This is a genomic window from Micromonospora sp. BQ11 (assembly GCF_052068135.1).
Classification (GTDB): domain Bacteria; phylum Actinomycetota; class Actinomycetes; order Mycobacteriales; family Micromonosporaceae; genus Micromonospora.
The window spans coordinates 454654-511673 of record NZ_JBQHDB010000004.1; the positions used below are offsets into that span (position 1 = coordinate 454654).

Consider the following 57020-nt stretch of genomic DNA (forward strand, 5'->3'; position numbering starts at 1 on the left):
TCCGCTCGCCTACGGCGTCGCTTCTCCGGTGCCGTGGTCCCGGATCGACAGGGAGTTCACCCTCGTGCTCGACCGCGGCCTCGACCTGCGCGGGCTGCTCCCGCGATACGCCCACACCGTCAACGGCGCGGCCGATCCGGACATCCCGCCCCAGGTCGTACGCCTCGGCGACATCGTCGGGTTCACGATCGTGAACCGGTCCCCGGTCGTGCACCCGTGGCATCTCCACGGTCACCACGTCCTGGTGCTGTCCCGTAACGGGAGGGCGGCGACCGGGAGTCCCCTGTGGCTGGACTCCTTCGACGTACGCCCCGGCGAGGTCTGGACGGTGGCGTTCCGGGCCGACAACCCCGGCATGTGGGCCAACCACTGTCACAACCTGGCCCACGCGGACGACGGCATGACACTGCACCTGACGTACTCGTGATCGTCGGTGTCGACCGGTCAGACGGCGATGACCACCTTCGCCCGCGCGTGTTCGCCTTCGAGGTACCGGATGGCGTCCGGCACGTCCTGAAGCGGATAGGTCCGGTCGATGACCGGGGTGAGGCGGCCGGCCTCGGCGTGGGCGCGGAGTGTGTCGAGGTGTCGCCGACCGGGGGCCGCGGTGAGCGTGACGACGCGCTGGCGGACGAAGGGCGCGACCAGCCGCCCGCGCACGATGAGCCGGAGCGGTCCGACGAGACTGCCGCCGCGGTACACGCCGCCCCCGGAGAGCACCAGTGTCCCGGTCGGGGTGAGCGCCCGCCGGAGCGCGGTGAGGGAGCGGTTGCCGACGAGGTCGAACACGACGTCGTGACGGCGGGCGTCACGGGTGAAGTCGTCACGGGTGTAGTCGACGACGTGGTCGGCGCCCAGGGAGCGGACCAGGTCGACGTTGCGCGTGCTGCACACCCCGGTCACGGTCGCGCCGAGCACCTTGGCCAGTTGGACGGCCAGGGTGCCGACGCCACCGGAGGCGCCGTTGACGAGGACACGGTGGCCGGGCTCGACCAGCCCGACGTCGCGCAGGCCCAGGAGCGCGGTGACGCCGGCCAGTGGCAGGGCGGCCGCCTGCTGCGGTGTCAGGTTCGCCGGCTTCGGCGCGACCAGGGTCTCGGGCACGCACACGTACTCGGCGAACGCCCCGTTGGCGTCGCCGAGGTCACCGAAGACGGCGTCGCCGGGGCGCACCTGCCACACCTCGGCACCGACGGCCTCGACCCGGCCGGCGAAGTCGCGGCCACGGATGTGCGCCCGGGGCCGTGATCGGCCCATGGCCAACCGTCCCAGCCAGGGATCGCCGCGCATGACGTGCCAGTCGTACGCGTTGAGCGCCGCGGCCTCGACCCGCACCAGCACCTCGTCGGCGGCGGGTACCGGCGTGTCCACGTCCGCGAGCGTGAGCGTCTCGGGTGGGCCGTACCGGTCCTGGACGATCGCCTTCACCGTTGCCTCCCTGGCGGTGTACGACGTACACCTGGTGCGAGCACGGTAGGTGTACGCCGTACACCTGTCAAGGCGGCTAAGGTTTCAACCGCCGCCGAAGACGAGGACCGAGATGGCTGAGCAGGCCGAGATGCTGCGCCGGACGCCGCTGAGCAGGGACCGGATCCTGCGCGCCGCCGTCGCGCTCGCCGACGAGGCCGGGATCGCCTCTCTCAGCATGCGCAATCTCGCCCAGGATCTGGCCGTGGTGCCGATGGCCCTCTACAAGCACGTCGCCAACAAGGACGAACTGCTCGACGGCATGATCGACGTGGTGGTCGCCGAGATCGATCCGCCGGTGCCCGACACCGACTGGAAGCACGCGGTCCGGGGGCGCATCCTCTCGGCGCGGCAGATGCTACGGCGCCACCCCTGGGCGCCGCTCGCGATCGAGTCGCGGAACACGCCGACGCCGGCCGTCCTGGCCTACCTCGACTCGATGATCGGGACGTTCCGGGCCGGCGGATTCTCCGTCGACCTCACCCACCACGTGATGCACGCGATGGGCAGCCGGGTCCTGGGCTTCAGCCAGGAACTGTTCGACGCCTCCCGGCGCGCCGGCCGGTCCGGCACGGGCGACGCGGATCCGCCGGCGGCCCCGTCACCGGAGGTCGCGGCCCGGTTCCCGCACATCGCGGAGATCGCGGCGGCGGCGTCCCACGACGACGGGTCGGTCGTCGGGCGGGGCTGCGACGACCAGTTCGAGTTCGAGTTCGCGCTGGACCTGCTGCTGGACGGCATCGAACGGCTGCACCGGCAGGGCTGGACGTCACGCCGAGCCCGGTGAGGGGCGGTCAGGCCGGGTGTGACGACGCCTACTCGGACACGTCGATTCGTGGTGCGGCGTGGACATGGGCGCGTTCACCCTGTTTGGCGACGCAGGCCCGCTTCACTTGCCGTCGGGGGGCAGCAGCTCGGAGGCGTACAGCGGGGCGAGGTCGAGGGCCTGCTGCCGTCGCGCGCCGATCTCGTCCTCGCTGAGTGCGGGAGGAGGCGCGGTCCGGCTGTCGACCGGGTCGCCGCAGCGCAGGAAGTACTCATCCTGGCCGGCGGGGGCGCAGACGCAGAGCATGCGCGCCGTACGGCCGGAGTTGTTGCGGAAGTGGTGCGGGGCGTTGGCGGGTACATTGATTGTCGTCCCCGCCGAGACGGTGGTCGTGGTGTCGCGGAAGAAGAAATCCACGCTGCCGTCGACGATCGTGAACATCTCCTCGAAGTTGTGCCGGTGCAGCGGCGGGCCGCCCCCGGCCGGCACATGCATGTCGATAAGACAGTAGGCGCCGTTGGTCTGCTTCCCGGTCACCAGCATGGTGTAGGTGTTTCCGCCCAGGGAGATGTACGGGACGTCGGACGAATCAGGGTCGACGACGAGAAGGTCACGGCCGGGATCGTCGGGCGGCAGGGGAGTGGGCTTCCCGATCTCCGGCTGGCTTGGCTTCTGGACACCGGTGCTCATGGTGCTCCTTCCGGGCTGCTGGCATACGACCGTCCGTGACCCCCTCGTCAGACGACCCTAATCGCCATCCCGACGCCGGAGTCGAAAACGGGCAATGCCGTCGCAGCAGGAGCGCGCACCGGGTCGTGGCCGAGGTCGGGGGCCCGTACAGGACGTCCGCGCTATGCCTGACCGACGGCCCGGGCGATCGCGAGGGTGTGCTGGTACTCGCGCCAATGAGTCAGCTTGCCGTTCCGGGTCCGCAGGACCCCGATGAAGGGCGCCGCCGCGGTCACGCCGGTGGCCAGGTGCTTGCCGACCAGTTCGTATTCGACCACGATCAGCTCGGGGTCGGCGGTTTCGTGCACGACCACGTCGCGGCAGTCGTCGAACCGGACCGGGAAGACCGCTCGGCTCCCCTGCGTGTAGTCGAGGACCCGCTGCTTGCCCTCGGTACGCGTGGGGCTGCCGGGTGCGGCGAACGGTGTCTCGAGCTGGAGGCTCATTTTGGTAGAGGGGCCGCCGCTGCGTGCCGACCGCAGCGCAACCGCGTACGCATCCTGGATGCCGCCGAGGCGGTCTTCGCCGAGTTCGGTCCCCGCGCCTCCACCGAGGAGGTGGCCCGGCGGGCCGGGGTCGCCATCGGCACGGTCTTTCGCCACTTTCCGACGAAGGACGACCTGCTCGCCGCGATCATGAAGCGACTGCTCGCGCACCTTGTCGAGGAGGCCGGAAAGCATGACCTCTTCACGTTCTTTGCCCACATGGTGGCGCAGGCCGCGGCGAAGAAGACCGTCGTCGACCTGCTCGCCGGATCCGGCGTCGACATCCGGCTCGCAGACGCGGTAGGCCTCCTGGAGGAGGCGGTGGGCAGGCTGCTGGAGCAGGCCCAGGCCGCCCGGGCCGTCGCCACCTCGGTGCGGCTACCCGAGGTGATGGCGCTCCTTGCCAGCGTGTGCCAGGGCGCCCTGCACGGTGGATGGGGCGAGCAACTGCAAGCCCGTACGCTCGCGGTCGTCTTCGCCGGCCTGGAGCGCAGCCAGCCCGGTAGCTGCTAACGACGTCCGCTCATGAGCGTGCGCTTCTGCGTCTCTGAAGGGCTTGTACTGCCGGCCGGACAATCACGACTGGTCGGAATTCCGATTCCCTGCCACCTCCAACGTATAGCGCACCGGGGGTCTTGCGGCAAGACCCGGGTCGTGCCGCAGAATCTCCAGCCGGGGTCAGGACCTGCGAAAACAGCAATTCGTGAGCGTCTGGCCGGAATGCAATGGGGGTTTCATGATTGACGTGATCATTGTCGGCGGGGGACCGGCCGGCCTGATGCTGGCCAGCGAATTACGGCTGCACGGCGTGCACGCGCTCGTGGTGGAGAAGGAGGACTCACCGACCGGGTATGTCCGCGCGCTCGGCCTGCACGTGCGCAGCATCGAGGTGATGGACCAGCGCGGTCTGCTGGAGCGGTTCCTCGCGCACGGCCAGCAGTATCCGGCCGGGAACTTCTTCGCCGGGATCGACAAGCCCTCGCCTGTCCGCCTGGACACCGCGCATCCCTACGTCCTCGGCATTCCGCAGACCACCACCGACCGCCTGCTGGCCGAGCGCGCCACCGAGCTCGGCGCCGAGATCCGGCGCGGCTGCGAGCTGGTCGCGCTGAGCCAGGACGACCAGGGGGTGACCGTCGAGCTGGCCGACGGCACGCGGCTGCGCTCGCGCTACCTCGTCGGCTGCGACGGGGGCCGCAGCACCGTACGCAGGCTGCTCGGCGTCGGCTTCCCCGGTCAGCCCACCAGGGTGGAGACCCTGTTGGGCGAGATGGAGGTGGCCGCGCCGCCGGAGACGGTGGCCGCCGTGGTGGCTGACGTCCGGAAGACCCACAAGCGGTTCGGTCTCGGGCCGCTCGGCGACGGGGCGTACCGCGTCGTCGTGCCCGCCGCGGGGGTGGCCGAGGACCGCTCGGTCCCGCCGACCCTGGAGGAGTTCCGGGACCAGCTGCGCACGTTCGCCGGCACGGACTTCGGCGTCCACTCGCCGCGCTGGCTGTCCCGCTTCGGCGACGCCACCCGGCTGGCCGTGCGCTATCGGACCGGCCGGGTGCTGTTGGCCGGCGACGCGGCGCACATCCACCCGCCGACCGGCGGGCAGGGACTCAACCTCGGCATCCAGGACGCGTTCAACCTGGGCTGGAAACTGGCCGCCGAGGTCAACGGCTGGGCACCGGAGGGGCTGCTGGACAGCTACCACACCGAACGGCGGCCGGTTGCCGCCGACGTCCTGGACTTCACCCGCGCGCAGTTCGAGCTGCTGTCTCCCGAGCCGGGCGCTCAGTCGGTGCGCCGGCTGGTGTCGGAACTGATGGACTTCGAGGACGTGCACCGGTATCTGATCGAGAAGGTCGCCGCGATCGGGATCCGCTACGACGTCGGCGAGGGACACGACCTGCTCGGCCGGCGGATGCGGGACGTGGCGCTGAAGCGGGGGCGCCTCTACGAGCTGATGCATGGCGGGCGCGGACTGCTGCTCGACCAGACCGGCCGGCTCTCGGTGGCGGGCTGGGCGGATCGGGTCGACCTCGTCGTCGATGCCAGCGAGGACCTGGACGTCCCGGCCGTGCTGCTGCGGCCGGACGGCTACGTGGCATGGGCCGGCGACGATCAGCAGGACCTGCTCCACCACCTGCCCCGGTGGTTCGGCGCCACCGTCGGCTGAGTTCACACAGGCTCCACGCGCGAAAGAGCCGCGGGCCGGGACCCGTCTCCGGGTACCCGGCCCGCGGTCGTGTTGCCGTTGGCGTCAGCTGGAGTAACCCTTCTGGGCGATCCAGTCGGCCGCCTCCTCGTCGTCCATCCAGTAGTGCTTCGTCGGGTCGTAGGGGTCCGCGATCTTCACCTCCTCACCACCGTCGCGGTATCCCACGATGGTCATGTAGTGCCCGCCCGGGAACGAGTGCTCCTCGCCGCTGGTGTCGACCGCGGTGCCCATCGTGTTGGCCACGACGCCGCGCCGGGCGTCAACGGCCTCGATCACGTCGGTGCGCAACTTGTCCACCTGCTCCGGCTCGGCGGTGGCTCCCTCGATCTTGGTGGTCTCGTAGCCGCCGCCGGCCAGCTCGTTGAGCACCCGGGTGGTGTCGTCGACCGACTCGGTGCCGTCGGTGGTGGTGCCGAGCTTCTTGGCGACCTCACGCTGGCTCACGATCTTGCCCTGGGTGGACAGGGCGATCCGGGTCGCGGCCGGGGCACAGTAGTACTCGTTCGGCTGTCGCTGGTAGTCGTGCGGCAGCACCCGTTTGCCCTCCTCGCCCGGGGGCGGGGGCTGCGGCGGTGCCGCGGGTGCCGGTGCGGTTTCGGCCGGGGTCGGCGGGGCGGGCGGGGCTCCGTCTGCCGGACCGGCGACTGCCGGGGTGGCGATCGCCGGACCGGCGACGGCGCCACCGGTGACCATGAGACCAGCAACAGACAGCGCGCTCTTACGCAGAATGGTGTTCATCGTGAAGCTCCCATCGGGGTTGGCTTCCCGGGCTGTCGCATGCCGGTTACCCGAGGCGGGTCCGCGATAACGCGGCACACTACTCCGGTAGCAGGGGAGGCGGAGCCGGTTTCGCGTAATCACTCACCGGGTTGGGGCGTTCACGCCCACCGACGAGCGTGGAGGACGTAGCCCGGTCAGGGTGACACCGACGAGTCGGTCGACTGCGGCCTCGGACGGCAGGTCGCCGGCTGCGGCGAGGGCGTGGAGGCAGTAGCTCGCCAGCTCGTCGGGCGCGAGGTCGTCGCGCAGGTCGCCGGTGGCGGCGACCTCGGTCAGCAGATCCCGGAACAGGTGGGCGAGCTGCTGCTGAGCGTGCGCGACCTGCTCACCCCGGTGCAGGAGTGCCGCCAGTTCGCGCGTCCCGTGTCGTTGTCGGTGGTGGCACAGATGAGGGCGTACTGCTCCAGAACTGCCTGGAGCCGCTCGCCCGCCGTGCCGGGTTGGTCGCGAAGTGCCGTGAGATGCGCGAGGTGACCGGTCACGTGCCGTTCGTGATGAGCGGCCAGGATCGCTTCGACGTCCGGAAAGTACTTGTAGAGCGTGGCGCGACCGATGCCGGCCTTCTCGGCGATCTGCGTCATCGTCACGGACATCAGCCCGTGCTCTCGCACCAGCGCCCAGGTGGTTTCCAGGATCGCGTCGCGCACCGTCTGACGGTGCGCCGCGATCGTCGTGTTCCACAGCTTCGGCACCGCCCAAGCAGTGATCGTCCGGTACGCCATCGTCCCGCTGGCCCTCGCGTCGGTGCTCATCGGGACCGTCAACGCACTGGGCACCCGGTGGGGCCTGTTCCGGCACTACTGGGTGCTCGTGAAACTCCTGCTCACCGTCTTCGCCGCCACCATTCTGCTGATCGAGGCGCAGACCGTGAGCCACCTGGCGCGGGAGGCGGCGGCCAGCGCCGACCCCCGCGCGCTGCCGGGAACGCTGCTCCACTCCGTCGGCGGCCTGATGGTGCTGCTCCTCACCGTGGTCCTCTCGGTGTTCAAGCCTCAGGGCGTGACCCGGTACGGGTGGCGTCGGCAGAATGAGCACCAGCGGCGCACCGGGTCCACCCGGCCCACGGCGGCGACGTCCTGCACGACTGAGCCGCCGGCCGCCGGCTGAGCCGCCGGCCGCCGGCTGAGCCGCCGGCCGCCGGCTGAGCCGCCGGCCGCCGGCTGAGCCGGCGGCCGGCGGCGCAGAGCCGCGTACCCCTCCCGGTGTCCGGTCAGATCCGGCGGGCGGTGAGCCACCGGTCCGGCCAGTAGCCGATGCCGTCCAGCAGGGGCGCGCCGGAGAGGTCGCCCATGGTCGGACCGTCCGTCTGGGACCGGCTGGAGATGAACCGGTGATGTCCGCCGTCGTCGAGGCCGAGGTAGATGCCGGAGTGGTCGATCTGGCGGTTCGGTACCGGTTGGGCGTTGAAGAACACCAGGTCGCCGGGGAGCAGGCGGTCGATCCGGCGGGCCCGCTGTCCGGAGTTGGGCATCAACTGGACGCCCGGGCCGAACTCCGCCATGGCGAATGCCCGGCGGGGAAGACCCTCGCCAGGGGTGTTCGTGCCGCGCAGCGGAAATCCGAGCCGGTGGCCGTAGACCATCCGCAGATAGCCGGAACAGTCCAGGGCCAGCTTGCGCTCCGGCGACGGCATCTCACTCTTGCCGTCCGGGAACGACCACGGAACGCCGAGGTAGTCATAGAAGTCGGAACGCTCCTGACGACCGTCGGGATCCGCCGGGTCCGGCGGCCCGAACGAGGCGTCACCGGAGTACTGCTGTCCCTGGTTGTCCTTCTTCGCCGGGGCTTCGACGACGTATTCGAAGGAGATCGCCAGCACGTCGGGGGAGCGGTCCCGGCGAGCGGCGGCGAGCCAGTCGACGAACCACTTCTCCTGCTCGGCGCCGGCCCGCCACGGCTGGGGCGCGAGCCGTACCCAGGTGTGGGTCTCGATCTTGGCGTCGGTGTAGGTCGGCTCCTCGAACGTCCTGAGCGGGCCCTGGATGTTCGCGGTCCGCGCGCCGTCGGTCATGGTCGCGACAGGCTGCCCGGAGGAGTCCAGGATCTCCGTACGGTCCGGGTCGGACGAGCGCTGGTAGGTGTATCCCGAAGCGCCGCGCGCCTGGCTGTCGGGCGCCGTGACCCCGCCCAGGGTCAGCACCGACTGGTCCGTCGGCGAGGGTCGTGCCACCACGTATGTGAGCGTGCTGACCGCGATCAGCAGCACGAATGCAACGATGTTGAACAGGACGAAGCGTCTACGCAAGTACGCCCAGTACCTCATGCACAACCTCTCCTCTCGGAACCGGTTCTGGGTGTGTCGGCAGGTCAGCGGCCCGAAGGCCGGCGACCGGCGCTGGGCTACCGGACGGTCAACCTCGATCATCGGACCTGGCGGGGTGACGCTTCCTCACCCCGAGGAGGTGAACCGGGCGTGCGGGGACCTTCGCGGCGCCGCGACGACCCGATCGGAGAGGGCGTTCGGGTTGCAACCGGTACCCGGGTACAGGCTTACCGTCGTGGCATGAGCATCGACCAGGAATGGGTACCGCAGGCGTGCAGCCTCCCGACCCGGGAGCGGCCGCGGCGACTCGCGCAGTTCGACGACCTGTTCGCCACCGCCCTGCACGGACAGCGACGGTTGGCCCCGACCCGGCTGCGGTGGCGCCTCGATCGGTCGGCCGAGGACGCCGCGCGGGAGTTGATCGCCCGGGAGAGCGACTGCTGCTCGTTCTTCACCTTCGCGCTGGCCCGGGTCGGCGGCGGTGTGGTGGAGGTCGACGTGCAGGTCTCGCAGTCCCACGTCGACGTCCTCGACGCGCTCGTCGCCCGCGCCGCGGCGCGGCTGCCGGCATGAGCGGGCTGCGCAGCAGCCAGGTCGCCGCGGCGGCCGGGGTGAACCCGCAGACCCTGCGCTACTACGAACGCCGAGGACTGCTCGCCGCACCGCGACGCAGCCTCGGCGGGCATCGCCTCTATCCCGCCGAGACGGTCACCCTGCTACGGGTGATCAAGGCTGCCCAGCGGCTCGGCTTCACCCTCGACGAGGTCGCGGACCTGCTCGACACCGCCCGGCACGAGGGTCGGCGTCGCGCCGACGCCGGCCTGCGGAGCCGGGCGCAGGCCAAGCTGGCCGAGGTCGAGGCGACGATCGCCGACCTACGGGTCATCGCCGGGACGCTGCGTGCCGCGCTGGACGCCGGGTGCGACGACCTGGCCACCTGTGCGGGCAGCCCGTGCTGCCCGCTTCCCTTCGCCGCCCTCGGCCAGGGGGTCCCGGACGTGGACCCGCACTGACCGCGCGTCGGGCCGTCGGCGGCAGGTCGTCAGCCCCCGGCTGGTCGCGCACTCATGAGAAGCGTCTGCCGGGCCGCTTGGCGGAGCTCGGCTTGGTGACCACGGCATCCCTGCGCCTTCGACGTACGACGATCGCGGTTGCCTTGTTCTTCAACCCCTTCAGGATTCTGTCCCTCATGTCGGGCATCCCTTCTCGCGTACCTCGGACGCCAGGGCATGTCCCCGCGCCTCGCCGCTCGCGTACCCGACGAGGCACCCGTCATGCCGTCGGTTGCCGTGCGGCCGGGCGGGCCAGCGGCTGCAGTCCGCAGGCCGCCGCGAAGCCCTGCGACTCGATACCGAACGCGGCGTTCGTGCGGGTGACCAGGTTCGCGAACGCCACGTACGCGGTCAGTTCCACCAGTGCGGGCGCACCGAGGCGGTCGAGCAGCCGCGCGGACATCTCGTCGGTCACGGTCGGCGGGGTGTGCGACATCGCCTCGGCGTACTCCATGACGTCACGCTCCAGCGGCGTGAACACGTCGGACTCGCGCCAGCGCGGCACCTCCCGCGCCTTGGTCACGTCGAGACCCTCGTGGTGCGCCTGGAAGTAGCCGAAGTCCAGGCAGAAGCCGCAGCCGACCAGGCTGGCCACCGCCATGTGGGCGAAGGCCTTCAGCTGCTCGTCGCACCGGTTCCACGTGCGTACCTTGCGACTGAGGCTGAAGGAGAGGTTGACCACCTTCCGGTTGTGCCACGCCACCTCGACCGGCTCGGCCACGGCGCCGAGCATCTTGCGGGACATCCGCTTGACCATGGCGCCGTAGACGCCGGTCAGCTCGGCCTTCGGGATACGGGTCTTACTGGCCATGTCTCCTCCAGGGTTTCTCGTGGCTTCAACCATGGAGACGCCGGCCGGGGACCGGGTGTGACAGCTCCGGCGGCCAGCCGACCGGACCTAGCTCATCGTCAAGTAACGGGCCCGCCGGTTCACCCGGTCGGACGCCCTGTGCAGACTGGGGCAATGCCCGCCGCCGCACCAGACCGCCGTCGTGTCCGACTGATCGTCGGGCTGGTCACCGCGCTGGCCGTGGCGGCCACGGTCGGTGCCCGGTCGTTGCAGGACCGGGTCGGTGACGACGGCGGTGCACGCGAGTCGATCGCCGTCGGCGCGTCGCCCGGTGCCGGGCCGGTCGGCAGCACCACCTGCGCCGGCCAACCGGCTCGGGCACCCCGCGAGTTGCGGGGCATGTGGATCACGACGGTGAACAACATCGACTGGCCGAGCCGGCGCGGGCTGCCGGCGGAGGCGGCGCGGGCGGAGTTCCGGGGCTGGCTGGACCTGGCCGTGCGGCACCACCACAACGCGGTCTTCGTGCACGTGCGGCCGAGCGGGGACGCGCTCTGGCCGTCGGCGTACGCGCCGTGGTCGGAGTGGCTGACCGGGCGCCGCGACGGACGCGACCCGGGCTGGGACCCGATGGAGTTCATGGTTGCCGAGGCGCACGCCCGCAACCTGGAGTTCCACGCCTGGTTCAACCCCTACCGGGGCGGGCAGCCGGCCACGGTGGGCGGGCCGGGCCCCCGGCTGGACCGCCTGGCGCCGAACCACCCGCTCCGGCGGCACCCCGACTGGGTGGTGACCTACCCCAGCGCCGACCAGCCCGGCAGTCGCCTCTACTTCAACCCGGGCATCCCCGAGGCACGGACGTTCGTCGAGGACGCGATGCTCGAGGCGGTCCGCCGGTACGACGTCGACGGGGTCCACTTCGACGACTTCTTCTACCCCTATCCCGAGGCCGGGCAGGACTTCCCGGACGACGCGGCGTTCGCGCGGTACGGCCGGGGCTTCCCGAACAAGGACGCCTGGCGCCGGGCCAACGTCGACACGCTGGTCCGCGAGATGAGCGAGCGCATCAAGGCGATCAAGCCGTGGGTGAAGTTCGGCATCAGCCCGTTCGGCATCTGGCGCAACGGGCGCACGGATCCGACCGGGTCGGCGACCGCGGGTCTGCAGAGCTACGACGACATCCACGCCGACACCCGCCTGTGGGTACGGCGGCAGTGGCTGGACTACGTGGTGCCACAGCTCTACTGGCACATCGGGTTCGGCAAGGCCGACTACGCCAAGCTGCTGCCGTGGTGGACGTCGACGGTGAAGGGAACCCGGGTGCAGCTCTACATCGGCCAGGCCGACTACCGGGTGGGGGAGCGCGGCGCCTGGAGCGACCCGGCCGAGCTGGACCGCCAGCTCGCCCTCAACCGGCGGCACGCCGTGAGCGGAAGCGTGCACTTCAGCGCCCGCCAGGTGCGCGACGACAAGCTCGGGGCGGTCACCCGCTACAGCCGGGCGCACTACGCCGCCCCGGCGCTCGTACCCGTGATGACGCAGCTACCGGCGGCGCCGCCGGCCGCCCCCGTGGTCCTCGACGGGCGGCGGGAGGACGGCGGCGGGGTGCGGCTGAGCTGGCGCGGCGACGGTGCCGCGAGCTACGCCGTCTACCGCGTCGACGGCGGTGCGGCCCGGCTGGTCGGCACCACCCGGGCCGACGGTTGGGTCGACCGCACCGCCCCGGCCGGTCGCCCGCTCTCCTACTGCGTGTCCGGGCTGGACCGCAGCGCGAACGAGGGCGCTCTCAGCGCGGCGGTGTCGGTGACCGGCGCTGCGGACACCGAGGGTTGAGCGGCGCTTCCCGCTGGTCCGCCGTTTTCGTTCGTCAACCGCCGGCGATCGCGAATCCGGCGAAGATGATCACGGCCAGCGGTACGGCCACGGCCACGGCAAGGGCCCTCTGACGGTTCGATCTGCCGACCAGGGCGACGACCAGGACGCCGAGCGCGACGTCGATGGCGACGTTCCACTCTGAGCCCGGGGGATACTGGGGGTCGCCGACCCTGCGCGCGAATCGCGCCGCTTCCTCGAAGAACACCGCGGCCGATAACGCCGTCCCGACGACGTGTCGCCAGCCCGTCCCGCGCGCCCAGGTGCCGCCGACGCCGAAGACCACTCCGGCGAGGACGCCGAAGACCATCCACACCAGCGACGTCGGTGCCCAGATCACGGCCAGGTCGTCCCCCTGGATGAGCGTCGCCGCGAGGTAGTAGCTGGGCACCGCGACGACGAGCAGGACGGCGGCACCCAGGGCCGAACGCAGCAGGCCCGATCTGGCCCAGTACCCGAAGACGAACGCGGCGACCGCCCACGTGGCGGTGGAGTTGCCGAGGTCGGCCAGGGGGCTCGGGACCCACTTGATCCACATGAAGTCGACGAAGCCGAGGAGGAACCCGCCCACGAGGGCGCCCAGCGCCACTGCTGAATGACCTGGTCGCATCCGAGGAGCGTACTCAGTATGCTCCCGACGTCTCCTCGACCCCCGGCGACACGGCACCCGACGATCCCACCGAGCTTCCCGGGCAGGGCCCGGTGCCTGTGCAACGATCGGCGTACGTCTCGCTGGTCCGGAGGCCCACCGGTCGGCGGGCCTGCGACAAGGCGTAACCCCTCGTCCCCCTGGAGATCGCGATGTCCCCCTCCCCGGCCCGGATCCTGGCCGCGCTGAACGCGGTGCGGCCCCTCGACCAGGCGTCCCCGGTCCTGGACCGGGCCGTGGTGCTCGGTGGCAGCGTCGCCGGGCTGCTGGCCGCCCGTGTGCTGTCCGACCACGCGGAGAGCGTCGTCATCATCGACCGGGACGACCTGCACCGGCCCGGCCACCGGCCCGGCGTGCCCCAGGGGACGCAACTGCACGCGCTGCTGCCCGGCGGCTTCCTCCAGCTCGAGCGCCTGTTCCCGGGTTTCCGCGCCGAAGCCCTGGCGCACGGTGCGGTCGAGGCTCCGCCCGCCTCCCGGCGGGCCTACCTCGACGGTCGGCTGAAGGTCGTCGTCCCCGACGACGCCGACAGCCTGGCGGGGAGCCGGCCTCTCCTGGAAGGGCTGATCCGCCAGCAGGTGCTCCGACTGCCGAACGTCAAGACGGTCGCCGCCCGCGCCACCGGCCTCGTGGTCGACGAAGGCGTGACCACCGGGGTCCGTTGCGACGTCGACGGGATGCCCGGGATCGAGAGCGGCGACCTCGTGGTGGACGCCATGGGGCGTTCGAGCCGGCTGTCGGAGTGGCTGGAGCAGGCCGGCTGGGACCGGCCCGTCACGCGCCGGATGACCGTGCACCTCAACTACGCGACGGCCCTGTTCCGGCGTCGCGAGGCCAACCCGGAGCACACCCTCGTCCTGGCGCTGCACAGCCCGAGGATGTCGTCGGACGTTGCCGGTGCCGCGTTCTTCGCGATCGAGGACGGCCGGTGGATGGCCATGATGGCCGGTTACGGGGACAACCGCCCGGGCCACACCGCCGAGGACTTCGTGCGCCGGCTGCGGGACCAGTTCCCACCGGAGTTCGGCGAGGTCGCCGGGAACGAGATGGTCGGCGACGTGCGGACCTACCGCCACGCCGACAGCCGCCGGCGGGACTTCCACGCCGTGCAGCGGTTCCCGGCCGGGCTGGTCAGCGTCGGCGACGCGGTCGCGTCGTTCAATCCCGTGTACGGGCAGGGGATGACCTCGGCGGCCCTGCACGCGGCCTGCCTGTCGACGTACCTGCGGGAACGACCGGACCTGCGCGTGCCCGCCCGCCGGTTCTTCGCCCTGCAGAAGGTGGTGGTCGACGCCGCGTGGTCGGTGTCGACCTCCGCCGACCTGGCCCTGCCGCACGTCGACGGGCCCTACCCGCGCGGCTACCGCTTCTCCAGCTGGGCCAGCCGCCAAATCGTCACGGCGACCGTCACGGACGTGGCGATCGCCCGCCGGTTCAACGAGGTCGTCTCCATGTGCGAGCACCCGCGCTCGCTGGCCACACCCGGCGTCCTCCTCGGCGCCCTGCGCGCCAACCGCCGCGCGCGTTGACCGGTCAGCGACGAGCCGCGCCGGCCCGGGCCGCCGGACGCTCGACGCGGGTGGGGTTGCCGCGTACCAGCTCGTCGTGGAGGCGCCACCGCTCGGTGACGGCGACCCGCCGCGCGGCCTCGTCGTCGTGTTCGAGGCGCTGACGGAGCAGCCGCATGGCGATGCTCCGGTTGAGGCTGAACTGGCGTTCGGTGTCGACGACGACGACGATCCCGGAGGGACGGTGGGTCGCCCGCACCGCGGTGCTGGCCTTGTTCCGATGCTGCCCGCCGGGGCCACCGGTACGGCAGGCGACGACGTCCACGTCCGCCTCGGCGAACGTGGACGTGGGGGTGTCCACCTGGCACGGTCGGGCGACGACGTACCAGTTTTTCCGTCCGGTGGCCGCCCGGTAGGGGCTGGGCGCCTGCCAGCACAGCGTTCCGGTCCACGAGGCGGCGAACGTCTCGGCCCCGCTGCCGGAGATCCGGACCAGGACCGACCGGTAGGTGCCGGGTCGCTCGGCCGGCACGGTCTCGACCCGGTGCGTCGTCAGGTGCGCCCGGACGGCGTCGACTTCCAGGCGGTGCAGCAGCCGGGCGAGCGCCCAGGCGCACTCCTGCGGGCCGCGTCCGGCGGACATGAGCAGATGGACCGTCACGGCCGGCCTCGCCCGCGACGGTTGTCCCGACGGTCCGCCCGAGGTGTGGAGCCGAGGTCGGGCGTCTTGTAGGTGACCAGGGGCACGGTGGTGGCCACCGGTGTGGCGAGGTCGTGCGCGACGAGATCGGCGATGACCTGCTCGATGCGCTTGTAGGCGGTGGGTGCCTCCTCGAAGAGCAACTGGCGGTCGCCGCAGACCACCAGGGACCCCACCGGGGTGCGGCGCAGCTCCTCGACGGTGTGCTTCGCCCGGCCCCGGCGCAGGGCGTCGGCGCGGGACATCTTGCGACCCGCGCCGTGTGCCACCGAGTGGTTGGCGTCCGGGCCGGCGTGGGCGGCGACGAGGTAGGAGGGGGTGCCGCGCGTACCGGCGACGAGCACGTCGCGGCCGTCACCCGGCGCCGCGCCCTTGCGGTGCAGGTAGAGCCCGTCGCGGACCTCGACCAGGTTGTGGCACTGGTCGACGATCGGCGCGGTGGGCTCGGCCCCGAGGGCGTGGGCGACCCGGGCGGCGAGCAGCCGCCGGTTGAGCGAGCCCCAGCGTACGGCGTCGTCGTGCGCCGCCAGGTACGCGGCGGCATCGGCGGCGGGGCCGGCGCCGTGGACCTCGGTGTGCGCCCGCAGGATCCGCTCGCCCAGACCGCGGGACCCGCTGTGGACGACGAGTACGAGGTCACCGGCGTCGAGCCCGAGACGCCCGGCGTGGCTCCGGTCGAAGACGGTGTCGATCCGGGCCAGTTCGACGAAGTGGTTACCCCGCCCGACCGTGCCGAGGCCGTCGACGTGGCCGGCGGGAATGTCGCCCTCCACCACGGCCCAGGCGGGATCGTCGGCGTCCCGTACGGGGTCCAGTGCGCGGTCGAGGTCGGGGAACCGGGCGGCCAGCCGCTCGGGTACGGCGCGCTTGAGCGCGATGGGGAACACGGCGATGCCGCAGCCGATGTCGGAGCCGACCAGGAACGGGTACAGCACGGTCGACGCCATCGCCGCGCCGATGGGGGCACCCTTGCCGGGGTGCAGGTCCGGCATGGCGGCGACGTGGACCATGCCGTCGAGGGCGGCCACCTGGTGACACTGCGTCAGGGCGTCGGACTCGATCCAGCTGGTGGGGGAGGCGAACACGGCGACGGTGGCCGACGTGGACTGCGGCAGGGACTCCTGCCGGAGGGGGTGCGAAGACAACGACGCTCACTTCTCGTGAAGGGCACGGGCGGACGGCAGGACGGCACCGGGCGGTGCCGTGGGCCGGGAAAGCAGCGGGAAGCTGTCCGTCAGAACGTCATGGGGACCACCATCCCCGAACCTGGTGCGGGGCGGCAAGCGAGTTTTCGGCCCACCGTCCTGGTTGTCCCGATCACCGCGTTTTGCCTTGTCAGCCGGGGGTAGGGCAGTGGGGCCGACTCAGAACAGCTCCGATGGAGGCAACGCCGAGATGGATCCCACCAAGCCCGCCAAGGTCGTCAAGGACGTGGTCGACGCCGCCACGGACAAGCTGACCGACGCCCTGCCCACCGTGCCCGGCGCGCCGGGCAGCGCCCCGCCGACGGTGGAGGAGCCGACGACTCCCCATGACCCGTTGCCGCCCAAGAAGGAGCAGGGGGCCCCGGAGACCCGTACGCCGACCGGCGCGGAGACCGGCGCACCGACGATCGCCAACGGTCAGCAGGGCGCCTACCTGACGACCTCGCAGGGAGCGCGGCTCCGCGACACCGACCACTCTCTCAAGGCGGGACCGCGGGGGCCGCTGCTGCTCCAGGACCACCACCTGCGCGAGAAGATCACCCACTTCGACCACGAGCGCATCCCCGAGCGCGTGGTGCACGCGCGGGGCGCCGGAGCGCACGGCGTGTTCACCAGCTACGGCGCCGCGGAGGAACTCACCAGGGCCGGCTTCCTGCGCAAGGGCCGGAAGACCGACGTCTTCGTCCGCTTCTCCACCGTCCTGGGCTCGCGCGGATCGGCCGACACGGTCCGCGACACCCGCGGGTTCGCGACGAAGTTCTACACCGACGAGGGCACCTTCGACCTGGTCGCCAACAACATGCCGGTCTTCTTCATCCAGGACGCGATCAAGTTCCCGGACATCATCCACGCCGCCAAGCCGCACCCCGACCGCGAGATTCCCCAGGCGCAGAGCGCCCACGACACCTTCTGGGACTTCGTCTCCCTGCACACTGAGGCGCAGCACCACACCATCTGGAACATGTCCGACCGGGGTATCCCGCGCTCGTACCGGATGATGGAGGGCTTCGGCGTGCACACCTTCCGGTTGGTCAACGCCGCCGGGGAGACGGCACTGGTCAAGTTCCACTGGAAGCCGAAGCTCGGCGTGCACTCCCTGACGTGGGAGGAGGCGCAGATGCTCGGCGGCATCGACCCCGACTTCCACCGCCGCGACCTGTACGACGCCATCGAGGCCGGCGCCTTCCCCGAGTGGGAACTCGGCCTGCAGGTCTTCCCCGACACCCCGGAGGAGACCTTCGCCGGAATCGACCTGCTGGACCCGACGAAGCTCGTGCCGGAGGAACTCGCGCCGGTGCAGCCGGTCGGGAAGCTCGTCCTCGACCGGACGCCGACGAACTTCTTCGCCGAGACCGAGCAGGTCGCCTTCCACGTGGGCCACCTGCCACCGGGCATCGACGTCACGAACGACCCGCTGCTCCAGGGCCGGCTCTTCTCCTACGTCGACACGCAGCTGACCCGGCTCGGCGGGCCGAACTTCTCGCAGATCCCGATCAACCGGCCGCACGCCGCGGTCAACGACATGCTCCGCGACGGCTTCCACCAGCACGCCGTCCACGCGGGCGTCGCGCCGTACCGACCGAACTCGCTCGACGGTGGCAACCCGTTCCCGGCCGGGGACGAGGAGAACGCGTTCGTCGACGTGCCGGTGACGGTGGTGGAGGCGCCCAAGGTACGCGCCAATCCGTTCTCGTTCGACGACCACTTCAGCCAGGTCCGCCTGTTCTGGCTGAGCATGTCGCCGGTCGAGAAGGAGCACATCATCCGCGCCTACACCTTCGAGCTCGGCAAGTGCTACCACCAGGCGATCAAGGAGCGGCAGCTCCAGTGCCTCGCCAACATCGACCCGGTGCTCTGCGCCGAGGTCTCCACCGGCCTCGGCCTGCCCGCCCCGGAGCCGACCGTCCCGCTCGCCGACGTCGCGCCCAGTCCCGCGCTGTCACAGGTTGGCCGCGTCTGGCCGGGTGACGGTCGGATGGTCGGGATCGTCGTGGACCCCGACGGCGACCTCGACGACGTCCGCGACGTACGCCGGGCGGTGTTCGCCGCCGACATGGTGCCGCTGCTGATCGCCCCGCACGGCGGCCTGGTCGAGGACCTCCCCGTGCAGCGCAGCTTCGCCACCGCCCGGTCGGTCGAGTTCGACGCGATCCTGCTGGCCGGTGCTCCGGCACCGGCGCCGGACGCGCTGCCCGCCCGCGACGCCAAGGCGGGTGCGGCGGACGCCGCGACCGTGGATCCGCGCGTCCTGCTCCTGGTCGAGGAGGCCTGGCGGCACGCCAAGGCGATCGGGGCCTGGGGTGCCGGTGACGCCGTACTGCGGCAGGCGGGGATCGCCAACCGGCCCGGCATCGTGACGGGCGGTTCCGGAACCGACGTGTTCGGTGAGGTGAAGCAGTTGATGGCCGCGCACCGGACGTGGGAACGGTTCCCCGCGTCGGTCGGCTGACGCCGGAACGAGCGGCCCGGATCGACCGATCTGGGCCGCTCGTCGTTCCCGACCGTCCGATCAGGTCACGCCGCCGGAGTGGCGGCGGGCTCGAAGAGGAGCCGGGACCGCACCTGCCGGAACCCCGTCCGTTCCAGTTCCGCGACCACCGCCACGCGGTGGGCCTCCACGTCGGCCAGCACCTCGCGGGCGCCACCGGCCGCCAGAACCCGGGCCGCCTCGGCCAGCAGTTCGCCCCGGACGGCATCGTCGAGCAGGCCGAGGTAGGGGATGAGCGGGTAGCAGGCGTCCCCCGCGGTGCCGACCAGGCCGACCGGCTCCCCAGCCTCCGATGCCACGCGCCACGCGTCGACCGGCCCGGTGAACCAGGCCAGTGGATCGGTGGCGAGGTCCACGCCGCCGAGGGCCTGTGCTGTCTCCACGCCGGTCAGGACGTCGGGCTCCGTGATGCGGGCGACCAGGGCGTTGATCTCCGCCGGGTCCGCGGCGGGGCGGAACGTGTACCGCCCGGAGGACGCGGGCAGAGGCGTACCGGTCCACGAGAATCTCAGCCGCTCACCACGCTCGACCAGCCCGGCGAGGCGCGCGGCGCGCATCGGCGCCTCGACCACGGCGAGGACCTCCGGCCGGCGTCGCCAGTGCGCCGGCAGGGCGGCGTAGTACCGGCCGGGTCCGCCGAGTGCCTCGTGTGCGGCGTGCAGGAGAGCCGCACCCACCTCCGGCTCGGCGTCCAGGTCGAACCGTTCCAGCCAGGAGACGCCGACGGCGCCGGGCGGCTGGAGCCACGCGGCCCGGCCGACGACGCGGCCGGCGCGGAGCGCGACCCAGGTGTGCTCGGGTCGGTAGCCGCCGCCGGCGACGCCGTCGGCGTACGGGATCTGGCGCAGCTGGGGCAGTGGATCGGGCATGGAGTCGAACAGACTCTCCTCGCCCGCGACGAGCGGACGGATGACGACATCGGTCATGGCAGGAACCTCCGGGAAAGCTGACGCCCCGGGTCAGCTCCGCGTGGACGCCGGAACGCGGAGGGGGCGCAGAACATCGGACATTGTTCTGACCTCCTTCCGGCTCGACGGCGTGCCCAGAAACGTAGTCGAGGCATCCACTCGCGGCAACCCCGGCGGGACGGAAGCGGGGCGGCGACGGTGTCCGTCGCCACCCCGCCCGGGCGTCACCAGTCGGCCGGCGGTGGCGGCGGTACGACGGGCGGACGGTCGTCGCAGGTGATCGTGTTCGGCAGTTGCCAGTCGGCCAGCCAGCCCCCGTCGTTGCCGCCGAGGTCGGTGAGGCGGAACTCGGACCCGGCCGGGGTGAAGTGGAACGACCCGCAGTTGTTGACGCCCACCGCGCCGACGTGTCGCGCGTCCACGTTCTGGAAGGACGCGGAACCGGCGGTGCGGGCGCTGACCACGGAGGTGCCCGTGCCGTCCACCCGGATGTCCCGGAACACCACGTCGTCGATCGAGTACAGGTCCTTCACGCCCCACTCGCTGACCAGCATGATCGCGTTGTAGGTGCTGTCGAGGTAGGCGTCACCGACCACCTCGATGCGGGCGTCGATGCTGCGGTCGAGCGCGTACAGCCAGATCGCCCCGAGTCCGATCTTCCAGTTCAGTTCGTACGTCCCGGCACGGGCCGTGGTGTTTTCGGTGATCCACAGGTGTCCGGTGAAGGGTTCCGCGCCGAAGCGGGATCCGACCTGGATGGCACTGCCCTCGCGGACCGGGTCGGCGATCAGGTTGTGCGAGACGGTGTTGTCGGTTCCGCCGTAGATCGCGATGCCGTTGGCCAGCACCGGTGACTGGACGGTGTTGTGGTCGAACGTGTTGCGGGCGTTCGCCGTGTCCTCCGACCACATCGCCAGCCCGTCGTCGCCGGTGTTGCGGACGAAGGTGTGCGCGACGAGCGAGTCGGTCACGCCGGTGTGGAAGTTCACCGCGTCGGCGATCTGGTCGACGATGATGGTGTTGGTGATCCGGACGTTGCGCATCGGACCGTCGAGCCATATGCCGACCTTGGTGTGCCGCAGGTGCAGGCCGTCGATGGTGGAGTCGTTCAACGCCCCGCCGATGCCGTTGACCTGGTCGGTGTCGATCCGCTCCCGGACGTCGCCCTCGATGGCGAAACCGGATAGGTGGACGTTGCGGCTGCCGCCGTCGGCGGCGTCCCGTCCGTAGAAGCCGACGCCGGTGTGCACCGAGCCGTCCGGCGCCGGGGTGGGCAGGGTGACCTCGCGTCCCTTGACGACGGTGTGCCAGTTGCCGGCGCCCTCGATCGTCACGTCGTCGACGACGATGTGCCGGTTGACCTGGTAGGTGCCGGGCGGGAGGTAGACGGTCCGACCCGTGCGCTTCGCGACGGCGACGGCCCGCTCGATGGCGGGAGCCGAGTCGCGCCGCCCGGTGGGGTCGGCGCCGAAGGCCAGCACGTTCGCGGCGCGCAGGCGCACCCGTGGCGGGCCGACCAGTTCCGAGTCGAGCAGGTCGACGACCGTCCAGGCGGCGTTGCTGCCGGCCGGCACGGTGAGCCGGACCCGGTCACCCGCCCGGTAGGTGCGGCCGAGTAGGAGTCGCTGCTCGTCGTAGAAGTGGCTGGGCCGGAACGGCTTCTGGATGCTCGGGTACGGCGTGGTGACGGCCGGGACGCAGGAGCACTCGGTGATCCACCAGTCGGGGTGCAGCAGGCCGGCGTTCGGGTCGTTGGTGAACGGGTACTGGTTGTAGAGCCACGCGTACTCCGACGTGAGGGTCATGCTGCGGATCCGCTTGCCGTTGACGGCGACGTCCAGCGGTGCGGTGATGCCGCCACCGCTGGGCGCGTCCGGGATGCTGTAGCGCACGGTGATCGCGTTGGCCGCCGCCGGCAGGGTGAACTCGACGTACCGGCCGGGAAGCAGCTTGACCGCCCGCCGGCCGGACGCCTCCGCCGGCAGCGTGTAGGCGGTCCGGTCGGGGCCGATCACCTCGCCGGTCGTCACCGCGTTCTCCGCCTCCTGTTCCAGGAACGCGACGCGGGCGCCCCGGCCGGCCACCAGCGACGGGTCGAGGGCGGCCCGGGTCACCACCGGCGCTGCGGCGGGACCGGGCTGCCCGGCGGTGGCGTCGGCCGGCGTTCCGGTCAGGATGCCCAGGGCCGTGACCAGCGTCGTCACGGCGGCGATCGCCGCCCTGCGACGGTGCCGGCGGCGCGGGTACGACGATGTCGGGCCGGTCAGTGTGCGGCGGGTGAGCGCCATGGCCGCTCCTTGCGAGGAGGAAATTGACGGCCATCATGCCAGCTTACGACTTGACCACGCAATAGTTCGACCGAAAACCGAAAATTCCGGGCAGTCAGTCGGCAGTGAACGTTGCCGCGGCGGGGCGGTGCGCAAACGATCTTCAACGTTTGTCATCCCAGAGCATTGGCCAGTTCATTTCTTGCAGGAACCCAACGTAGGATTGCGGCCGTGACGAAGCGGTTGACGGAGGTGGCCCGCAAGGCGGGTGTCAGCGAGGCGACCGTGAGCCGGGTGCTCAACGGGCGCGGCGGAGTGTCGGAGGCGACCCGGACCGCGGTGCTGACCGCGCTCGACGTCCTCGGCTACGAGCGCCCCACCAAGCTGCGGGGCGAGCGGGCCCGGCTGGTCGGGCTGGTACTGCCGGAGCTGCAGAACCCGATCTTCCCGGCGCTCGCCGAGGTGGTGACCGGGTCCCTGGCCCAGCGCGGCTTCACCCCCGCGCTCTGCGCCCGCACGATCGGCGGCGTGCCCGAGTCGGACTACGTCGAGATGCTGCTGGACCACCAGGTCTCCGGGGTCATCTTCGCCGGCGGGTCGTACGCGCTGGCGGACGCCTCGCACGAGCACTACCGGCGGCTCACCGATCGAGGGCTGCCGGTGGTGCTGGTCAACGCGGGCGTCGACGAGCTCGGGTTCCCCCGGGTCTCCACCGACGACGCGGTCGCCGTGGAGCAGGCGTACGGGCATCTGCGCTCGCTCGGGCACGAGCGGATCGGGCTGGTGCTCGGCCCGGAGGACCACGTCCCGTCGCGGCGGAAGCTGGCCGCGATGATCCAGGTGGCCGGCTGGGCCGACGACGACCAGTGCGTGGAACGCTCCAGCTTCTCCATGGAGGGGGCGCGCGTCGCCGCGACCAAGCTCGTCGAGCGGGGGGTCACCGGCGTCATCTGCGCCAGCGACGTCCTTGCCCTGGGCACCATCCGGGCGGCCCGCCGCCTGGGGCGCTCGGTGCCGGGTGACATCTCGGTGGTCGGGTTCGACGACTCCGCGTTCATGACGTGCACCGACCCGCCGTTGACCACGGTCCGGCAGCCGATCGAGACGATGGGCCAGGCCGCCGTCGACCTGCTCGTCACTCAGATCGACGGGGCCGGCGTGCTCGCCGACGAGCTGCTGTTCGAGCCCGAGTTGGTGGTGCGGGGCTCCACCGGACCGGTGCGCGGCGCCGGCTGATCCGTACCGGCGCAAGGCGTCGGACAAAAAGGGCGGACCCCTACGGGTCCGCCCTTTTTGCTGCCCGGGCGCGCTGTAATCGTTATCTTTCATATTTCCGTTCGCTTCTTGCGAGGAGCGATACGGGTTTGTATCGTCATCGCCACGAAACATCCCGTGTGCATGAGCCAGACCGTCATAGAGACGCCCGTTCCCGAAGGGGTGGACAGATGTCCGTACCGCGATACCGGAAGGCCGCGGCGTTGGCGCTCGTGGCCGGCCTGGGGCTCAGCCTCACGGCCTGCTCCACGAAGAGTGACGACGCCACGAACGACGCAGGCGGCAAGGTCACCATCACCGTCGACTGCCAGCCGGTCGGCGCACAGAAGGAGCTGCTGAAGAACTGGAACGACGACGTCGCCGAGTTCCAGCGGCAGAACCCGGACATCGTCGTCAAGAGCGTCAGCGTCGGCGAGCAGTGCAACAACCCGCCGGACTTCACCGCCCGCCTCGCCGGCGGCACCGTCACCGACGTGTTCTACGGGTACATGACCGACCTTCAGCAGGTGCTCGACTCCGGTCAGGCCATGGACATCACCGAGTTCGCCAACAAGGACACGATCCCGACCTGGGACAGCGTCGATCCGGCGCTCAAGGAGGCCTTCACCGACGGCGGCAAGCTCTACGCCGTCCCGGCGAAGAACTACTCGATGGGTCTGGTCTACAACAAGGTCCTGTTCCAGCAGGCGGGTCTCGACGTGAACAACCCGCCCAAGACGTGGGCCCAGGTTCGGGACGCCGCCAAGAAGATCTCCGCACTGGGCAACGGCATCGCCGGCTACTCGGAGTACAGCGCCGGCAACACCGGAGGCTGGCACTTCACCTCCCTGCTCTACTCGCAGGGCGGGCAGGTGCTGACCGAGGACGGCACGAAGGCCGACTTCAACAACGCGATGGGCAGGCAGGTCCTGCAGAACCTCAAGGACATGCGGTACGGGGACAACAGCATGGGCTCCCGCCAACTGCTGCAGTGGGGCGACCTGCTGACCAACGCGGCCGCGGGCAAGGTCGGCATGTTCATCGGCGCGCCGGACGCCACCCAGGCGATCGTCAGCCAGTTCCAGGGCAAGTTCCAGGACTGGGCGATGGGCCCGCTGCCCGGGCAGGACGGCCCGGCCAAGGCGACGCTCGGCGGTGGCGAGGGCTACTTCTTCAAGAAGGGCCTCACCCCCGAGCAGGTCAAGGCCGGTCTGAAGTGGATCGCGTACCAGAAGCTGACGCCGGGCAAGGGCCAGTTCGACTACGTCCGGGCGAAGCCGCAGAACTACCCGGTCGGCCTGCCCCAGCCGCTGCTCTTCGCGGGCGGCAGCGACGCCCAGAAGCAGGAGTTCGAGCTGCGCAAGGCCAACGCGAACGTCGACACCACCAACTTCGCGATCTTCGAGGCGAACCCGGTGCCGATCAAGGGTGAGCCCCGCAACGCGCAGGCGATCTACGCGGTCCTCGACACCGCGATGTCGGGTGTGCTGACGAACCCGAACGCGAACATCGACGCGCTCCTCAAGACGGCCGAGGACAAGGTCAACCAGCTCCTGGCCGCCGAGAGCTGATCCGGTGCGGTGGGGGCTGGCACGCCGCCGGCCCCCACACCCCGCGCCGCCCCGTCCGGTCACCGACTTCCGCAGGAGTTGCCTTGGCGATCACCACCGTCCCGAGTGTCACCAGAACCTCGGGTCGCGCAACGCCGTCGTACCCGGCCGGGCCGGAGCGCACGAGCCGCGGCCGCAAGGTACGGGACAACCTCACCGGGCACGCGTTCCTGATCGGGGCGGTCCTCTGCTTCGCGGTCTTCTCCTGGTACCCGATGATCCGCGGCTTCGTGATGAGCTTCCAGCGCACCCGGCGTGGCGAGACCACCTGGGTGGGCTGGGACAACTACGCCCGCATCCTCGACGACCCCAGCTTCTGGACCGCCTGGCGGAACACGCTCCTCTTCACCGCCCTCGCGCTCCTGCTCGGGTACGCGGTGCCGTTCTTCGTGGCGATCCTGCTCAACGAGTTCCGCCACGCCAGGGGTTACCTGCGGATCCTGGTCTACCTGCCGGTGATGCTGCCGCCCGCCTCGGCGCTCTTCCTCTTCAAGTTCTACGCGTACGACCCCAGCGACGCGGGACTCTTCAACGCGATCCTCAAGGCACTGCACCTGCCGACGTCGCAGTGGATGCAGTCGCCCGAGATGACGATGCCGGCGATGGTGATCGCGTCGACGTGGATGAACATGGGCGGCGCGGTGCTCATCTACCTGGCGGCGCTGCAGAACATCCCCGGCGAGCTCTACGAGGCGGCCGAGCTCGACGGCGCCGGCATCTGGCGGCGCATCGTCAACGTGACGATCCCGCAGACCCGGCTGATCCTCGCGCTCCTGGCGATGCTGCAGATCGTCGCCACGATGCAGTTCTTCATCGAACCGCTGATCCTCGCCAACGGTGCGGGCGCGGAGGATTCCGCGACCTCGGTGGCGTACCTCATCTACCAGCACGGGTTCTTCCAGAACGACCTCAACGGCGCTGCGGCGCTCGGCGTGATCATGCTCGTGGTGCTTGCCGGCTTCTCCGCCGCCTACCTGCGGCTGAGCGCGAAACAGGACTAGGACGGGACGAGGAATGGCACAGGACTCCGGGACCCGGACCCTCATCTCGCACGCCCAGCTCCGGCGGGGGCGCGGCAAAATCCTCTACTGGGCGGTGCTCACCGGCGTCGTCGTGGGCTTCACGCTCATCTTCCTCGGGCCGCTCTACTGGATGGTCACCGGCGCGCTCAAGTCCGGCCAGGAGATCGCACAGACGCCACCGACGCTGGTGCCGCGGGATCCGCAGTGGCAGAACTACGCCGACGCGTGGAACAACCTGGACCTCGCCAAGCTGCTGTTCAACACCTTCTACTACGCGGCCGGCGCGGTGCTGTTCCAACTCGTGTTCGACACCGCCGCGGCGTACTCCCTGTCGAAGCTCCGACCGATCTTCGGCAACGTGATCCTCGGCCTGATGCTGGCGACGCTGATGATCCCGGCGATGGTCCTCATCGTCCCGCAGTACGTGACCGTGATCGACCTGCCGATCCTGCACATCAACCTGCTCGACTCGCCCTTCGCGATCTGGCTGCCCCTGGTCGCGAACGCGTTCAACATCTTCCTCCTGAAACGATTCTTCGACTCGATCCCGGAGGAGCTGATGGCGGCGGCCCTCATGGACGGGGCGACGCCGCTGCGCACGCTGTGGTCGATCATCCTGCCGATCTCCCGGCCCATCCTCGGCGTGGTCTCGATCTTCGCCGTGACGGCGGTCTGGAAGGACTTCCTCTGGCCGAAGCTGGTCATGCCGTCGCCCGAGACCCGGACGGTCAGCGTCGGCATCTACGCCTTCTCGGGCGGCACGCCGATGAACGTGGTGATCGCCGCGTCGGTCATCGCCGCGCTCCCGACCGTCATCGTCTTTCTGATCTTCCAGCGGAACATCATGTCCGGCCTGACCACCGGCAGCCTCAAGGGTTAGCTCCGAAGACCTTCCAGAAAGCAGGTGCTCGTGTCCACAGCAGACGGTGGCCCGTGGTGGCGTGGAGCGGTGATCTACCAGGTGTATCCCCGGAGCTTCGCCGACGGCAACGGCGACGGCATCGGCGACGTCGCCGGCATCCGGTCCCGGCTGGACCACCTGTCCGCGCTCGGGGTCGACGCGATCTGGTTCAGCCCCTGGTACCCCTCCCCGATGGCCGACGCCGGCTACGACGTGGCCGACTACCGCGACATCGACCCGGTCTTCGGCACCCTCGCCGAGGTGGAGGCGCTGATCGCGGAGGCCCACGCGCTCGGCATCCGGACCATCGTCGACGTGGTGCCGAACCACTGCTCGGCCGCGCACCCGTGGTTCCGGGCCGCGCTCGCCGGCGGACCCGGGGCGCCCGAGCGGGACCTGTTCTGGTTCCGTCCCGGCCGGGGCCCCGACGGCGACCAACGGCCCACCGACTGGATCGGCGAGTTCGGCGGCGAGACCTGGACGCGGACCACCAATCCCGACGGCACCCCCGGTGACTGGTATCTGCACCTGTTCACCCCCGAGCAGCCGGACTTCAACTGGGACCACCCCCGGGTGCGGGCGGAGTTCGAGGACATCCTGCGGTTCTGGTTCGACCGTGGAGTGGACGGCATCCGCATCGACTCGGCCGGTCTGCTCGTCAAGGACGGGACACTGCCCGAGACGCTGCCGGACCGGCCGCACCCGTTCCGCGACCTCGACGGGGTGCACGAGGTCTACCGTGCCTGGCGGCGGATCGCCGACTCCTACCCCGGCGACCGGGCACTGATCGGTGAGGTGTGGATGCCGGACCGGCAGCGGTTCGCCAACTACCTCCGCCCGGACGAATTGCACGCCGCGTTCAACTTCGACTTCCTCGGCTGCGCCTGGGACGCCGACGCGCTGCGGGAGAGCATCGACGGGACGCTGAGCGCGCACGCGCCCGTCGGTGCGCCGGCCACCTGGGTGCTCTCCAACCACGACGTCACCCGGCACGTCACCCGGTACGGCCGGGAGGACACCACCTTCAGCTTCGCCAAGAAGCGGGAAGGGATCTTCTCCGACCTCGAACTGGGCACCACCCGCGCCCGTGCGGCCGCGCTGCTCTCGCTCGCGCTCCCCGGTGCCGCCTACGTCTACCAGGGTGAGGAGCTCGGGCTCGCGGAGGTCGAGGACATCCCCCCGGAGCGCCGTACCGACCCGATGTGGCCGCGCTCCGGCTACGTCGACCCGGGCCGGGACGGCTGCCGGGTGCCGTTGCCCTGGTCCGGCGAGGAGCCCCCGTTCGGCTTCAGCCCGGACGGGTCCGCGTCGCCCTGGCTGCCCCAGCCGGCCGACTGGAAGGACCGCACGGTCCAGGCCCAGACCGGCGACGCGCACTCCATGCTGGAGCTGTACCGGGCGGCGATCGCGATCCGGCGGGCCGACCCGGCGCTCGGCGACGGGAAGATGCGCTGGCTGCCCGCCCCGGACCGGGTGCTCGCGTTCGGTCGGGGCGCGGGCTTCCGCTGCCTGGTGAACCTCTCCGACGGTCCGGTGCCGCTGCCGGCGCGGGGACGGCTGCTCCTGGCCAGTCGGCCGCTCGACGACGACCTGCTGCCACCGGACACCGCCGTCTGGCTGCGCACCGCCGAAGAGTCCGGGGCCGGACCCGAAGCGGCCTGACGTCATCCCTCGGTGCCGGCGGCCCCGTCCCTGCCGCCGGCACCGAGCCCTCCCGCCGGACACACCGGCGACGAGCCCGAGAGGAGGTGCCACCCCAAGCGCAGCCGTACCGCCACGGGGGGACCTGCACCAGCCACGAAAGGGAGAGCCTCGCTCATGCCCGAGCACGCCACCGCCGTCCCGCACCCACCCCGACGAGTCCGCACCCGCGCGGGCGTCGCCGCCCTCGCCGGCGTCCTCGCCGCCACCTCGCTCACCGTCGTCGCGCTGACCAGCACCGCCACCCCGGCCCGCGCCGCCGGCCTGTCCCCGTTCGACATCCCCGGCCGAGGCGCGACCGTCCCGTTCGTCGAGCACGAGGCGGAGGAGGTCGCGCACAACGGCACGAGGATCGGTCCGGACCGCCGCTACGGCACGCTCCCGTCGGAGGCGTCCGGCCGGGAGGCCGTCACCCTCGACGCCGTCGGCGAGTACGTCGAGTTCACCCTGACCGCGCCGGCCAACGCGGTGACCTTCCGCTACAGCCTGCCGGACAACGCCGCCGGCACCGGCCGGGACGCCAGCATCGACCTGCGGGCCAACGGCACCCTGGTCAAGGCCGTCCCAGTGACCTCCCGGTACGGCTGGTACTACGGCGGCTACCCGTTCAACAACAATCCCGGTGACACCAACCCGCACCACTTCTACGACGAGACCCGGACCCTGTTCGGGACCACCTACCCGACCGGCACGAAGATCCGCCTCCAGGTCTCCTCGACCGACCGGTCGCCGACGTTCACCATCGACCTGGCCGACTTCGAGCTGGTCGGCGCACCGATCGCCAAGCCGGCCGGCGTCCTGGACGTGGTGACCGACTTCGGCGCCGACCCGACCGGCGCCACCGACTCCACCGCGAAGTTCCAGGCCGCCGTCGACGCCGGCCGGGCGCAGGGGAGGGCGGTGTGGATCCCCACCGGCACCTTCACCCTCTGGGACCACGTGGTGGTCGACGGGGTGACCCTGCGCGGCGCCGGACCGTGGTACTCGGTGCTCGGCGGCCGGCACCCGACCGACCGCAAGCGGGCGGCCGGCATCTACGGCAAGTACGTCCCGGGCGGCGGCTACTCCGGTGAGATCCGGCCGCACGAGGCCGGTGGTCCCAGCCGCAACGTCACCCTGCGGGACTTCGCGATCATCGGCGACATCCGCGAGCGGGTCGACGAGGACCAGGTCAACGCGATCGGCGGGGCCATGACGAACTCGGTCGTGGACAACGTCTGGATGCAGCACACCAAGGTCGGCGCCTGGATGGACGGGCCGATGGACAACTTCACCATCCGCAACAGCCGGATCCTCGACCAGACCGCCGATGGGGTGAACTTCCACTGGGGCGTCACCAACTCCACGGTGACCAACACCTTCGTCCGCAACACCGGCGACGACGCGCTCGCCATGTGGGCGCAGACCGTGCCGAACGTCGGCAACTCGTTCACGTTCAACACCATCGGGGTGACCATCCTGGCGAACCACCTGGTCACCTACGGCGGCCGGGACATCCGGATCACCGACAACGTCACCGCCGACTCGGTCACCAACGGCGGCGGCATCCACGTCGCCAACCGGTATCCGGGCGTGCAGGGCCCGACCGCCGTCTCCGGGACGATCACCGTCGCCCGGAACACCCTGATCCGCAACGGCAACTCCGACTACAACTGGCGGTTCGGCGTCGGTGCGATCTGGTTCTCCGCGCTCAACGAACCGATCCAGGGCGCGGCGATCGCCGTCACCGACACCGACATCCTCGACAGCTCGTACGCCGCGCTGCACTGGATCGAGGGCGCCACCAGCGGGATCAGCTTCACCAACGTCCGCATCGACGGCGCCGGCACGTACGCGCTCCAGGTGCAGGCGGCCAGCCAGGTCACCTTCACCAACGTCCGGGCCACCAACATCGCCCAGGCCAACCCGATGCACAACTGCGTCGGCGGCGGCTTCCAGATCACCCAGGGCGCGGGCAACTCCGGCTGGTACACCGCCACCCCGTACTGCGGGCCGTGGCCCGAGCCGCGGTGGGGCACCGGCCCGACCAGCCCGCCGCCCACCACCGCACCGCCGACCACGCCTCCGCCGACCACGCCTCCGCCGACCGGCGGGAACCTGGCTCTCGGCCGGCCGGTGGTCGCCTCCAGCTCCACCCAGAGCTACGTGGCGACCAACACGGTGGACGGCAACGCCGCCAGCTACTGGGAGAGCGCCAACAACGCCTTCCCGCAGTCGCTGACCGTCGACCTGGGCGCGGCGCGCTCGGTCGACCGGGTGGTGCTGAAGCTCCCGGCCGGCTGGGAGCGGCGTACCCAGACGCTGTCGGTGCTCGGCTCCACCGACGGGTCGTCGTTCGCCACGCTGAAGGCGTCGGCCGGCTACACGTTCGATCCGGCCGGCGGCAACAGCGTGTCGATCGCGCTGCCGGCCGGTGACCGCCGGTTCGTCCGGGTCACCGTCGCCGGCAACACCGGCTGGCCCGCCGGCCAGGCCGCCGAGTTCGAGGTGTACGGCGGCACGACCACCACGCTCCCGCCCACCACGACACCCCCGCCCACGACCCCGCCGCCGAGCGGCAACCTGGCGGTCGGACGGCCGGTCACCGCGACCAGCCACGCCGACGTGTACGTGGCGACCAACACCGTCGACGGCAACGCCGGCACCTACTGGGAGAGCGCCAACAACGCGTTCCCGCAGTCGCTCACCGTCGACCTGGGTACCGCCCGGCCGGTGTCCCGGGTGGTGCTGAGGCTGCCACCGTCGTCGGCCTGGCAGACCCGGACCCAGACGCTGACGGTGCTCGGCTCGACCGACGGCACGACCTGGACCACCCTCAAGCCCCCGGCCGGCCACACCTTCGACCCGGCCGGCGGCAACAGCGTGTCGATCGCGCTGCCGGCCGGTGACCGCCGGTTCGTCCGGGTCACCGTCACCGGCAACACCGGCTGGCCCGCCGCCCAGCTCTCCGAGTTCGAGGTCCACGCCACCTGACCTGTGCGGCGGGGCTCCGGCCACGGCCGAAGCCCCGCCCACCCCCCACGCCACCGCACACGCCTCTCCACGTCCCCGGAAGAAGGTGTCCCTCCACCATGTCCAGATTCCGTACCCGACTGATCGCGGCGCTCGCCGCGGTCGGCCTGGCCGTCACCGCGGCCCCGGCGCCACCGGCCGTCGCCGCCGGCGGCCCGAACCTCGCCGCCGGCCGCGGTGCCACCGCCAGCAGCACCAACGGATCGTTCGTCGCCGCCAACCTGACCGACGGCAACCAGGGCAGCTACTGGGAGAGCAGCGGCGCCCTGCCGCAGTCGGCCCAGGTCGACCTCGGTGCCAGCACGTCCGTCGACCAGGTGACGCTCAAGCTGCCCGCCTCCTGGGAGACGCGCACCCAGACGCTGTCCGTGCAGGGCAGTCCGGACGGCAGCGCCTTCAGCACCATCGTCACCTCCGCCGGCCGGCAGTTCAGCCCGGCCAACGGCAACACCGTGACCATCGGATTCCCGGCGACCAGCACCCGGTTCGTCCGGATCGCGATCACCGCGAACACCGGCTGGCCCGCCGCCCAGCTCGCCGAGCTGGAGGTGTACGGCGCGACCGCCTCGTCGACCAACCTGGCGCTCGGCAGGACGATGGGGGCGAGCAGCCACTCCGACGTGTACGGGGCCGGCAACGCCAACGACGGCAACGCCGGTACCTACTGGGAGAGCGCCAACAACGCCTTCCCGCAGTGGATCCAGGCCGACCTGGCGGCCACGGTGAACGTCAACCGGCTGGTGCTCAAGCTGCCACCCGGCTGGGAGGCGCGCACCCAGACGCTGACCGTGCAGGGCAGCACCAACGGGTCGACCTTCACCCCGCTGGTGGCCTCGGCGGCGTACGCCTTCAACCCGGCCACCGGCAACACGGTCAGCGTCACCGTGCCCACCGCGGCCACCCGCTACGTCCGGCTGCTCATCAGCGCCAACACCGTCTGGCCGGCCGGACAGCTGTCCGAGCTGGAGATCTACGGCCCGGCGACGGGGGACACCCAGCCGCCCTCGGCGCCCGGGAACCTCACCCTCACCGAGCCGGCGACCGACCAGGTCCGGCTGACCTGGAGCGCGTCCACCGACAACGTCGGGGTGACCGGCTACGACGTGTACGCGGGCGGCGTGCTCCGGACCAGCGTCAGCGGGTCGACGCTCACCTTCACCGACACGCAGCCGGCCGGGGCGACCGTCTCCTACCACGTCCGGGCCCGCGACGCCGCCGGCAACCAGTCGGCGAACAGCAACACGGTGACCCGTACCGGCAACACCGGTGACACGGTGGCACCGACCGCGCCGGGCAACCTGGCCTACACCCAGCCGGCCAGCGGCCAGGTCCGGCTGACCTGGAGCGCGTCCACCGACAACGTCGGGGTCACCGGCTACGACGTGTACGCGGACGGCGCACTGCGGGGCAGCGTGAACTCCTCGACCCTCACCTACACCGACAGCCGGCCGGACACCGCGACGGTCTCGTACCACGTGCGGGCCCGCGACGCGGCGGGGAACGTGTCGGCGAACAGCAACACGGTCACCCGTACCGGCAGCACCCCGGGCGGCACCAACCTCGCGGTCGGCAAGCCGATCACCGCCTCGTCGACGGTGCACGTCTTCGCCGCCGCGAACGCCAACGACAACGATGTCAGCACCTACTGGGAGGGCGCGCCCGGGGCGTACCCGAGCACGCTGACCGTCGCGCTGGGCGCGAACGCGAGCATCAGTTCGCTGGTGGTGAAGCTCAACCCCGACCCGGCGTGGGGTGCGCGCACCCAGACCTTCCAGGTCCTCGGCCGCGAACAGTCGGCGTCCGGGTTTAGCACCCTGGTCGGCTCGGCCACGTACTCGTTCAGCCCCACCGGCAGCAACACCGTGACCATTCCGGTCTCGGCGACCGCCGCCGACGTGCGGCTCCAGTTCACGGCGAACTCCGGCTCCTCCAACGGGCAGGTGGCGGAACTCCAGGTCATCGGCGTCCCGGCGCCGAACCCGGACCTGACCGTGACGGGCCTGACCGCGTCGCCCGCGACGCCGGTGGAGACCGACCCGATCACCCTGTCGGCCACCGTCCGCAACGCCGGGACCGCGGCCTCCGCCGCCAGCGCCGTCGGCTTCTACCTGGGTACGACGAAGGTCGGCACGGCCACCGTCGGCGCCCTGGCCGCCGGCGCGTCGGCCACCGTCTCGGCGACCATCGGCGCGCGCAACGCCGGCAGCTACCAGCTGACCGGCAAGGTCGACGAGGCGAACACGGTGACCGAGCAGGACGAGGCGAACAACAGCTACACCCGTCCGACCGCGCTGACCGTCAGCCCGGTGGCCAGCTCCGACCTGGTCACCTCGGCGGTGACCTGGTCGCCCGGCACGCCGAGTGCGGGCGCCACGGTCAGCTTCGCGGTGACCATCCGCAACCAGGGCACGGTCGCCTCGGCGAGCGGCGCGCACGGCATCACGCTGACCGTGCTCAACGACCAGGGCACGGTGGTCCGCACGCTGACCGGCTCGTTCAACGGCGCCATCGCCGCCGGGGCGACCGCCGGCCCGGTCGACCTCGGCACCTGGACGGCGGCCAACGGCCGGTACACCGTCCGGGTGGTGCTCGCCGACGACGCCAACGAGCTGCCGGTGAAGCGGCAGAACAACACCAGCGACCGGTCCCTCTTCGTCGGACGCGGCGCGAACCTGCCGTACGACATGTACGAGGCCGAGGACGGCTCGGTCGGCGGCGGGGCACAGGTGCTGGCGCCGAACCGGACCATCGGCGACCTGGCCGGTGAGGCGTCCGGCCGGCGGGCGGTCACCCTCAACACCACCGGCGCGTACGTCGAGTGGACCACGAAGGCGCCGGCCAACGCCCTGGTGACCCGCTTCTCCATCCCGGACGCGCCGGGCGGCGGCGGGATCGACTCGACGTTGAACATCTACGTCAACGGCGTGCTGCACAAGCCGATCAGCCTCACCTCGAAGCACATCTGGCTCTACGGCGCCGAGGCCAGCCCGAGCGACTCGCCCAGCGCCGGCCCGCCCCGGCACCTCTACGACGAGGCGAACGTCCTGCTCAACTCGACCATCCCGGCGGGCAGCCGGATCCGGTTGCAGAAGGACCCGGCGAACAGCACCACGTACGCCATCGACTTCGTCAACCTGGAGCAGGTCGCGCCGAGGGCGAACCCGGACCCGGCCCGGTATGCGGTGCCGAACGGATTCGGCCAGTCCGACGTGCAGAACGCCCTGGACCGGGTCCGGATGGACACCACCGGCAACCTGGTCGGGGTCTACCTGCCGGCGGGCACCTACGAGACCGCCCAGAAGTTCGAGGTCTACGGGAAGGCGGTCAAGGTGGTCGGCGCGGGCATGTGGTTCACCCGCTTCCAGACGCCCACCGCGCAGCAGAACACCGACGCGGGCTTCCGGGTGCAGTCCTCGGCGAGCGGGTCCTCCTTCGAACACCTCGCGTTCTTCGGCAACTACACCGTCCGGCAGGACGGGCCGGGGAAGGTCTGGGGCGAGCTGAAGGACGTCGACAACATGACGCTGGACAACGTCTGGGTCGAGCACACCGTCTGCGCGTACTGGGGGGTGAGCGTCAGTGGCCTGAAGATCACGAACAGCCGGTTCCGGGACACCTTCGCCGACGCGGTGAACATGACCAACGGCAGCACCAACAACCTGGTCGCGAACTCGGAGGGCCGGTCCAACGGGGACGACGCGTTCGCGCTCTTCTCCGCGACCGACCAGGGCGCGACCACGGCCAACCACGGCAACGTGTTCGAGAACCTGACCGCCACGCTGACCTGGCGGGCGGCGGGTCTGGCCGTGTACGGCGGCTACGACAACGTGTTCCGCAACCTCTACATCGCCGACATGCTGACGTACTCGGGTATCACGATCAGTTCGCTGGACTTCGGCTACCAGTTCATCGGGTTCGGGGCGAGTCCGCCCACCCGGTTCGAGAACATCTCGCTGATCCGGGCCGGTGGCCATTTCTGGGGCGCCCAGACCTTCCCCGCGATCTGGGTCTTCTCGGCCTCGAAGGAGTTCCGCGGGATCCGTGTGTCCGACGTGGACATCGTTGATCCGACTTACTCCGGGATCATGTTCCAGACCAGGTACACCGGCGGCCAACCGGAGAACCCGATCACGGACACGGTCTTCACGAACGTGTCGATCTCCGGGGCGCGGCGCAGCGGTGACGCCTTCGACGCCAAGTCCGGCTACGGCATCTGGGTCAACGAGATGCCCGAGGCCGGTCAGGGCCCGGCGGTCGGCTCCGCCACCTTCGTCAACCTCCGGCTGAGCGACAACTACCAGGACATCCGCAACACGACCAGCACGTTCACCATCAACCGCAGCTGATCCGCGTCCGGCGCCGTCGGGGGACCACGTCCTCCCGGCGGCGCCGGACGCCTCAGCCGGGCCGCCCGATCGTGTCCAGCTTGTGCCGCAGGCGGTCGCGTTCGGGCGCGGTGCCAGCCAGGTCGAGCGCCTCCCGGTACGCCGCCGCGGCCTCACCGAGCCGCCCGAGCCGGTGCAGCAGCTCCGCCCGGGCGGCCGGGTACGGGTGGTATCCGCGCAGCTGCGGCTCACCGGCCAACTCGTCGAGCAGCGCCAACCCGGCCGCCGGGCCGTCCCGCATGGCCACCGCCACCGCCCGGTTCAGCGCGACCACCGGGGACGGGGTCAGCGCGAGCACCACCTCGTACAGCGCCACGATCTGCGGCCAGTCCGTGCTGGCCAGGTCCGGCGCCTCGGCGTGCAGCGCGGCGATCGCGGCCTGCACCCCGTACGGACCGGCCGGCCCGCCGGTCAGCGCGACCTCGACCAGCCGGCGGCCCTCGTCGATCATCGGGCGGTCCCACCGGCTCCGGTCCTGGTCCTCCATCGGGACCACCGCGCCGTCCGGACCGGTACGGGAGTCCCGCCGGGCGTGGATCAGCAGCATCAGCCCGAGCAGGCCGGCGACCTCCCGCTCGTCGGGCAGCAGGCGGCGCAGGATCCGGGCCAGCCGGATCGCCTCCTCGGCCAGGTCCAGCCGCTGGACGTGCGGGCCCGAGCTGGCCGCGTAACCCTCGGTGAAGACGGAGTAGACGACCTGGAGCACGCCGGGCAGGCGCTCGGGCACCTCGCTCGCGGTCGGCACCCGGAACGGGATGCGGGCCTCACGGATCTTCTTCTTCGCCCGGGTGATCCGCTTGGCCATGGTCTCGACCGGGACCAGGAAGGCCCGCGCCACCTCGGGCGTGGTCAGGCCGGCGAGGCACCGCAGGGTCAGCGCCCCCCGGTCCTCGGCGGGAAGGGCCGGGTGGGCGCAGGTGAAGAACATCCGGAGGCGCTCGTCCGGCAGGTCGCCCTCGACGTCCCCGGGTGGGCCGGCCTCGGTCCGGTCGGCCTCCACCTGCAACAGCGCGAGGCGCGCCGCGTAGGCCCGGTCCCGCCGCAGCCGGTCGACCGCCCGGCGCCGGGCCGTGGTCATCAGCCACGCCCCCGGCTTCGGCGGAACGCCGTCGACCGGCCAGCGGGCCACCGCCGCCTCGATCGCGTCGGAGGTCACCTCCTCGGCGAGGTCGAGGTCGCCGAAGCGACGGACGAGGGCCGCCAGCAGCCGGCCGTGCTCCTCCCGGAACACCGCCTCCACCGCCGCCAGCGGAGCCCCGCGCGCCGCACCGGCGTCGCCCACCTCAGCCTCCGAACTCGGCGACCGGCCGCACCACGACCGACCCGCTCCCACGCGAGCCGGGGCAGCGGGCCGCCCAGTCCAGTGCCGCGTCCAGGTCCGGCACGTCGATGACGTAGAACCCGCCGAGGACCTCCCGGCTCTCGGCGAAGGGCCCGTCGGTGACCAGCCGCCGGCCGTCCGGACCGGTCCGGACCGTCGTGGCGGTGACCAGGTCCGCCAGCGACTCCCCGGAGACGAAGATCCCCGCCTCGTGGACCTCCTTGTCGTACGCCATCCAGTCCGCGACGGTGCACTCGGCGGCCCCGCCGTCCGCTCCGACCGCGCCCGCGTTGATCAACAGCATGTACTTCATGTCGCACTCCTCGGTGTCCCCGCGCGGCACCGTCGCCGCACACCACCACCACGGACGGGACCCGACCGGATGGACACGTCCCCGGAGAAATTTTCCCCTGGCCCCGGAAATCGTCCCCCGGCGGTACGGCCGAGGAGGCCGGCCGGCCGTCCCCGGGGCCGGACCGTGCGCGCGTCTGCCATGCTGGGGAAGGTGACGCTCGGCCACCCACCCCGACACCGCATCAGCCGCCGCAACCCCGCCCCTACACCTCCCCGTACCCGTACCCGGATCGTCCGTGCCGTGCTCGCGCTCGGCGCGGTCGCGGCCCTGGTCGCCCTCGCCGTGGTCGTCGTGCCGCTGCTGCGCCCGCCGGGGCCGCGCCCGCTCTTCCAGATGCCGGTCGCGTGTGGCGAGACGTGGCAGCTCGGCACCTATCCCGGCCACGACGACTACGACGTCGATCTCTTCCCCACCGAGGGTGAGGCGTGGGGTCGGCCGGTGCTCGCCTCCTACGCCGGCACGGTCACCGTGGCGGGAATCAACGGCTCCCTGGGCGGTCGCACCCCGGAGAACCCGAACGGCCCCCGGGGTCGGGGCGGCGGGTACTGGGTGAAGATCGACCACGGGGGAAAGTGGGAGACACAGTACCTCCACCTGCTCGAACCCCCGCTGGTCCGAGAGGGCCAGCGGGTCGCCCAGGGTGAGCAGATCGGTCGGGTCGGCAGCACCGGCAACTCCGGGGCACCGCACCTGCACTACGAGCAGCGCCGGGGCTGGGACAAGGTCGAGACCTACTTCGACGGGTCACCCTCCGGCATCACCACGGACGACCGGGAGTACACGGTGCGGCGGACGAGCAACAACTGCGCCCCGTAGATCGACTCGATGTCATCGACGTCGGGCTGAAGACCTCACCCGGACACCCCGACGTCAGTGACATCGAGTCGATCATGTCCCGGAACCCGCCGCAGGTCCCGGGCCCGCCAGGGAGCCCCTAGGACAGGCGCTTGCGCATCTGCTGGGTGACCACCTCAAAGCCCGCTGTGGAGTAGAGACCGATGGCGGTGGGATTGTCCCCGAACACGTTCAGTTCCAGGTGCGTCGCCCCGTGATCCCGGGCCGTCGCCTCGGCGGCGGCCAGCAGCGCCCGTCCGAGGCCCCTGCCGCGGAACCCGGGGTCCACCTCGATGTCGTAGAGGTAGGCGCAGCCGGCGACGCCGCGCGGGTGGGTGAGCCCGATCCACAGGCGGCCGATCGGCGTCCCGTCGGCCAGGACACCCCGGAGCAGGATCATGTGACGGGTGTCGAGTCCGTCGGGCAGCAGGGTCCGATTCGCCTCCACGGCACGATCGAGCGCCTCCTCTTCCGTCCAGAGCCCGGCGGCCACCTGGGCGTCGGCGAACTGCCGCGCGATGGCCTGCTGCCAGATGTCGAACTCGGACTGCTCCAAGGGGCGGGTGCTCACGTGGGTCACGGCAGCGATGCTCGCACCGGCGGTTGCCCCCGGCAACCCCGTTCGGGCGCACGACACCGTGGGTCGCGGGCGGTCACCCCTGCCGCGCGGCCGTCCGGTGCGCGTCGAGGGTCGGCGGCGCCGTGGTCGGGGCGGGGTCGGCGTCGTGCGTCCGTCGTCGGCGGGACACGGCGGCGGCGGCCGCCAGGCAGAGGGTCGCGGCGAGGACCAGCGTCGGGCGGGCCCCGAGGTGGACGGCGGCGGAGCCGAGGGGTATCGCCAGGACGATCGGCCCGAACATCGCGGTGTTGGCGGTCGCCGCGACCCGACCGAGCATCGCCCGCGGCGTGTGCCGCTGGACGGCGGTCACCGCGGCGACAAGCGTCCAGGGCAGGCCGACGCCGGCCAGCACCGACGCGGCGACCGTGGCGGGCCACCAGGGCAGGCAGCGGACGAGGCAGCCGAGCCCGAACAGCGCCGTGCCGGCGACACCCACGACGACCGGACCCCACCGGCTGAGGAGCCGGCCGACGACGAGCCCCCCGACGACGGATCCGGCGCCCTGCGCGCTGAGGACGACGCCGAGGAACGTCGCCGGCAGGGCCAGGTCGATGGTGACCGTCGCGTAGGTGGCCGCCGTCGTGAAGCCCGACATGGCGATCGACACGGCGGCGAGGGCGACGGCGACGCGCAGCGCCGGCTGCCCGAGCAGGACGGTGAGGCCGGCGCGCAGACCGCCCGGCCGGTCCGCCGGCAGGTGAGGAGGCGTCCGTACGAGTCGGACGGCCGCGTACAGGGCGGTGACGAGGACCGGCATCGTCGCGCTGAGGACGACGACCGCGTGGCCGCCGTGCCACGCGTACAGGCCCGCGCCGGCCGCGGGAGCCACCAGCTTCATGCCCTCCTGGGCGCTGGAGCGCCAGCCGTTGACGTGACCGAGCTGCACCGGTGACAGCGCGGACGGCAGCAGCGCCGTCTCGCCCGCGTCGATCAGCACGTAGCTGAGGCCGTACGCGCACGACACGACGAAGATGAGCCAGGTCCGGTCCGGCCCCCGGACGGTCAGCAGGCTCAGCAGGACGGTGGCCAACGCCAGGTTGACCCCGACGACCATCGGTCGCCGGGGGACCCGGTCGAGCAGGCCGCCCAGCCAGGGGCCGGCGAGGACCGGGGCGTACACGCACAGTCCGGCCAGGGCCGCGAGGCTGGTCGAGCCGGTGAGGTCGAGGATCCAGATCCCCGCCACCAGTGACATGGCGCTGCTGCCGAAGCCGGACAGCAGGGAGATCGCGACGAACAGGCCGGCGTTGCGCCGCATGAGCCCTCCAAGCATGAGCCGGGACGACTCACAGCCTGATTCTTGAGCGATTGTGGGGCAAGACTGCGGAGCTGCGTCAATGATCCGTTGACAGCAGCGTCGCCAGCGTCGCACCCACCGACCGCACCGGCCCCGGCAGGAGTTCGGGATCCGTGCCGGCCAGGTCGGCGGCGACGTGCGAGGCCAGCGCGTGCAGGGAGCCCGGGTCGGCGTCGAGGGCGTTCGCCACGGTCGCGCGCACCAGCGGCGCCCGCCGGAACCGTCCGTCCCACCGCCGGTCGGCGTCGATCCACCGTGCCAGCTCGGCGACCGCGCCCCGCAGGGCCGCTACCCGCGACGGGTACGCCTGGTCGAGGCTGCGCCGCTGCGACCGCCGCGCACCCACCAGGCGCTGGCGGCGCTGCTCGGCGGCCTGCCGGCTGCCCAGGCCCAGTGCGGCGGCGACCTGCGCCCATGTCGCTCCGGCGTGGCGGGCCCGGTCGATGAGTTCCAGCTCCTGGTCGTCCAGGCGCGCGCGGGCGGCGGCCACCTCGGCCAACCGGGCCAGATCCGGCGTCATGTGTCAACGTTACATTGACACCTCGCTCCGGCGGTCACGCCGCCGGACGGCCCGCCGCCCGCGCCGCCAGGTCGGCGGCCTGGCCGCGGTGGACGGCGGCGTCGCGGTCCAGGCCCAGGGCGGTGGCGAGGTCGGCGAGGTGACCGGCGACGGGCCCGAGGGTGAGGATCCCGCTCCCCGCCCCGGCCACCTCGCCCGCGGCGGGCAGCAGCTCGGCGTACGCGTACCGCATGGTCGTGCGGTCGTCCAGGGCGAGCGCGGCGCGGGCGGCGAGGCAGAGGCGCGCCTCGCGGAGCAGGTCGTGCGGTGACGCCGGAAGGGCGCGCAGCGCGGCGGCGGCCTCCGGGCGACGGTCCTCGGCGAGCAGGAGCAGCGGCCGGACCCAGGGTTCGTACGGGCCCCAGGACCGGCCGTGCCCGTCGGGGTCGGGGACCAGCGGCCCCGGACCGCCCAGCCGCAGGGACAGCAGGGCGAGCGGCAGCAGACCGTCCTCCAGCCCGGGCATCGCGGTGGCGGGCAGGCGCGCGTGGGCGGCCCGGTACGCGACCTCGGCCGCGGCCGTGTCCCCCCGGATCGCCCGGCGCAGGCCGTCGTACCAGTGGGTGAACACCGCGACCAGCGGCAGGTCGTACCGGGCGGCGAGGCGGTCGGCGGCGGCGGCGTGGGCGTCGGCCGTGGCCAGGTCGGCGAGGGCGCTGTGCGCCTGGACGAGGACGAGGTGCCCGAGCACCTCGAAGGTCACCAGGCCCTGCCGGCCGGCGAGATCGACCAGTTCCGCGCCGATGCGGGCCCGCTCCGGCGCCAGGCCGGTGCGCGCGAAGGTGTGCATGAAGCGGGCGTTGAGGGCGAACGCCAGCAGCGGCGGGTCGTCCAGCCGCCGGGCGAGGGCCTCGGCCTCGACGGCCGCCCGGTGTCCCCGGTCGGTCGTGCCGCCGCGCAGCTCCAGGGCGAGGGTGCTCGACAGGCGGCTGCGCCCGGCGTCCTCGCCGTCGCCGAGGGCGATGAGCGCCCGCTCGGCGGCGTGCGCGATCCGGCGGGAGAGATGCTCGTCGTCGTTGCGGGTCCAGACGGCGGGGACCTCGAAGGCGGTCAGGACCTCGGCGACCAGGTGGGGATCGCCCAGCAGCTCGGCGGTGGTGAGCGCCTCGGCGCGGTGGCGGCGCGCCTGGTCCAGGTGCCCGGTGACGGCCAGGGCCCGGCCCAGTCCCATGAGCGCCCGCAGCTGTCCCCGGGGATCGTCCTCGATCCGACGGTGGGCGGCGACCGCCTCCTGCCACAGGCGGCCGGCGAGGTGCGGCTGGGACCGGCGTTCGGCCTGTTCGGCGGCGGCGGTGGCGTAGCGGACGGCGCGCGGTGCGGTGGCGCGCGTTCCGGCGCGGGTGAAGTGGTGCGCGAGCGCCCCGACGTCGTCGGGGCGCAGCCGTTCCAGGGCGTCACCGGCGGCGGCGTGCCAGTGGGTCCGGCGCGGCGCCGACAGATCGCCGTACAGCGTGTCCCGGACCAGGACGTGCGCGAACCGCAGCCGACCCTCCGTGCCCCGCTCGGTGAGGAATCCGGCGTGCACCGCGGCGTCCAGCGCGTCGAGCACGATCGCGTCGTCGTCGACCATGACGGCGAGCGCCTCCGTGTCGACGTGCCGCCCGAGCACGGCCGCCGCCTCCAGCACCCGCCGCACCCCGACGGGAAGGTACGCCAGGCGGTGCCGGATGACGTCCCGCACGCCCGCCGGCACGGTCTCCAGCGCCGATGGTCCCTCGGCGGCGAGCAGCCGGGCCAGCTCCCGGACGAAGAACGGGTTGCCGCCGCTGCGGCGGTGCAGCGACCGTACGGTCGGCGGGTCCAGGTCCCCGCCCGTGACGGAGCGGGCGAGCGCGGCGGTCGCGGGTTCGTCCAGCCCCTCGACGTAGATCCGCGCGGGTTCCACCCGGGCGAGGCGGGCCAGCGCGGCGGTCAGCGCGCCGGTGATGTCGGTGGCGCGGTACAGGCCGACGACGAGCACCGGACCGGTGACCGGCCGGGACTCCGCGACCAGGGCGGTCAGCAGGTCGAGCGTGTCCTCGTCGGCCCGGTGCAGGTCGTCGAGGACCAGCAGCACGGGCCCCCGGGCGGCCACCGACGTGAGCAGCGCGGCGGCGGCACGGTGCCGGTGAAACCGGACCACCGCCGGGTCCCCGCCCGGGGCCGGGCTCTCCACCGGGGAGGCATCCGGGGCCAACGCCCCGACGACCTGCGACCACGGCGGGTCCACCGGGGCGCCCTCGTACTCCGGGCTGCGCCCCCACGCCGTGGTCCACCCGTCGGCGGCCAGTCGGCGGGTGAGCGCCTCCGCGAGGGCCGTCTTGCCGGCTCCCGCGCCTCCGGACACCAGGGCGACCACGGGCCGCCGCTCGCGGGCGGCCCGCTCGGCCGCCGCCCGGAGCCGGTACTGCTCCTCGTCCCGGCCCACCAGCGGACGCGGTTCCTCCGGCGGCATCCCGGCGGTGCCGGGCGGTGTCGGGCGGCCGGACTCGGTCACCGGCGCCCCGGTCGCCGTGTCGGTGGGCGGATGCAGGTACGCCGCCTGGGCGAGGATGTCGGTCTCCAGCCGGCGCAGCCGGGGACCGGGGTCCAGGCCGAGTTCCGTCACGACCGTGTCGCGCAGACGGCGCAGGGCGGCCAGGGCGTCGCCCTGCCGGCCCGACCGGTACAGCGACTCGGCCCACAACCGCCAGGCGTCCTCCCGCAGCGGATGGGCGGCGGCGTGCGACTCCAGTTCCACGCTCGCCTCGGCGGCCCGGCCCAGCGCCAGGAGCGCCTCGCCCCGGCGTTCGGTGGCAATGGCCCGCAGCTCGTCCAGCCGGTTGATCTCGGCCCGCGCCCAGCCCGCGTCGACGAACTCCGCGTACGCCGGGCCCCGCCACAACGCCAGGGCGTCGGTCAGGCCGGACAGCGCCGCCGCCGCGTGACCCTCCGCCAGCAGGCGACCGGCGTCGGCGACCGCCGCCTCGAACCGCCACGCGTCGACCGCCTCGGGCTCGGCGCGCAGCACGTAACCGGGCGGGGCGGTGACCAGCAGCCGGGCCGGCCGGCGCGGCCGACGCTCCGGCTCCAGCGCCCGGCGCAGGTCCGCCACGAAGGTGCGGATCGCCGCCACCGCGCCCTCCGACGGCGTCTCCCAGAGATCGTCGACGAGCCGGTCGACGGGCACGACCCGCCCCCGGGCGACCACCAGGCGGGCCAGCACCGCGCGGTGACGCGGGCCGCCGAGGGGTACGGGACCGCGGTCGCCGACCGCCTCCACCGGACCCAGCACACCGAAGGTCACCGGTGCCCCCGCCCGCCAGGTCATGGCACCACTCTAGGCAGCGGCGAACCGCGCACACGCCCGCGAGGTGGCACTCATCCGGTACTCATCCGCTGCTCATCGCCCCCGGGCAGGCTCGACCTCAACACCCACGACGAGCAGGAAGGTTCCCCGTGAACCCCACGATCAACGGATTCGCCTACCACCGCGTCACCGTCGCCGACGGCGTCACGCTGAACGCGGCCGTCGCCGGCTCCGGCAGCCCCGTGGTGCTGCTGCACGGCTTCCCGCAGACCCACCTCATGTGGCGGCACGTCGCCGCCGACCTCGCCGCCGACCACACCGTGATCGTCCCGGACCTGCGCGGCTACGGCGACAGCGACAAGCCCGCCGACCCCGACGGCACCGCGTACGCCAAGCGAACCATGGCCGCCGACGTGGTGGCGCTCGCCCGTGCCCTGGGTCACGAGCGTTTCGCCCTCGCGGGCCACGACCGGGGTGCCCTGGTCGCCATCCGCGCCGGCCTGGACCACCCCGGCACGATCACCCACCTCGCCTCGCTCGACGTCCTTCCCACCCTGGACATGTGGGGCGTCCTGCACGGAACCTCCGCCGCGGTCGCCTTCCACCTCTACCTGATGGCCCAACCGGCCGGCCTGCCCGAGCAGCTCATCGGGGCCAGCCCCGACGCCTTCTTCGGCTACTTCCTCGACCTCTGGACCCGGGATCCGGACGCCATCCCCGCCGACGTGCGGGCGGCGTACCTGGCGGCGTCCCGGAACGCGGTCCCGTCCATCGTCGCGGACTACCGCGCGTCCGCCGGCATCGACGTGGCGCACGACCGCGCCGACCGGGACGCCGGCAACCAGCTGCGCATGCCGGTGTCCGTCCTCCAGCAGGACTGGGGTGCCGCCCTCGGCTTCGACGCCGCCGGCCTCTGGCGCTCCTGGGCGCCGGACCTGCGGCACACCACCGTCTCCTGCGGTCACTTCATGGCCGAGGAGGCGCCCACCGAGGTCGTCAAGGCGCTGCGGGACCTCCTGGCCCGGTGAGCGGTCGGGTGGCTCCGGGCGGGAGATCCCACCCGGAGCCACCGGCGCCGGACGGCGGGAAGCCTAGCGGGCCGGGAAGCGCAGCACCCGGTCGTCCCCGTCGCGGACGTCCCCGCGGCCGTCGGTGTTGGAGGTGGTCACCCACAGCGCCCCGTCCGGCGCCACCTGCACCGTCCGCAGCCGGCCGTACCGGTCGGTGAGCTGCGCCGACGGCTCACCGAGGCGGTCGCCGTCCAGCGGGATCGTCCACAGCCGCTCGCCGCGCAGGGCCGCCACGTACACCGTGTCACCGGCGATGGCCATGCCCGACGGCGAGGCGTCGCGGGTCTTCCAGACGACCAGCGGGTTCGTGTACCGCCCGCCGTCGGTGTCGCCCTCTCCCTCGACCCCGGGCCAGCCGTAGTTGCGCCCCGGCTCGATGCGGTTCACCTCGTCGACCTCGTTCTGGCCGAACTCGGTGGCGAACAGCCGCCCCGCCGAGTCCCAGGCCAGGCCCTGCACGTTGCGGTGGCCGAGGCTGTAGACCGGCGAGCCCGCGCGCGGGTTGCCGGGCGCCGGCTCCCCGTCCGGGGTCAGGCGCAGGATCTTGCCGTTCGGGCTCGCCGGCTGCTGCGACAGCTGCGTGTCACCGGCGTCGCCGGTGCCCACGTACAGCAGGCCGTCCGGACCGAACGCGATGCGTCCGCCGTTGTGGATGCCCGCCTTGGCGATGCCGTCGAAGATCACCTCGGGGTCCCCGCCGTCGAGGCGGAACCGGACGATCCGGTTGTCGCGCTCCGCCGTGAAGTAGGCGTAGACCAGGTTGTCCTGCGCGAAAGTCGGCGAGACCGCGAGGCCCAGCAGGCCGCCCTCGCCCTGCGCCGCCACCCCCGGCACCTCGTACACCTGCCGGGCCGCGCCGCCGCCCGGGGTCACCCGCAGCACCCGACCGGTGTCCCGTTCGGCGACCAGGGCGTCGCCGCCGGGCAGGAACGCCAGGCCCCACGGCACGTCGAGGCCCTGCGCGATCTCCTCGGCGGCGCCGAGGTCGGGCGTACCGGTCGGGGCGCTGGCGGCGGCGCTCGTGGCCACGGCCTGCGACGGCCGCGCGGTGGGCTCTCCGCCTCCGTCGCCGCCACCGCAGCCGGCGGTGGCGGCGACCGCGATCAGCGCGACGTACGCCCGACGCCGCCGTGTGCCGCCCGTGACTCGTGCCATGCCGCTCCTCGATGGGCCGTGGGGACACCCTTCCGGTCACGGTGCCCGTGGACACCAGGCGATCACAGGAGACCGAAAGAGCGGGGAAAGCCCGACCGTAGATCGGCGGACGCCGGGTCGCAACGGCTGCCCTACACCAGCCGGGCGTCGTGAGCGAGCAGGGCGAGCTGCGTGCGGTTGCTGAGATCCAGCTTGGTGAGGATGTGCGAGACGTGCGCCTTGACGGTGGACAGCCCCATCATCAGGTCGGTGGCGATCTCGGCGTTGGACCGGCCTCGCGCGACGGCCACGACGACCTCGCGCTCGCGCGGGGTGAGCACGTCCAGCGCCGCCCGCGCCCGCTCGTACACCTCCGCGTCGTCGGCGACCTGCCGCATCAGGCGTCGGGTGACACCCGGCGAGAGCATCGGGTGCCCGCCGGCGACGGCGCGGACCGCCTGGCTGATCCGCTGCGGCGGAGTGTCCTTGAGGAGGAACCCGCTGGCGCCGGCCCGCAGGGCGCGTACGACGTGGTCGTCGGTGTCGAAGGTGGTGAGCACGATGATCTCCGGTGGCCGGGGGCGGCGGCGCAGCCGTTCGGTGGCGGTGATGCCGTTGACGCCCGGCATCCGGATGTCCATCAGCACCACGTCCGGCGCGTGCCGGTCCACCGCGGTCAGCGCCTGCGCGCCGTCGGCCGCCTCACCCACCACGGTGATGCCGTCGTCGCCGTCGAGCATGGTGGTCAGCACGTTGCGGACCAGAGGATCGTCGTCGACGATCACGACCCGGACGATGCCGGTCAGGTCGGCCACGGCAGCCGCCCGGTCAGGTGGAAACAGCCGGAGTCGTCGACGTGGTGGGTGACGGATCCACCCGCCACGGCGGCCCGCTCGGCGAGACCGATCAGCCCGGTACCGGGGTCCCCGGCCATCGTGGCGCGCCCGGAGGTGGGGTTGCGGACGGAGACGGTCAGGTGCCCGCCGGGCGCTCCGGCGAGGGTGAGCAGTACCGGTTGTCCGGTGGCGTGCCGGCGGGCGTTGGTGAGCGCCTCCCGCACGATGTGGTACGCGGTGCGGCTCAGCGTGGCCGGGATCGCGTCCGGTGCGGCGAGCCGGTCGTCCGTCTCGATGCGCTGGCCGGCGGCCCGCGCCTCCGCGAGCAGGTGGGGAAGGTCGGCGAGGGTCTGGTTGGCCGGCGGGTCGCTGTCGGCGTCGTCGCTCCGCAGCAGCGTCACCACCTCGCGCAACTCGGCGAGGGCCTGCTGGGCGCTGGCCCGGACGACCCCGGCTGCGGCGCTCAGGCGCTCCGGTGACGCGTCCGGCCGGTACTCCATGGCGCCGGCCGCCGCCGCCAGCAGGGACAGCCGATGCGCCAGCACGTCGTGCATCTCCCGCGCGATCCGGTTCCGCTCGCCCGCCCGCGCCTCGGCGACGCGGCGCTCCTGCTCGCGTTCCGCTCGTCGGGCCCGGTCCCGCAGGGCCGCCACCAGGGCGTGCCGCGCCCGCGCCCAGGTGCCCCAGCCGAGCAGCGCCGCGAACGCGGCGGCGATGAGCAGGAACCACCAGCCGTACGGCAGGCCGGCCACCGGCCGCCACCGGCCCAGCACCGCCTCGCCGGTCAGGCCGGCGATCGTCACCGCCAGGGCCGGCCGGAAGGGCCGGTGCCGAGCGGTCCACAGCACCGCGAAGCTCGCCACCGGCGTGACCACCGGGGACAGCCCCACCAGCAGGCCGGCGAGCACCCCGCCGACCTCCGGACGGCGCACGACCACCGGCACGAGCGCCACCCCGACGACCGCCAGGGTCACGTCGAGCGGGAGCGTCGTGGCCGGCCCGGAGCGCGTCGCCGCCCACAGGGAGGTGGCGACCAGGACGCCGACGGCCGACGTCGACACGGCCGCCGCGACGGCGGTCCGCTTCCACGGCCGGCCGACACACCCCGCGACGGTCTCCACACGAGCAACGTACTGGCGGCCGGCCGACGGGGAACACCTCCTTTGGTAGGGGTTGCCCGGCCCCGGGGCGTACGCCCGGCGACACCACGGCCGATTCGCGGCGCGCCGGCGACCACCCAGGCTGTGCCCATGACGAACCTTCTCCTGCGCCGCTCCGCCGTCACGGTCGGGGCGACCGTCCTCGCCGCGGCGGTGTTCGCCGTACTGACCGAGGTGGCCGACATCGACCTGGCCGCCCGTGCGGGCGACTCGACGCGGCACGTCACCGTGGCGGCGACCGTGACCGCCGCCATCGTCGCGGCTGCCGCCGGATGGGCCCTGCTCGCCGTACTGGAACGCCGGACGGCTCGGGCCAGGGGTGTGTGGACGGCGGTGGCCGTCGTGGTCCTGCTGCTCTCCCTGCTGGCCGGACCGGCCACCGGGATCGGCGCGGCGGCGAAGCTCGGCCTCACGCTGCTGCACGTCAGCGTCGGGGCAGTGCTCATCCTCGGCCTGCCACGCCGGGGGCCGGGGCGATGACGATGCTTACCGTACGACGGCACGACGGTGCCTTCCTCCTCGACGGGCACGGGGGTGCCCCGGCCCGGCTGCGCACCGGCTGGACGTGGCGGTGCGGCGAGATCCACACCGGCGACGCGACGTGGACCGTCACGCCCACCGACCGGCACCGCATCGGCGTCGCCGCCGACGGCGAGCACGGACGGGTGGTGCTGCTGGATCCGCGCGGATCACGACTGCCAGGACCGGGCGGGCCGGCGCGGTGGTCGCCCGGACGTCACCGGGGCGAGTTGAGCCGCGACGGCAACCACCTGGTGGTGCGCCTGCCCGCCTGGCCGCGCGGGGCGGTCCGGGTCGACGTGACCGGCACCTGGTACGCCCTGGAATTGGTGGTCCTCACCGCCTGCTTCGCCATGATGACCCGCCGGCGCAGGCGCACCCTGACGATCGTCGCGATCGTCGGCGCGACCGGGCACGGTCCCGTCGCCTGAGCGCCCGGTGGTGCCGTCACGCGCACACGGGGGCGTGGCGACGGCGCTCGACCGGTTGCGGCGCGGCTCCGGCACGACGTGCGTCACGTCGTGCCGGGGCCCGGGCAGGGCGCGTCCGGGCCGTGAGAGCCTGACGGCGACAGCATCGCCACGCGCCGCCCGCTCCGTCCCCGGACCGGCCTCGGCCGGGTATCCGCAGGTCAGTGACCCCGTCACCGGCGGGCCGTCGCCGCCGGGGAAGAGGAGCGGATGAGTACGCACGACGTCGCGGTCGCCGCGCCGCCGGACCAGACGGGCCGGGGGAGCGGTTTCCTGCCGTCGCTGGTGCTGGCCGCGCTCGCCTTCGCCTTCGTCACCGGTGAGACGCTGCCGGTCGGGCTGCTCGGGGACATGGCCACCGGGCTGGACACCTCACCGGGCGTCGTCGGGCTGTCGGTGACCGTGTACGCGGCGATCGCCGCGCTGACGGCCGTACCGGTGACCCGGCTGCTCGCGCGCTGGCCCCGACGGCGGGTCCTGGTCACCGGGGCCGGCGTGTTCGCCGCGGGACACGTCCTCGTCGCCGCCGCACCGACGGTCGGGTTCCTGATGGCCGGGCGCGCGGTGGCGGCGGTCGCGCACGGGCTCTTCTTCGCCGTGGCGATGCCCGTCGCGGCCCGTCTGGCGGCGCCGGAGCACCGGGGACGGGCGAGTGGGCGCATCGCGGTGGGCGGCGCCAGCGCCCTGGTCGTGGGGACACCACTGGCGACGCTGACCGGTCAGGCGCTGGGCTGGCGCGCCGCGAACGTGGCCGTCGTCGTACTCGCGTCGGTGCTGGCGGTCGTGCTGGTGCGTACGCTGCCGTCGCTGCCCGGCGCGGGCGAGGACCCGGCGGCCGGCGGTCGGCTGGTGCCCACGCTGCGCTTCCCGGGTGTCGGGGTGGTCTTCGCGGTGACCCTGCTGGCGGTCGGCGGGCACTTCGCGCTCTTCACCTACCTGGCGCCGTACGCCGACGAGCACCTCGGCGTACGCGGCCCGGCCTTCTCCGTGGTGCTCTTCGTCTTCGGCGTCGCCGCGGTGGCGGGCAGCGCGATCGGCGGCCGGCTCGCCGACGCCCGGCCGGTCACCAGTACGCGGGCGGCGACCGCCGTGTTCATGGTCGTGCCGGCGGCACTGTGGGCCAGCGGTGTCGCCGACGCGCCGATGCTCGGAGCGGCGCTGCTCGCCCTGTCCGGGGCGTCGTTCTCGGTGCTCGCGGTGCTCACCGCGCTGGCCGTCCTGCGGCGGGTCGACGACGCCCACGCCGAGACCGGCAACGCGCTGCACAGCATCACGTTCCAGGTCGGCATCCTCGGTGGGTCGGCGCTCGGCTCGCTGTGCTACCGGCTGGGACACCTGGACCTGATCCCGGTCGTCACGGCGGCGTCCGGGGCGGTGGCGCTGCTGGCCACCCTGGCCGTCGGTCGTGCGTTCGGGCCGCGGGACCCGGACTCCGGCGTCCGGCAGCCCGACGCACGCTGATCGTCGGGACGGGCGGATCCGTAGGATCGGCGGCATGGCGTTGCTGCACCGGGCGGAGATCCGGCCCACCAAGCTGGAGCTGCTCGCGACCTGGCTACCCGAGCAGCCCTGGTTCCGGGGCGGGACCGGCACCGAGGTGGAGCGCGTCGCGGCGTACCGCTTCGACGACCCGGCCGGCGAGGTCGGCATCGAGACGATGCTCGTGCGCGTCGGGGACGGGCCCGTCCACCAGGTGCCCCTCACGTACCGGGGTGCGCCCCTGCCCGGGGCCGACGACCGCCTGGTCGGCACCACCCACCACTCGGTGCTCGGCGAGCGCTGGGTCTACGACGGGTGCGGGGACCCGGTCTACGCCGCCACGCTGGCCGATGCCATCCTCGCCGGCACCGGACAGGCCGAGGAGTTCTTCTCCGTCGACGGCCGGCGCGAGGTCCGCCCGCCGAACATGACGGTCGCCGTCGACGGCACCGCCGGAGCCGGCGCGCCGGACGACGGGGGCGAGCGGATCGCCACCGACGCCGCCGACCTGGCCGTCCTGCGCCGGCCCGCGGAGGACGCCGCGCTGACCGGGCGGGCGCTCACCGGCACCTGGCCCGGCCAGCCGACCCCGCTGCCGCTGGCGTACGCCTGGCCGCGCCGCTGACCTCGTCCGCGTGACATCCCGCGGGGCGTACGCTGCTTCCGTGGATCAAGAAGACCGGATCGCCCTGTTCCTCGACTACGAGAACCTCGCCCTGGGGGCGCGGGACCACCTCGGCGGCGTGGCCTTCGACTTCCGGCCGATCGCCGACGCCCTCGCCGAGCGGGGGCGGGTGGTGGTGCGGCGCGCGTACGCCGACTGGTCGTACTTCGACGAGGACCGCCGGATGTTGACCCGGTCCCACGTCGAGCTGATCGAGATACCGCAGCGCATGGGCGCGTCGCGGAAGAACGCCGCCGACATCAAGATGGCCGTCGACGCGATCGAGCTGGCCTTCGAGCGGGACTACATCTCGACGTTCGTGATCTGCACCGGTGACAGCGACTTCACCCCGCTGGTGCACAAGCTGCGGGAGCTGAACAAGCAGGTGATCGGCGTCGGCGTGGAGAACTCCACCTCGGCGCTGCTGCCGCCGGCCTGCGACGAGTTCCTCTACTACGACCGACTGGAGGGTGTCGACCTTCCGCCCGCGCGGGGCCGGCGCGGTCGCCCGGCACGCACGGTTCGCCCGGAACCGCAGCAGGTCGAGCCCGTGGAGCAGGTCGAGCCGGAGCCGCAGCCCGTGGTCGAGGAGCCGGCCCGGGACGTCGAGACGCTGGCGGTCCTGGTGGCCCAGACGGTGGCCGGTCTCCAGGGCAGCTCCGGCGGTGAGGTGACCGCCTCCCGGCTGAAGCGCACCCTGCTGCGCAAGGACCCGACGTTCAGTGAGTCCAACTACGGCTTCCGCACCTTCGGTGAACTCCTGCGGCACCTCGCCACGCAGACCGTGATCGAGCTGGCCGAGGGCCCGGCCAAGGGTGACCCGGAGGTCTCCCTGCCCGAGCACGGCGACCGCGAGGTGGCCTTCGCCCTGCTGCGTTCGGTGGTGCAGGACCTCTCCGGCCGCAACGGCGAGGTCGCCCTGTCCGGGCTGAAGAACCAGCTGCGCCGGGCTCGGCCGGACTTCAGCGAGAAGAAGCTCGGCTACCGGAGCTTCCTCCAGTTCTGCAAGGCCGCCGCCACCGCCCGCGTGGTCGACCTGCACTGGAGCGCCGACGCCGACGACTACCTGCTCACCGCCCCGACGTCCTGACCGCCGGTTCCCGGGGTTCCCGGGTTCCCGGGCATGATCGACTCGACGTCATTGACATCGGGGTGACCGAGGGAGGTTTTCAGCCCGACATCAGTGACATCGAGTGGATCTACACCGCGCGGACCAGGGGGCGGCGAACGCCCGCACGGAGGATGTACAGCTCGCGGCGGCGTACCGCCTCGCCCCTTGCGCTCAGCTCGTACCCGTCGATCCAGGCCCACCCCTCGTAGGGATGCCGGTCGGCGATCTCGCGGATGACCCGGACCGTGAGTGGCCGGACGAACTGGGGACTCGCCGCGCGGGTCAGGAGGATCAGGTCTCCCGCCCTGAACGCCGCGCTCACCGCCCTCTCCCGGCCTGAACGGGTTCGGCATGGACTCCTCCTCGGGCGGGACGTGGCGGACATCTGGCCGGACACGTCGAGACGTCGTGAACCCATATGGTTCCGTCCCTGGCAGGAGATCGAGCGCGAGGCGGTGTCGCTCCGGTGGTTCGAGTCGGCCGTCCTACCCGGACTGCTCCAGACCGAGGCGTACGCCCGCGCGGTGCTCGTCGGCGCGGGCCTCCTCCCGCACGCCGACGTCGAGCGGCACGTCGCCGCTCGGCTCGCTCGGCAGGGCATTCTCCGCCGGGACGATCCACCGCAGTTCACCGCTGTCGTCGACGAGGCGGTCCTCCGCCGGCCGGTCGGCGGCCAGGCGGCCATGCGGGAGCAGTTGGAGGCCCTGTGGACCCCAACGGCGCGAGATGGCGCAAGAGCAGCCGCAGCAGCGGCAACGGCGGCGCATGTGTCGAGGTCGCGGACAACCTGTCCGGCGTGGTCGGCGTACGGGACTCCAAGGACCCCGCCGGCCCGGCCCTGATGTTCACCGTGGCCTCGTGGCGCGCTTTCGTCATCGGGGTCGCCGGGCGCGCCTGACCATCGCCGACACGCGGAGGTGGTCAGGCGCCGCGCGACGTGTCCGGTGTCGGGTCGCCGCTTCGACGTACCGGTGGAGGACCACCGCCGTCGAAGGAGCCCGCCATGACCGCCGAGACCGACCGGACCCGTTCCCGCCTGCGCCACCTGCGCTGGATCCCGCAGGTGGCGCTGGCCCTGGTGATGCTCGCGGCGGGGGCCGCCAAGCTCGGCGGCGAACCGGCCATGGTGGACATGTTCGACGACATCGGCGCCGGGCAGTGGTTCCGGTACGTCGTGGGCGCCCTGGAGATCGCCGGGGCGGTCGGGCTGCTGGTGCCCCGCCTCGCCCGGTACGCCGCGCTGGGCCTCGTACTGCTGCTCACCGGCGCGGTGATCACCAACCTGGCTGTCCTGCGGACCTCACCGTGGAGCGCGCTGGCCCTCCTGGCCCTCGCCGTCGGCACCGCCGCCCTCGTTCACCTCGATCACGACGGTACGGGGAGGACCGCGCCCTCGGCGGCGGAGCGGTGAGCCAGCTCGATCAGCGCGACCGTGTCCACCGCGTCACGCGGGTCGACCGGGAGCGGACCCTCGTCCCGCAGCGCCGCCGCCACCTGCGCGTAGAAGCTCTGGTAGCGCCCCGGCTGCGTGCGCACCGGCCGAAGGTCGTCGTCGGAGCCGAGCCGCCCGTACCGCTCGGGCCCGACCTCGCCCCAACCCGGCGTGCCCGGTCGGCCACCGTCGCGCAGCGCGGCCTCCTGCGGGTCCAGACCCCACGAGGTGTACGCGGCCCGGTCACCGAGGATCCGCAGGCGCGGCCCGAGCTGTGCGGCGACCGCGCTCATCCAGAGATGCGAGCGGACCCCGCCGGTATGGGTCAGTGCCACGAACGCGTCGTCGTCGACCCGGGCTTCCGCCCGACGGCGGTCCACCTCGGCGTAGACGGACGACACCGGCCCGAAGAGCTGCACCGCCTGGTCGATCAGATGCGCGCCGAGGTCGTAGAGGACGCCGCCGGCCTCGTCCGGTGCGGCGTTCTCGCGCCAGCCGGACTTGATCGCCGGCCGCCACCGCTCGAAACGGGACTCGAAGCGGGCGACGCTGCCCAGCGCTCCCTCGTCGACCAGCCGACGGGCGGTGAGGAAGTCCCCGTCCCAGCGGCGGTTCTGGAACACCGTCAGCGGCACGCCCCGCCGGCTCGCCTCGGCGACCAGCTCGCGGCCCTCGGCGGCGGTGGCGGACAGCGGCTTGTCCACGACCACGGGGATGCCGGCGGCCACCGCGGCGCGGGCGGCGGACACGTGGTGCCGGTTCGGGGTGGCGACCACGACCAGGTCGAGGGCTTCGGGGGAGCGCCACAGCAGGTCCGGGTCGTCCACCAGCCGCGCGTCGGGGTGCTCCCTCCGTACCTGAAGCCGGCGCTCCGGATCACGCGTCACCACCGCGTGCAGCCGCAGGCCGGGCGTCGCGGCGATCAGCGGGGCGTGGAAGACCCGGCCGGCCACCCCGTACCCCAGCAGCCCCACCCGCAGCGGCCCCTTCGCCGTCTCCGCCATGCGACCCCCCATCTCGTGATCACTTCCAACCTACGCCGTCGATCGGTGACGCCTCCCCGGTGACACGGACGGCGTGTCGTACCGGGGAGGCGTCAGCGATCGGTGCGGTGGCTCCGGCCCGTCTACGACCGCGCCGACCGGACCTCGGCCTGGTTCAGCAGGGTCTCGTCGAGGTAGCACCACGCCCATTCCTCGTCCGGTTCCACCGACGCGGCGATCGGGTGGTCCGTGTCCTGGAAGTGCCGGGAGGCGTGCCGTTGCGGCGAGGAGTCGCAGCAGCCGACGTGCCCGCAGGACAGGCAGACCCGCAGGTGCACCCAGGTGGTGCCCTCCAGAAGGCACTCCTGACAGCCGGGTGCGCTGGGCAGGACCGGGACGATCGTCCCGATGTGCGGGCAGGGCGTGTCCGGGTCCGGCCGCCAGGTGACGATCGAGTGCACGTCCACCCGGGTCGGGCCCCGCTGCGGGCCGGCGAGACCGGTGAGGACCGCCTGGGTCAGGGCGGTGTGGCCGGCGCGGGTGGCGTCCACGAGCCGGTCGGCACCGGCCGCCGCCAGCAGGTCGAGATCGGCCGGCTCGTCGAGCCGGACGACGATCGTGGCGGCGGGGGCGACGGTGCGGACCACGGACGCGATCCGCTGGGCGTTCTCCGGGTCGTCCTCGGGGATCACCACCATCCGGGCCTCCGCCAGCCCGGCCCGCTCCAGGATGTGCTGCCGGGTCGAGTCGCCGCGCAGCACCTCGTGCCCGTCGGCCTCGGCCTCCGCCGCGCCGTCCGGGTTGAGGGTCACGATCACCAGGGGTACGCGGGCCGTGGCCAGGTTGGACGCGAGGGATCGGGTGGCGGCGCCGTACCCGCTGATGATGACGTGGCCGCGGGCCCCGCCGCCGGCGGCGCTCGACGCGGTGTCCTCGGTCGGCGCCCCCGCTCGGCGGCCGCGCCGCTCGATCGCACCACCCAGCCCGCGGCCGGCGGTGCCCAGCCACGGGGTGGCCACCATCAGCAGCACGGTGGCCGCGATGAACGCCTGCACACCGTCCTCGCCCAGACCGGCGGGGGAGAGCCCGTACTCGCGGCCGACCCGTTCCAGCACGAACGAGAACTCGCCGACCTGCACGATCAGCAGCGACAGGCCGGCCACCACCGCCGGCCGTACCCGCAGCACGGCCGCCGACACAGCCGTCGCGACGCTCTTCACCAGCAGGACGCCGCCGACGGCGGCCAGGACCAGCGGCAGGTTGGCGACCAGGAAACCGAGGTCGAGGAGCATGCCGACGGAGACGAAGAAGGTCGCCGAGAACAGGATCTGCAACGGCAGGATCTCGCCCAGCGCGTGCTCGGAGTGGCGGCTCTCGCTCACCACCATGCCGGCGAGGAACGCGCCCAGCGACACGCTCACCCCGAAGAGGCTGGTCAGGTACGCGGTACCGAAGCAGATCGCGATCACCGTCAGCAGGAACACCTCGGGCGAACAGGCCCGCGCCACCACCTCCAGCAGGCGCGGCATCACCCAGCGGGCGACGGCCAGCACGACCGCGACGATGCCGACGGCCGTGCCGAGCGCCACCGCGACGTCCAGCGCCGACCCGCCCGAGCCACCCAGCATCGGTACGAGCAGCACCATCACCACGATGGCCAGGTCCTGGAAGATCAGGTACGCCAGCGCGGTGCGCCCGGTCTCGGTCTGCGTCTCGCCCCGGCTGGCCAGCAGCCGCAGCACGATGGCCGTCGACGACAGCGACACGAGGAAGCCGGTGAAGACGCCGACCTGCCAGGACACCCCGAACAGCGCCAGCGCGGCGGTGGCGACGCCGACGGTCAGCGCGACCTGGAGACCGCCGCCGATCACGATCAGCCGCCACATGGC

Annotated in this window: 51 protein-coding genes and 1 pseudogene (2 of these 52 only partly in view); 27 read left to right on the top strand and 25 right to left on the bottom strand. The window is 72.5% G+C overall.

What is annotated here, in order from left to right:
• On the top strand, positions 1 to 427 hold the end of the coding sequence (locus ACTMSW_RS11760; protein ID WP_441180569.1) for a multicopper oxidase family protein. Its footprint begins 1313 nt before the window's first position; the window shows 427 of its 1740 coding nt (coding positions 1314–1740); the start codon falls outside the window, past its left edge; the stop codon is at positions 425 to 427.
• Positions 428 to 444: 17 nt separating this feature from the next.
• On the opposite strand, the gene ACTMSW_RS11765 is transcribed toward ACTMSW_RS11760, so the two are convergent.
• Positions 445 to 1428 carry an NAD(P)-dependent alcohol dehydrogenase gene (locus ACTMSW_RS11765; protein WP_441180570.1) on the bottom strand — a complete coding sequence of 328 codons (984 nt, stop codon included), beginning with the start codon at positions 1426 to 1428 and terminating at the stop codon, positions 445 to 447.
• 112 nt (positions 1429 to 1540) lie between these two features.
• Between ACTMSW_RS11765 and ACTMSW_RS11770 the strand changes: the two genes are divergently transcribed.
• Positions 1541 to 2254, top strand: coding sequence for a TetR/AcrR family transcriptional regulator (locus ACTMSW_RS11770; RefSeq protein WP_441180571.1), 714 nt, complete (start codon positions 1541 to 1543; stop codon positions 2252 to 2254).
• 102 nt (positions 2255 to 2356) lie between these two features.
• Here the strand turns inward: ACTMSW_RS11770 and ACTMSW_RS11775 are convergent, their stop codons facing one another.
• Both ACTMSW_RS11775 and ACTMSW_RS11780 read right to left on the bottom strand, forming a co-directional pair.
• Positions 2357 to 2923 carry a cupin domain-containing protein gene (locus ACTMSW_RS11775; protein ID WP_441180572.1) on the bottom strand — a complete coding sequence of 189 codons (567 nt, stop codon included), beginning with the start codon at positions 2921 to 2923 and terminating at the stop codon, positions 2357 to 2359.
• A 161-nt stretch (positions 2924 to 3084) separates the two neighbouring features.
• Positions 3085 to 3408, bottom strand: coding sequence for a nuclear transport factor 2 family protein (locus ACTMSW_RS11780; RefSeq protein WP_441180573.1), 324 nt, complete (start codon positions 3406 to 3408; stop codon positions 3085 to 3087).
• Positions 3409 to 3519: 111 nt separating this feature from the next.
• On the opposite strand from ACTMSW_RS11780, the gene ACTMSW_RS11785 reads away from it, so the two are divergent.
• Together ACTMSW_RS11785 and rox are read left to right on the top strand one after the other, a co-directional pair.
• A complete protein-coding gene (locus ACTMSW_RS11785; protein ID WP_441180574.1) occupies positions 3520 to 3960 on the top strand; it encodes a TetR/AcrR family transcriptional regulator in 441 nt (146 codons plus the stop codon).
• A gap of 223 nt (positions 3961 to 4183) precedes the next feature.
• On the top strand, positions 4184 to 5611 hold the full coding sequence (gene rox, locus ACTMSW_RS11790; protein WP_441180575.1) for a rifampin monooxygenase: 1428 nt from the start codon (positions 4184 to 4186) through the stop codon (positions 5609 to 5611).
• Positions 5612 to 5695: 84 nt separating this feature from the next.
• Here rox and ACTMSW_RS11795 read toward each other — a convergent pair whose 3' ends face one another.
• The 3 genes from ACTMSW_RS11795 to ACTMSW_RS11805 all read right to left on the bottom strand — a co-directional run bounded on the left by ACTMSW_RS11795 (position 5696) and on the right by ACTMSW_RS11805 (position 7125).
• A complete protein-coding gene (locus ACTMSW_RS11795; protein ID WP_441180576.1) occupies positions 5696 to 6391 on the bottom strand; it encodes a C39 family peptidase in 696 nt (231 codons plus the stop codon).
• A 123-nt stretch (positions 6392 to 6514) separates the two neighbouring features.
• The gene (locus ACTMSW_RS11800; RefSeq protein WP_441180647.1) at positions 6515 to 6820 is read right to left on the bottom strand and encodes a hypothetical protein; all 306 of its coding nucleotides are present in this window, start codon (positions 6818 to 6820) and stop codon (positions 6515 to 6517) included.
• Positions 6706 to 7125 (bottom strand): TetR/AcrR family transcriptional regulator, encoded by a 420-nt coding sequence (locus tag ACTMSW_RS11805; RefSeq protein WP_441180577.1) that lies wholly within the window; start codon positions 7123 to 7125, stop codon positions 6706 to 6708. The genes ACTMSW_RS11800 and ACTMSW_RS11805 overlap by 115 nt, the downstream gene beginning before the upstream one ends.
• On the opposite strand from ACTMSW_RS11805, the gene ACTMSW_RS11810 reads away from it, so the two are divergent.
• Entirely contained in the window at positions 7106 to 7540 is a 435-nt protein-coding gene (locus ACTMSW_RS11810; protein WP_441180578.1) for a hypothetical protein, read from the top strand. The genes ACTMSW_RS11805 and ACTMSW_RS11810 overlap by 20 nt on opposite strands.
• A gap of 103 nt (positions 7541 to 7643) precedes the next feature.
• Here the strand turns inward: ACTMSW_RS11810 and ACTMSW_RS11815 are convergent, their stop codons facing one another.
• Positions 7644 to 8696, bottom strand: coding sequence for a C40 family peptidase (locus ACTMSW_RS11815; RefSeq protein WP_441180579.1), 1053 nt, complete (start codon positions 8694 to 8696; stop codon positions 7644 to 7646).
• A gap of 240 nt (positions 8697 to 8936) precedes the next feature.
• Here ACTMSW_RS11815 and ACTMSW_RS11820 point away from each other — a divergent pair, with 240 nt between their 5' ends.
• Both ACTMSW_RS11820 and ACTMSW_RS11825 read left to right on the top strand, forming a co-directional pair.
• Positions 8937 to 9269, top strand: coding sequence for a hypothetical protein (locus ACTMSW_RS11820; RefSeq protein ID WP_441180580.1), 333 nt, complete (start codon positions 8937 to 8939; stop codon positions 9267 to 9269).
• Complete coding sequence (locus tag ACTMSW_RS11825; RefSeq protein ID WP_441180581.1) at positions 9266 to 9709, top strand: MerR family transcriptional regulator; 444 nt, start codon at positions 9266 to 9268, stop codon at positions 9707 to 9709. Before ACTMSW_RS11820 ends, ACTMSW_RS11825 begins: the two co-directional genes overlap by 4 nt.
• A gap of 259 nt (positions 9710 to 9968) precedes the next feature.
• Here the strand turns inward: ACTMSW_RS11825 and ACTMSW_RS11830 are convergent, their stop codons facing one another.
• Positions 9969 to 10559: a carboxymuconolactone decarboxylase family protein gene (locus ACTMSW_RS11830; protein WP_441180582.1), complete on the bottom strand. Its 591-nt coding sequence runs from the start codon at positions 10557 to 10559 to the stop codon at positions 9969 to 9971.
• A gap of 153 nt (positions 10560 to 10712) precedes the next feature.
• On the opposite strand from ACTMSW_RS11830, the gene ACTMSW_RS11835 reads away from it, so the two are divergent.
• The gene (locus ACTMSW_RS11835) at positions 10713 to 12371 is read left to right on the top strand and encodes a glycoside hydrolase family 10 protein (RefSeq protein WP_441180583.1); all 1659 of its coding nucleotides are present in this window, start codon (positions 10713 to 10715) and stop codon (positions 12369 to 12371) included.
• Positions 12372 to 12405: 34 nt separating this feature from the next.
• Here ACTMSW_RS11835 and ACTMSW_RS11840 read toward each other — a convergent pair whose 3' ends face one another.
• A complete protein-coding gene (locus tag ACTMSW_RS11840; RefSeq protein ID WP_441180584.1) occupies positions 12406 to 13020 on the bottom strand; it encodes a DUF6518 family protein in 615 nt (204 codons plus the stop codon).
• Between the two features lie 191 nt (positions 13021 to 13211).
• Here ACTMSW_RS11840 and ACTMSW_RS11845 point away from each other — a divergent pair, with 191 nt between their 5' ends.
• Positions 13212 to 14588, top strand: coding sequence for an FAD-dependent oxidoreductase (locus tag ACTMSW_RS11845; RefSeq protein WP_441180585.1), 1377 nt, complete (start codon positions 13212 to 13214; stop codon positions 14586 to 14588).
• Positions 14589 to 14592: 4 nt separating this feature from the next.
• Here the strand turns inward: ACTMSW_RS11845 and prfH are convergent, their stop codons facing one another.
• Both prfH and ACTMSW_RS11855 read right to left on the bottom strand, forming a co-directional pair.
• Positions 14593 to 15228 (bottom strand): peptide chain release factor H, encoded by a 636-nt coding sequence (prfH, locus tag ACTMSW_RS11850; protein WP_441180586.1) that lies wholly within the window; start codon positions 15226 to 15228, stop codon positions 14593 to 14595.
• Positions 15225 to 16412, bottom strand: a complete 1188-nt coding sequence (locus ACTMSW_RS11855) for an RNA ligase RtcB family protein (RefSeq protein ID WP_441180587.1) — start codon at positions 16410 to 16412, stop codon at positions 15225 to 15227. The genes prfH and ACTMSW_RS11855 overlap by 4 nt, the downstream gene beginning before the upstream one ends.
• A 250-nt stretch (positions 16413 to 16662) precedes the next feature.
• On the opposite strand from ACTMSW_RS11855, the gene ACTMSW_RS11860 reads away from it, so the two are divergent.
• The gene (locus tag ACTMSW_RS11860; protein ID WP_441180588.1) at positions 16663 to 18921 is read left to right on the top strand and encodes a catalase; all 2259 of its coding nucleotides are present in this window, start codon (positions 16663 to 16665) and stop codon (positions 18919 to 18921) included.
• Between the two features lie 65 nt (positions 18922 to 18986).
• Here ACTMSW_RS11860 and ACTMSW_RS11865 read toward each other — a convergent pair whose 3' ends face one another.
• Entirely contained in the window at positions 18987 to 19886 is a 900-nt protein-coding gene (locus ACTMSW_RS11865) for an acetyltransferase (RefSeq protein WP_441180589.1), read from the bottom strand.
• A 206-nt stretch (positions 19887 to 20092) separates the two neighbouring features.
• Entirely contained in the window at positions 20093 to 22156 is a 2064-nt protein-coding gene (locus ACTMSW_RS11870) for a glycosyl hydrolase family 28-related protein (RefSeq protein ID WP_441180590.1), read from the bottom strand.
• Positions 22157 to 22366: 210 nt separating this feature from the next.
• Here ACTMSW_RS11870 and ACTMSW_RS11875 point away from each other — a divergent pair, with 210 nt between their 5' ends.
• The 7 genes from ACTMSW_RS11875 (at position 22367) to ACTMSW_RS11905 (ending at position 35981) form a co-directional block, all read left to right on the top strand.
• Positions 22367 to 23371, top strand: coding sequence for a LacI family DNA-binding transcriptional regulator (locus ACTMSW_RS11875; RefSeq protein ID WP_441180591.1), 1005 nt, complete (start codon positions 22367 to 22369; stop codon positions 23369 to 23371).
• A 209-nt stretch (positions 23372 to 23580) separates the two neighbouring features.
• Complete coding sequence (locus ACTMSW_RS11880; protein ID WP_441180592.1) at positions 23581 to 24960, top strand: ABC transporter substrate-binding protein; 1380 nt, start codon at positions 23581 to 23583, stop codon at positions 24958 to 24960.
• Positions 24961 to 25043: 83 nt separating this feature from the next.
• Positions 25044 to 26000, top strand: a complete 957-nt coding sequence (locus ACTMSW_RS11885) for a carbohydrate ABC transporter permease (RefSeq protein ID WP_441180593.1) — start codon at positions 25044 to 25046, stop codon at positions 25998 to 26000.
• A gap of 13 nt (positions 26001 to 26013) precedes the next feature.
• Positions 26014 to 26901 (top strand): carbohydrate ABC transporter permease, encoded by an 888-nt coding sequence (locus tag ACTMSW_RS11890; RefSeq protein WP_441180594.1) that lies wholly within the window; start codon positions 26014 to 26016, stop codon positions 26899 to 26901.
• Positions 26902 to 26931: 30 nt separating this feature from the next.
• Positions 26932 to 28584: a glycoside hydrolase family 13 protein gene (locus ACTMSW_RS11895; protein ID WP_441180595.1), complete on the top strand. Its 1653-nt coding sequence runs from the start codon at positions 26932 to 26934 to the stop codon at positions 28582 to 28584.
• A 156-nt stretch (positions 28585 to 28740) separates the two neighbouring features.
• A complete protein-coding gene (locus tag ACTMSW_RS11900; protein ID WP_441180596.1) occupies positions 28741 to 31596 on the top strand; it encodes a discoidin domain-containing protein in 2856 nt (951 codons plus the stop codon).
• 98 nt (positions 31597 to 31694) lie between these two features.
• A complete protein-coding gene (locus ACTMSW_RS11905; protein ID WP_441180597.1) occupies positions 31695 to 35981 on the top strand; it encodes a discoidin domain-containing protein in 4287 nt (1428 codons plus the stop codon).
• Positions 35982 to 36033: 52 nt separating this feature from the next.
• Here the strand turns inward: ACTMSW_RS11905 and ACTMSW_RS11910 are convergent, their stop codons facing one another.
• Both ACTMSW_RS11910 and ACTMSW_RS11915 read right to left on the bottom strand, forming a co-directional pair.
• Positions 36034 to 37302, bottom strand: coding sequence for an RNA polymerase sigma factor (locus tag ACTMSW_RS11910; RefSeq protein WP_441180598.1), 1269 nt, complete (start codon positions 37300 to 37302; stop codon positions 36034 to 36036).
• 1 nt (position 37303) lies between these two features.
• Entirely contained in the window at positions 37304 to 37654 is a 351-nt protein-coding gene (locus tag ACTMSW_RS11915) for a YciI family protein (protein ID WP_441180599.1), read from the bottom strand.
• Between the two features lie 180 nt (positions 37655 to 37834).
• Between ACTMSW_RS11915 and ACTMSW_RS11920 the strand changes: the two genes are divergently transcribed.
• On the top strand, positions 37835 to 38512 hold the full coding sequence (locus ACTMSW_RS11920) for a M23 family metallopeptidase (RefSeq protein ID WP_441180600.1): 678 nt from the start codon (positions 37835 to 37837) through the stop codon (positions 38510 to 38512).
• Positions 38513 to 38630: 118 nt separating this feature from the next.
• Here ACTMSW_RS11920 and ACTMSW_RS11925 read toward each other — a convergent pair whose 3' ends face one another.
• The 4 genes from ACTMSW_RS11925 to ACTMSW_RS11940 form a co-directional block, all read right to left on the bottom strand.
• Positions 38631 to 39110: a GNAT family N-acetyltransferase gene (locus ACTMSW_RS11925; protein ID WP_441180601.1), complete on the bottom strand. Its 480-nt coding sequence runs from the start codon at positions 39108 to 39110 to the stop codon at positions 38631 to 38633.
• 73 nt (positions 39111 to 39183) lie between these two features.
• The gene (locus ACTMSW_RS11930) at positions 39184 to 40407 is read right to left on the bottom strand and encodes an MFS transporter (protein WP_441180602.1); all 1224 of its coding nucleotides are present in this window, start codon (positions 40405 to 40407) and stop codon (positions 39184 to 39186) included.
• A gap of 76 nt (positions 40408 to 40483) precedes the next feature.
• Positions 40484 to 40966 (bottom strand): hypothetical protein, encoded by a 483-nt coding sequence (locus ACTMSW_RS11935; protein WP_441180603.1) that lies wholly within the window; start codon positions 40964 to 40966, stop codon positions 40484 to 40486.
• A gap of 34 nt (positions 40967 to 41000) precedes the next feature.
• Entirely contained in the window at positions 41001 to 44294 is a 3294-nt protein-coding gene (locus ACTMSW_RS11940; RefSeq protein ID WP_441180604.1) for a BTAD domain-containing putative transcriptional regulator, read from the bottom strand.
• A 128-nt stretch (positions 44295 to 44422) separates the two neighbouring features.
• Between ACTMSW_RS11940 and ACTMSW_RS11945 the strand changes: the two genes are divergently transcribed.
• A complete protein-coding gene (locus tag ACTMSW_RS11945) occupies positions 44423 to 45301 on the top strand; it encodes an alpha/beta fold hydrolase (RefSeq protein WP_441180605.1) in 879 nt (292 codons plus the stop codon).
• Between the two features lie 63 nt (positions 45302 to 45364).
• Here the strand turns inward: ACTMSW_RS11945 and ACTMSW_RS11950 are convergent, their stop codons facing one another.
• The 3 genes from ACTMSW_RS11950 to ACTMSW_RS11960 all read right to left on the bottom strand — a co-directional run bounded on the left by ACTMSW_RS11950 (position 45365) and on the right by ACTMSW_RS11960 (position 48434).
• Positions 45365 to 46498 carry a PQQ-dependent sugar dehydrogenase gene (locus ACTMSW_RS11950; RefSeq protein WP_441180606.1) on the bottom strand — a complete coding sequence of 378 codons (1134 nt, stop codon included), beginning with the start codon at positions 46496 to 46498 and terminating at the stop codon, positions 45365 to 45367.
• A gap of 131 nt (positions 46499 to 46629) precedes the next feature.
• Positions 46630 to 47283 (bottom strand): response regulator, encoded by a 654-nt coding sequence (locus ACTMSW_RS11955; protein WP_441180648.1) that lies wholly within the window; start codon positions 47281 to 47283, stop codon positions 46630 to 46632.
• Positions 47280 to 48434 (bottom strand): sensor histidine kinase, encoded by a 1155-nt coding sequence (locus ACTMSW_RS11960; RefSeq protein WP_441180607.1) that lies wholly within the window; start codon positions 48432 to 48434, stop codon positions 47280 to 47282. Before ACTMSW_RS11960 ends, ACTMSW_RS11955 begins: the two co-directional genes overlap by 4 nt.
• Before the next feature lie 129 nt (positions 48435 to 48563).
• Here ACTMSW_RS11960 and ACTMSW_RS11965 point away from each other — a divergent pair, with 129 nt between their 5' ends.
• From ACTMSW_RS11965 to ACTMSW_RS11985, 5 genes are all read left to right on the top strand, one after another.
• On the top strand, positions 48564 to 48953 hold the full coding sequence (locus ACTMSW_RS11965; RefSeq protein WP_441180608.1) for a DUF6069 family protein: 390 nt from the start codon (positions 48564 to 48566) through the stop codon (positions 48951 to 48953).
• Positions 48950 to 49423, top strand: a complete 474-nt coding sequence (locus ACTMSW_RS11970) for a hypothetical protein (protein WP_441180609.1) — start codon at positions 48950 to 48952, stop codon at positions 49421 to 49423. The genes ACTMSW_RS11965 and ACTMSW_RS11970 overlap by 4 nt, the downstream gene beginning before the upstream one ends.
• A 249-nt stretch (positions 49424 to 49672) precedes the next feature.
• On the top strand, positions 49673 to 50923 hold the full coding sequence (locus tag ACTMSW_RS11975; RefSeq protein WP_441180610.1) for an MFS transporter: 1251 nt from the start codon (positions 49673 to 49675) through the stop codon (positions 50921 to 50923).
• 34 nt (positions 50924 to 50957) lie between these two features.
• Positions 50958 to 51566: a CG0192-related protein gene (locus ACTMSW_RS11980; protein WP_441180611.1), complete on the top strand. Its 609-nt coding sequence runs from the start codon at positions 50958 to 50960 to the stop codon at positions 51564 to 51566.
• Positions 51567 to 51606: 40 nt separating this feature from the next.
• On the top strand, positions 51607 to 52695 hold the full coding sequence (locus ACTMSW_RS11985) for an NYN domain-containing protein (protein WP_441180612.1): 1089 nt from the start codon (positions 51607 to 51609) through the stop codon (positions 52693 to 52695).
• Positions 52696 to 52804: 109 nt separating this feature from the next.
• On the opposite strand, the gene ACTMSW_RS11990 is transcribed toward ACTMSW_RS11985, so the two are convergent.
• Entirely contained in the window at positions 52805 to 53038 is a 234-nt protein-coding gene (locus tag ACTMSW_RS11990) for a hypothetical protein (RefSeq protein ID WP_441180613.1), read from the bottom strand.
• Between ACTMSW_RS11990 and ACTMSW_RS11995 the strand changes: the two are divergent.
• The 3 genes and pseudogenes from ACTMSW_RS11995 to ACTMSW_RS12005 form a co-directional block, all read left to right on the top strand.
• Positions 52950 to 53381 (top strand): annotated as a pseudogene (locus tag ACTMSW_RS11995) (Scr1 family TA system antitoxin-like transcriptional regulator); the annotation flags it as partial. The gene ACTMSW_RS11990 and the pseudogene ACTMSW_RS11995 overlap by 89 nt on opposite strands.
• Positions 53382 to 53422: 41 nt before the next feature.
• Positions 53423 to 53614: a DUF397 domain-containing protein gene (locus ACTMSW_RS12000; RefSeq protein ID WP_441180614.1), complete on the top strand. Its 192-nt coding sequence runs from the start codon at positions 53423 to 53425 to the stop codon at positions 53612 to 53614.
• Positions 53615 to 53719: 105 nt separating this feature from the next.
• On the top strand, positions 53720 to 54127 hold the full coding sequence (locus ACTMSW_RS12005; RefSeq protein ID WP_441180615.1) for a DoxX family protein: 408 nt from the start codon (positions 53720 to 53722) through the stop codon (positions 54125 to 54127).
• Here the strand turns inward: ACTMSW_RS12005 and ACTMSW_RS12010 are convergent.
• Both ACTMSW_RS12010 and ACTMSW_RS12015 read right to left on the bottom strand, forming a co-directional pair.
• A complete protein-coding gene (locus tag ACTMSW_RS12010) occupies positions 54082 to 55152 on the bottom strand; it encodes a Gfo/Idh/MocA family oxidoreductase (protein ID WP_441180616.1) in 1071 nt (356 codons plus the stop codon). The genes ACTMSW_RS12005 and ACTMSW_RS12010 overlap by 46 nt on opposite strands.
• A gap of 122 nt (positions 55153 to 55274) precedes the next feature.
• Positions 55275 to 57020: the 3' portion of a cation:proton antiporter domain-containing protein gene (locus ACTMSW_RS12015; RefSeq protein WP_441180617.1), read on the bottom strand. Its footprint extends 273 nt past the window's final position; the window shows 1746 of its 2019 coding nt (coding positions 274–2019); the start codon falls outside the window, past its right edge; the stop codon is at positions 55275 to 55277.

Coding starts and splice junctions, on each gene's coding strand:
- ACTMSW_RS11965 (WP_441180608.1), top strand. CDS start 48,564: ATGACGAACCTTCTCCTGCGCCGCTCCGCCGTCACGGTCGGGGCGACC.
- ACTMSW_RS11890 (WP_441180594.1), top strand. CDS start 26,014: ATGGCACAGGACTCCGGGACCCGGACCCTCATCTCGCACGCCCAGCTC.
- ACTMSW_RS11915 (WP_441180599.1), bottom strand. CDS start 37,654: ATGAAGTACATGCTGTTGATCAACGCGGGCGCGGTCGGAGCGGACGGC.
- ACTMSW_RS11780 (WP_441180573.1), bottom strand. CDS start 3,408: ATGAGCCTCCAGCTCGAGACACCGTTCGCCGCACCCGGCAGCCCCACG.
- rox (WP_441180575.1), top strand. CDS start 4,184: ATGATTGACGTGATCATTGTCGGCGGGGGACCGGCCGGCCTGATGCTG.
- ACTMSW_RS12010 (WP_441180616.1), bottom strand. CDS start 55,152: ATGGCGGAGACGGCGAAGGGGCCGCTGCGGGTGGGGCTGCTGGGGTAC.
- ACTMSW_RS11870 (WP_441180590.1), bottom strand. CDS start 22,156: ATGGCGCTCACCCGCCGCACACTGACCGGCCCGACATCGTCGTACCCG.
- ACTMSW_RS11980 (WP_441180611.1), top strand. CDS start 50,958: ATGGCGTTGCTGCACCGGGCGGAGATCCGGCCCACCAAGCTGGAGCTG.
- ACTMSW_RS11930 (WP_441180602.1), bottom strand. CDS start 40,407: ATGCGGCGCAACGCCGGCCTGTTCGTCGCGATCTCCCTGCTGTCCGGC.
- ACTMSW_RS11795 (WP_441180576.1), bottom strand. CDS start 6,391: ATGAACACCATTCTGCGTAAGAGCGCGCTGTCTGTTGCTGGTCTCATG.
- ACTMSW_RS11905 (WP_441180597.1), top strand. CDS start 31,695: ATGTCCAGATTCCGTACCCGACTGATCGCGGCGCTCGCCGCGGTCGGC.
- ACTMSW_RS11940 (WP_441180604.1), bottom strand. CDS start 44,294: ATGACCTGGCGGGCGGGGGCACCGGTGACCTTCGGTGTGCTGGGTCCG.
- ACTMSW_RS11975 (WP_441180610.1), top strand. CDS start 49,673: ATGAGTACGCACGACGTCGCGGTCGCCGCGCCGCCGGACCAGACGGGC.
- ACTMSW_RS11920 (WP_441180600.1), top strand. CDS start 37,835: ATGCTGGGGAAGGTGACGCTCGGCCACCCACCCCGACACCGCATCAGC.
- ACTMSW_RS11935 (WP_441180603.1), bottom strand. CDS start 40,966: ATGACGCCGGATCTGGCCCGGTTGGCCGAGGTGGCCGCCGCCCGCGCG.
- ACTMSW_RS11950 (WP_441180606.1), bottom strand. CDS start 46,498: ATGGCACGAGTCACGGGCGGCACACGGCGGCGTCGGGCGTACGTCGCG.
- ACTMSW_RS11860 (WP_441180588.1), top strand. CDS start 16,663: ATGGATCCCACCAAGCCCGCCAAGGTCGTCAAGGACGTGGTCGACGCC.
- ACTMSW_RS11845 (WP_441180585.1), top strand. CDS start 13,212: ATGTCCCCCTCCCCGGCCCGGATCCTGGCCGCGCTGAACGCGGTGCGG.
- ACTMSW_RS11840 (WP_441180584.1), bottom strand. CDS start 13,020: ATGCGACCAGGTCATTCAGCAGTGGCGCTGGGCGCCCTCGTGGGCGGG.
- ACTMSW_RS12005 (WP_441180615.1), top strand. CDS start 53,720: ATGACCGCCGAGACCGACCGGACCCGTTCCCGCCTGCGCCACCTGCGC.
- ACTMSW_RS11815 (WP_441180579.1), bottom strand. CDS start 8,696: ATGAGGTACTGGGCGTACTTGCGTAGACGCTTCGTCCTGTTCAACATC.
- ACTMSW_RS11880 (WP_441180592.1), top strand. CDS start 23,581: ATGTCCGTACCGCGATACCGGAAGGCCGCGGCGTTGGCGCTCGTGGCC.
- ACTMSW_RS11970 (WP_441180609.1), top strand. CDS start 48,950: ATGACGATGCTTACCGTACGACGGCACGACGGTGCCTTCCTCCTCGAC.
- ACTMSW_RS11835 (WP_441180583.1), top strand. CDS start 10,713: ATGCCCGCCGCCGCACCAGACCGCCGTCGTGTCCGACTGATCGTCGGG.
- ACTMSW_RS11775 (WP_441180572.1), bottom strand. CDS start 2,923: ATGAGCACCGGTGTCCAGAAGCCAAGCCAGCCGGAGATCGGGAAGCCC.
- ACTMSW_RS11770 (WP_441180571.1), top strand. CDS start 1,541: ATGGCTGAGCAGGCCGAGATGCTGCGCCGGACGCCGCTGAGCAGGGAC.
- ACTMSW_RS11865 (WP_441180589.1), bottom strand. CDS start 19,886: ATGACCGATGTCGTCATCCGTCCGCTCGTCGCGGGCGAGGAGAGTCTG.
- ACTMSW_RS11900 (WP_441180596.1), top strand. CDS start 28,741: ATGCCCGAGCACGCCACCGCCGTCCCGCACCCACCCCGACGAGTCCGC.
- ACTMSW_RS11830 (WP_441180582.1), bottom strand. CDS start 10,559: ATGGCCAGTAAGACCCGTATCCCGAAGGCCGAGCTGACCGGCGTCTAC.
- ACTMSW_RS11825 (WP_441180581.1), top strand. CDS start 9,266: ATGAGCGGGCTGCGCAGCAGCCAGGTCGCCGCGGCGGCCGGGGTGAAC.
- ACTMSW_RS11820 (WP_441180580.1), top strand. CDS start 8,937: ATGAGCATCGACCAGGAATGGGTACCGCAGGCGTGCAGCCTCCCGACC.